At 40.4% G+C, this 57,671-nt stretch carries 56 protein-coding genes (2 of these 56 running past the window's edge); 45 read left to right on the top strand and 11 right to left on the bottom strand.

Translation table 11 applies throughout. The features are described from left to right. A protein-coding gene (locus tag FHR28_RS19715) for an amino acid permease (protein ID WP_105713052.1) crosses the window boundary here: on the top strand, positions 1-718 show its 3' portion. Its footprint begins 674 nt before the window's first position; the window shows 718 of its 1,392 coding nt (coding positions 675-1,392); the start codon falls outside the window, past its left edge; its stop codon occupies positions 716-718. Positions 719-892: 174 nt separating this feature from the next. Here FHR28_RS19715 and FHR28_RS19720 read toward each other — a convergent pair whose 3' ends face one another. The 8 genes from FHR28_RS19720 to FHR28_RS19755 form a co-directional block, all read right to left on the bottom strand. Next, positions 893-1,987: an AraC family transcriptional regulator gene (locus tag FHR28_RS19720; RefSeq protein ID WP_166783354.1), complete on the bottom strand. Its 1,095-nt coding sequence runs from the start codon at positions 1,985-1,987 to the stop codon at positions 893-895. A 250-nt stretch (positions 1,988-2,237) separates the two neighbouring features. Next, positions 2,238-2,786, bottom strand: coding sequence for a fimbrial protein (locus FHR28_RS19725; RefSeq protein ID WP_166783355.1), 549 nt, complete (start codon positions 2,784-2,786; stop codon positions 2,238-2,240). A gap of 9 nt (positions 2,787-2,795) precedes the next feature. Beyond that, entirely contained in the window at positions 2,796-3,806 is a 1,011-nt protein-coding gene (locus FHR28_RS19730; RefSeq protein WP_004722221.1) for a fimbrial adhesin FimH, read from the bottom strand. Between the two features lie 11 nt (positions 3,807-3,817). Further along, on the bottom strand, positions 3,818-6,436 hold the full coding sequence (gene fimD / locus FHR28_RS19735; protein ID WP_166783356.1) for an outer membrane usher protein FimD: 2,619 nt from the start codon (positions 6,434-6,436) through the stop codon (positions 3,818-3,820). A gap of 5 nt (positions 6,437-6,441) precedes the next feature. Then, positions 6,442-7,143 carry a fimbria/pilus periplasmic chaperone gene (locus FHR28_RS19740; protein ID WP_004722216.1) on the bottom strand — a complete coding sequence of 234 codons (702 nt, stop codon included), beginning with the start codon at positions 7,141-7,143 and terminating at the stop codon, positions 6,442-6,444. Between the two features lie 19 nt (positions 7,144-7,162). Beyond that, a complete protein-coding gene (locus FHR28_RS19745) occupies positions 7,163-7,648 on the bottom strand; it encodes a hypothetical protein (RefSeq protein ID WP_166783357.1) in 486 nt (161 codons plus the stop codon). Positions 7,649-7,700: 52 nt separating this feature from the next. Further along, positions 7,701-8,252, bottom strand: coding sequence for a type 1 fimbrial major subunit FimA (gene fimA / locus FHR28_RS19750; RefSeq protein ID WP_016539504.1), 552 nt, complete (start codon positions 8,250-8,252; stop codon positions 7,701-7,703). A gap of 558 nt (positions 8,253-8,810) precedes the next feature. Beyond that, positions 8,811-9,272 (bottom strand): hypothetical protein, encoded by a 462-nt coding sequence (locus tag FHR28_RS19755; protein WP_056516384.1) that lies wholly within the window; start codon positions 9,270-9,272, stop codon positions 8,811-8,813. A 464-nt stretch (positions 9,273-9,736) separates the two neighbouring features. On the opposite strand from FHR28_RS19755, the gene FHR28_RS19760 reads away from it, so the two are divergent. The 22 genes from FHR28_RS19760 (at position 9,737) to FHR28_RS19865 (ending at position 28,933) form a co-directional block, all read left to right on the top strand. Beyond that, a complete protein-coding gene (locus FHR28_RS19760) occupies positions 9,737-10,333 on the top strand; it encodes a DUF4189 domain-containing protein (protein WP_004722212.1) in 597 nt (198 codons plus the stop codon). Between the two features lie 114 nt (positions 10,334-10,447). Further along, a complete protein-coding gene (locus tag FHR28_RS19765; RefSeq protein ID WP_166783358.1) occupies positions 10,448-10,903 on the top strand; it encodes a hypothetical protein in 456 nt (151 codons plus the stop codon). A 56-nt stretch (positions 10,904-10,959) separates the two neighbouring features. Then, positions 10,960-11,493 carry a hypothetical protein gene (locus tag FHR28_RS19770; protein ID WP_166783359.1) on the top strand — a complete coding sequence of 178 codons (534 nt, stop codon included), beginning with the start codon at positions 10,960-10,962 and terminating at the stop codon, positions 11,491-11,493. Positions 11,494-12,181: 688 nt separating this feature from the next. Next, complete coding sequence (locus FHR28_RS19775) at positions 12,182-12,805, top strand: beta-ketoacyl synthase chain length factor (RefSeq protein WP_004722209.1); 624 nt, start codon at positions 12,182-12,184, stop codon at positions 12,803-12,805. After that, complete coding sequence (locus FHR28_RS19780) at positions 12,799-13,626, top strand: lysophospholipid acyltransferase family protein (protein ID WP_166783360.1); 828 nt, start codon at positions 12,799-12,801, stop codon at positions 13,624-13,626. The genes FHR28_RS19775 and FHR28_RS19780 overlap by 7 nt, the downstream gene beginning before the upstream one ends. Then, complete coding sequence (locus FHR28_RS19785) at positions 13,610-13,870, top strand: phosphopantetheine-binding protein (protein WP_004819853.1); 261 nt, start codon at positions 13,610-13,612, stop codon at positions 13,868-13,870. The genes FHR28_RS19780 and FHR28_RS19785 overlap by 17 nt, the downstream gene beginning before the upstream one ends. A 9-nt stretch (positions 13,871-13,879) precedes the next feature. Beyond that, on the top strand, positions 13,880-14,128 hold the full coding sequence (locus FHR28_RS19790) for an acyl carrier protein (protein WP_004819854.1): 249 nt from the start codon (positions 13,880-13,882) through the stop codon (positions 14,126-14,128). Then, positions 14,125-14,676, top strand: coding sequence for a septation protein IspZ (locus tag FHR28_RS19795; RefSeq protein WP_004722203.1), 552 nt, complete (start codon positions 14,125-14,127; stop codon positions 14,674-14,676). Before FHR28_RS19790 ends, FHR28_RS19795 begins: the two co-directional genes overlap by 4 nt. Before the next feature lie 11 nt (positions 14,677-14,687). Then, positions 14,688-16,376, top strand: a complete 1,689-nt coding sequence (locus tag FHR28_RS19800) for an AMP-binding protein (RefSeq protein WP_166783361.1) — start codon at positions 14,688-14,690, stop codon at positions 16,374-16,376. Positions 16,377-16,386: 10 nt separating this feature from the next. Beyond that, positions 16,387-17,142, top strand: coding sequence for a glycosyltransferase family 2 protein (locus tag FHR28_RS19805; protein ID WP_166783362.1), 756 nt, complete (start codon positions 16,387-16,389; stop codon positions 17,140-17,142). Then, complete coding sequence (locus FHR28_RS19810) at positions 17,135-18,061, top strand: acyltransferase (RefSeq protein ID WP_166783363.1); 927 nt, start codon at positions 17,135-17,137, stop codon at positions 18,059-18,061. Before FHR28_RS19805 ends, FHR28_RS19810 begins: the two co-directional genes overlap by 8 nt. Before the next feature lie 2 nt (positions 18,062-18,063). Next, positions 18,064-19,623, top strand: a complete 1,560-nt coding sequence (locus tag FHR28_RS19815) for an HAL/PAL/TAL family ammonia-lyase (RefSeq protein ID WP_166783364.1) — start codon at positions 18,064-18,066, stop codon at positions 19,621-19,623. After that, positions 19,613-20,032, top strand: coding sequence for an acyl-CoA thioesterase (locus tag FHR28_RS19820; RefSeq protein ID WP_056516360.1), 420 nt, complete (start codon positions 19,613-19,615; stop codon positions 20,030-20,032). Before FHR28_RS19815 ends, FHR28_RS19820 begins: the two co-directional genes overlap by 11 nt. 57 nt (positions 20,033-20,089) lie before the next feature. Further along, entirely contained in the window at positions 20,090-20,689 is a 600-nt protein-coding gene (locus tag FHR28_RS19825) for a LolA family protein (protein ID WP_228722134.1), read from the top strand. Beyond that, positions 20,664-22,994 carry an MMPL family transporter gene (locus tag FHR28_RS19830; RefSeq protein ID WP_166783366.1) on the top strand — a complete coding sequence of 777 codons (2,331 nt, stop codon included), beginning with the start codon at positions 20,664-20,666 and terminating at the stop codon, positions 22,992-22,994. The genes FHR28_RS19825 and FHR28_RS19830 overlap by 26 nt, the downstream gene beginning before the upstream one ends. A 9-nt stretch (positions 22,995-23,003) precedes the next feature. Continuing rightward, positions 23,004-24,308 carry an NAD(P)/FAD-dependent oxidoreductase gene (locus FHR28_RS19835; protein WP_166783367.1) on the top strand — a complete coding sequence of 435 codons (1,305 nt, stop codon included), beginning with the start codon at positions 23,004-23,006 and terminating at the stop codon, positions 24,306-24,308. Further along, positions 24,308-24,904 carry a DUF3261 domain-containing protein gene (locus FHR28_RS19840; RefSeq protein ID WP_166783368.1) on the top strand — a complete coding sequence of 199 codons (597 nt, stop codon included), beginning with the start codon at positions 24,308-24,310 and terminating at the stop codon, positions 24,902-24,904. The genes FHR28_RS19835 and FHR28_RS19840 overlap by 1 nt, the downstream gene beginning before the upstream one ends. Next, positions 24,888-26,102 carry a beta-ketoacyl-[acyl-carrier-protein] synthase family protein gene (locus FHR28_RS19845; protein ID WP_166783369.1) on the top strand — a complete coding sequence of 405 codons (1,215 nt, stop codon included), beginning with the start codon at positions 24,888-24,890 and terminating at the stop codon, positions 26,100-26,102. Before FHR28_RS19840 ends, FHR28_RS19845 begins: the two co-directional genes overlap by 17 nt. After that, complete coding sequence (locus tag FHR28_RS19850; RefSeq protein WP_166783370.1) at positions 26,099-26,524, top strand: 3-hydroxylacyl-ACP dehydratase; 426 nt, start codon at positions 26,099-26,101, stop codon at positions 26,522-26,524. The genes FHR28_RS19845 and FHR28_RS19850 overlap by 4 nt, the downstream gene beginning before the upstream one ends. Before the next feature lie 13 nt (positions 26,525-26,537). Next, on the top strand, positions 26,538-27,263 hold the full coding sequence (locus FHR28_RS19855) for a 3-ketoacyl-ACP reductase FabG2 (protein ID WP_004722179.1): 726 nt from the start codon (positions 26,538-26,540) through the stop codon (positions 27,261-27,263). Then, complete coding sequence (locus FHR28_RS19860) at positions 27,263-28,483, top strand: beta-ketoacyl-ACP synthase (protein ID WP_166783371.1); 1,221 nt, start codon at positions 27,263-27,265, stop codon at positions 28,481-28,483. The genes FHR28_RS19855 and FHR28_RS19860 overlap by 1 nt, the downstream gene beginning before the upstream one ends. Positions 28,484-28,498: 15 nt before the next feature. Next, on the top strand, positions 28,499-28,933 hold the full coding sequence (locus FHR28_RS19865) for an excinuclease (RefSeq protein ID WP_056516332.1): 435 nt from the start codon (positions 28,499-28,501) through the stop codon (positions 28,931-28,933). 113 nt (positions 28,934-29,046) lie between these two features. Here FHR28_RS19865 and FHR28_RS19870 read toward each other — a convergent pair whose 3' ends face one another. Beyond that, complete coding sequence (locus tag FHR28_RS19870) at positions 29,047-30,039, bottom strand: ABC transporter substrate-binding protein (RefSeq protein WP_166783372.1); 993 nt, start codon at positions 30,037-30,039, stop codon at positions 29,047-29,049. 3 nt (positions 30,040-30,042) lie between these two features. Then, positions 30,043-30,630, bottom strand: coding sequence for an ANTAR domain-containing response regulator (locus FHR28_RS19875; protein ID WP_166783373.1), 588 nt, complete (start codon positions 30,628-30,630; stop codon positions 30,043-30,045). A 431-nt stretch (positions 30,631-31,061) separates the two neighbouring features. Here FHR28_RS19875 and FHR28_RS19880 point away from each other — a divergent pair, with 431 nt between their 5' ends. The 10 genes from FHR28_RS19880 to FHR28_RS19925 all read left to right on the top strand — a co-directional run bounded on the left by FHR28_RS19880 (position 31,062) and on the right by FHR28_RS19925 (position 45,350). Beyond that, entirely contained in the window at positions 31,062-32,438 is a 1,377-nt protein-coding gene (locus FHR28_RS19880) for an MFS transporter (protein ID WP_166783374.1), read from the top strand. Between the two features lie 38 nt (positions 32,439-32,476). Then, positions 32,477-35,023 (top strand): nitrite reductase large subunit NirB, encoded by a 2,547-nt coding sequence (gene nirB / locus FHR28_RS19885; protein WP_166783375.1) that lies wholly within the window; start codon positions 32,477-32,479, stop codon positions 35,021-35,023. A gap of 92 nt (positions 35,024-35,115) precedes the next feature. Continuing rightward, positions 35,116-36,741 carry a nitrite reductase small subunit NirD gene (gene nirD / locus FHR28_RS19890; protein ID WP_034613957.1) on the top strand — a complete coding sequence of 542 codons (1,626 nt, stop codon included), beginning with the start codon at positions 35,116-35,118 and terminating at the stop codon, positions 36,739-36,741. Positions 36,742-36,838: 97 nt separating this feature from the next. Next, positions 36,839-39,634, top strand: coding sequence for a nitrate reductase (locus FHR28_RS19895; protein ID WP_166783376.1), 2,796 nt, complete (start codon positions 36,839-36,841; stop codon positions 39,632-39,634). Next, the gene (gene mobA, locus FHR28_RS19900) at positions 39,631-40,266 is read left to right on the top strand and encodes a molybdenum cofactor guanylyltransferase (protein ID WP_004722161.1); all 636 of its coding nucleotides are present in this window, start codon (positions 39,631-39,633) and stop codon (positions 40,264-40,266) included. The genes FHR28_RS19895 and mobA overlap by 4 nt, the downstream gene beginning before the upstream one ends. Before the next feature lie 184 nt (positions 40,267-40,450). Then, positions 40,451-41,560, top strand: a complete 1,110-nt coding sequence (gene moaA / locus FHR28_RS19905) for a GTP 3',8-cyclase MoaA (RefSeq protein ID WP_151956565.1) — start codon at positions 40,451-40,453, stop codon at positions 41,558-41,560. Positions 41,561-41,639: 79 nt separating this feature from the next. Then, entirely contained in the window at positions 41,640-41,882 is a 243-nt protein-coding gene (locus FHR28_RS19910; RefSeq protein ID WP_166783592.1) for a MoaD/ThiS family protein, read from the top strand. A gap of 1 nt (position 41,883) precedes the next feature. Then, on the top strand, positions 41,884-42,639 hold the full coding sequence (locus FHR28_RS22175) for a molybdenum cofactor biosynthesis protein MoaE (RefSeq protein WP_151956564.1): 756 nt from the start codon (positions 41,884-41,886) through the stop codon (positions 42,637-42,639). Between the two features lie 86 nt (positions 42,640-42,725). Beyond that, entirely contained in the window at positions 42,726-43,649 is a 924-nt protein-coding gene (gene moaCB, locus FHR28_RS19920) for a bifunctional molybdenum cofactor biosynthesis protein MoaC/MoaB (RefSeq protein ID WP_105713024.1), read from the top strand. Positions 43,650-44,294: 645 nt separating this feature from the next. Then, positions 44,295-45,350, top strand: coding sequence for a carboxymuconolactone decarboxylase family protein (locus FHR28_RS19925; RefSeq protein ID WP_171527382.1), 1,056 nt, complete (start codon positions 44,295-44,297; stop codon positions 45,348-45,350). 131 nt (positions 45,351-45,481) lie between these two features. Here FHR28_RS19925 and pcaU read toward each other — a convergent pair whose 3' ends face one another. Beyond that, positions 45,482-46,306: an IclR family transcriptional regulator PcaU gene (gene pcaU / locus FHR28_RS19930; RefSeq protein ID WP_056516298.1), complete on the bottom strand. Its 825-nt coding sequence runs from the start codon at positions 46,304-46,306 to the stop codon at positions 45,482-45,484. A gap of 251 nt (positions 46,307-46,557) precedes the next feature. Between pcaU and FHR28_RS19935 the strand changes: the two genes are divergently transcribed. From FHR28_RS19935 to FHR28_RS19990, 12 genes are all read left to right on the top strand, one after another. Next, a complete protein-coding gene (locus tag FHR28_RS19935; RefSeq protein WP_151956562.1) occupies positions 46,558-47,241 on the top strand; it encodes a 3-oxoacid CoA-transferase subunit A in 684 nt (227 codons plus the stop codon). A gap of 2 nt (positions 47,242-47,243) precedes the next feature. Next, positions 47,244-47,897 carry a 3-oxoacid CoA-transferase subunit B gene (locus FHR28_RS19940; RefSeq protein WP_166783377.1) on the top strand — a complete coding sequence of 218 codons (654 nt, stop codon included), beginning with the start codon at positions 47,244-47,246 and terminating at the stop codon, positions 47,895-47,897. Between the two features lie 155 nt (positions 47,898-48,052). Then, positions 48,053-49,261 (top strand): 3-oxoadipyl-CoA thiolase, encoded by a 1,209-nt coding sequence (gene pcaF, locus FHR28_RS19945; RefSeq protein ID WP_166783378.1) that lies wholly within the window; start codon positions 48,053-48,055, stop codon positions 49,259-49,261. Positions 49,262-49,269: 8 nt separating this feature from the next. Continuing rightward, positions 49,270-50,625, top strand: a complete 1,356-nt coding sequence (pcaB, locus tag FHR28_RS19950) for a 3-carboxy-cis,cis-muconate cycloisomerase (protein WP_166783379.1) — start codon at positions 49,270-49,272, stop codon at positions 50,623-50,625. Positions 50,626-50,630: 5 nt separating this feature from the next. Then, positions 50,631-51,416: a 3-oxoadipate enol-lactonase gene (gene pcaD, locus FHR28_RS19955; protein ID WP_166783594.1), complete on the top strand. Its 786-nt coding sequence runs from the start codon at positions 50,631-50,633 to the stop codon at positions 51,414-51,416. A 42-nt stretch (positions 51,417-51,458) separates the two neighbouring features. Next, the gene (locus tag FHR28_RS19960; RefSeq protein WP_056516286.1) at positions 51,459-52,811 is read left to right on the top strand and encodes an MFS transporter; all 1,353 of its coding nucleotides are present in this window, start codon (positions 51,459-51,461) and stop codon (positions 52,809-52,811) included. A 44-nt stretch (positions 52,812-52,855) separates the two neighbouring features. After that, complete coding sequence (pcaC, locus tag FHR28_RS19965; RefSeq protein WP_004722141.1) at positions 52,856-53,269, top strand: 4-carboxymuconolactone decarboxylase; 414 nt, start codon at positions 52,856-52,858, stop codon at positions 53,267-53,269. A gap of 10 nt (positions 53,270-53,279) precedes the next feature. Then, a complete protein-coding gene (gene pcaH / locus FHR28_RS19970) occupies positions 53,280-54,005 on the top strand; it encodes a protocatechuate 3,4-dioxygenase subunit beta (protein ID WP_004722139.1) in 726 nt (241 codons plus the stop codon). 12 nt (positions 54,006-54,017) lie between these two features. Continuing rightward, complete coding sequence (gene pcaG / locus FHR28_RS19975) at positions 54,018-54,647, top strand: protocatechuate 3,4-dioxygenase subunit alpha (RefSeq protein ID WP_034617756.1); 630 nt, start codon at positions 54,018-54,020, stop codon at positions 54,645-54,647. 276 nt (positions 54,648-54,923) lie between these two features. Continuing rightward, positions 54,924-55,763 (top strand): type I 3-dehydroquinate dehydratase, encoded by an 840-nt coding sequence (aroD, locus tag FHR28_RS19980; RefSeq protein ID WP_166783380.1) that lies wholly within the window; start codon positions 54,924-54,926, stop codon positions 55,761-55,763. Positions 55,764-55,783: 20 nt separating this feature from the next. Next, the gene (locus tag FHR28_RS19985; protein WP_374759591.1) at positions 55,784-57,244 is read left to right on the top strand and encodes a right-handed parallel beta-helix repeat-containing protein; all 1,461 of its coding nucleotides are present in this window, start codon (positions 55,784-55,786) and stop codon (positions 57,242-57,244) included. Between the two features lie 17 nt (positions 57,245-57,261). Continuing rightward, positions 57,262-57,671: the 5' portion of a carbohydrate porin gene (locus tag FHR28_RS19990; RefSeq protein WP_166783381.1), read on the top strand. Its footprint extends 916 nt past the window's final position; only the first 410 of its 1,326 coding nucleotides appear in the window; the start codon lies at positions 57,262-57,264; its stop codon lies beyond the right edge, outside the window.

A 57,671-nucleotide genomic window follows, 5' to 3' on the forward strand; every position in this document is an offset into this window, starting at 1 on the left:
AGAGTCTAAAAATCCACAAGAGAAAATTAAACGTGCCACCAATTTAGTGCTGTATCGTATTATTTTATTCTTTGTTGTTTCGATTTTTCTAGCAGTGGCTTTAGTCGATTGGCGTTCACCTGATTTACAAAAATTAGGGACATTTCAGTATGTCTTGGTCAGCCTCAATGTGCCGCAAACCAAATTGATTATGGACATGGTGGTGTTTATCGCGGTGGCAAGTTGTATGAATGCGGCTGTATATACTTCTTCACGGATGCTGTTTGCATTGGGTGCACGTCAAGAAGCGCCGAAAGTTGTGACTAAAATTAATGATGCAGGTGTACCAACGATCGCAGTGTTTGCTTCAACCTTTGTTGGACTGATTTGTTGCGCCGTGAATTATATGTTCCCAGGGCAAGTTTTTGGATTTTTACTTTCAACAACGGGTTCAATTGCCTTGGTGGTTTATTTAGTCATTGCTGTGTCACAACTACGCTCAAGAGCTAAACTGGAAAGAATAGGCGCTCAAGTGACCTTTAAAATGTGGTTATTTCCTTGGCTGACGTGGTTTGTCATCGTGGTGATTATGAGTGTATTGGGCTATATGTTTTTATCGCCTCAATATAGTTATGAAACGACTTTGTCCTTAGGGGTAACTTCCATTGTGGTGATTTGTGGTCTGATGGTGACACGCAAGAATAAAACCGCGAAGCGTATGGCCGTCCATTTGGATTAAATCATCATTGAACAGCGCAGAACAAGCAGCAAACTTTGTAGGTTAAGGGTAAAACCAACAATACAAAGTTTGTTTTTTATGTATGGGCTTTTGCTTTCATCATGCCAGTCTATAAAAAGAAAACAATAACTTAAGTTGGATGTTCTAGGTTATTTGAGCGAGATTTGGTTTATTTTAGCTGAGTTGAACATCATGTGTACTGAGCTCAGTTTCAAAGCTTTCATTTACAGTATGCTTTTCATTTACATCTAATTTTTTATTGATATTTTCCTTTCTCCACGTAGAAGGAGAAACGCCGTTCCAAGCTTTAAAAGCACGATTAAATGAGGTTTGGTCCTTATAGGCAAGTAAAAAGGCAACTTTTGTGATGGATAAGTTTTGATTTTGGAGATATTTCTTGGCTAGATTTTGACGAATATTACTGAGGATTTCTTTAAATGAAAGGTCTCTATTTTTTAAATATTTTTGCAGTGCTCTCGCAGAAATATTTAATGATTTGGCAATAGAGTGAATTTGCACATTATTATTTTCAAGTGCTTGTAGCATACTCAGATTAACCAATTCTAAGAAAGAATCCTCCTGAGGCATTTTACTGAGTAATATGTTGGCATGATTCAACAATATTTCTAAAAGAATAGGGTCATAATATTTTAATTTGGTTTCCAATAGCGAATTCGGTATGACAATCCGAGTTTGCTTTGTATTAAATTTAATCGGGCAATTGAACAGTTGTTGGTATTTTTTTGTGTCATTGGGTTTGGGTATGGCAAGTTCTAGACAATGAAAAACACTTGCATCTGAATCGGTCAGTTGTTGTAAGTGGTGAAAAAGGCTAGACACTTGTATTTCTTCAACGATGGTGGTTTCTTCTAGATATAAACCCACTTGTAAATATGCAGGTTTATCCCATGAGATTGAAAAGTGGTTTTCCTCAATAAGCACTTTTTTGGGAATATAATTAAACCAAAGCTTTTCGTATTGAGACAGTATTTCAATATAATCAAATAATGTATCACTCGACTGAGCCATATAAGCCACGATGCCGATATGTTTGGGCTGAACCAAAGCACCGATGTCTAATCCAATACCCACTTGGGGATATTGTTTGTTGATTTGTTTTATTCTTTTGAGCCATTCGCCAAACGGTAGGTGATCATTGAGTAGATATTCAGCATCGCTTGAAACATCTAAGCCTTTTTTTTTACAGAAATCGTCTAATAAAAGTGCCATTCCTTTATTAACACTTTTTATTTTAAAAAAAGTTTTCATGAATTCTCCCAATATTCATTTGATGTTTCTGTGTATTTATTTTTTATTTAAAGTAATCAAAGATTTGTCGTTATGTGTGAGGTCTTCATTTTTCTTTAAAGCAATGTGGGAATTTGAATGATGAAAATAGATAAAGTCCTCCGCTATTTTTTATGCCATTCAAATGAAAAGGATGAGTTCCTAACCCTGTGCTTTAAAAAGTTTGAATACTCAATCGTATTAACCGTTAATAATAAATCGTGATATATGCTCAATCATATTGAATAGAAAACTGAGCATTTGCATTTGCAATCCCTGCGAGGGCTTGTGCTTTGGTCACGATATAATTTGCATAAAAGAGAGCCGAAACATTGCCATTGATGTCTGTGCTAAAAGCTTCGCTTTTCTTGCCTAAAGGCAATCTTTTTTTATCTTGATCTCGGATTTCTATGGCAATATTTTCAGCTTTATTGGCTAAGGCATCGAGCGCTAAAAGTTCAGCATTTTCGTTATTTCGAGGCCCTTCAAAAGTGATGGTCACAGATCCATTCGGCGGACAGTTACTCATCTCAAAATGAATCGGGGTTGGTTTTGATTGACTACCAATATTGGGTAAGTCTTTGCTTGCAACGCTTCCAAGCTGAATATATTTATCTTGTTCAGAACTTAATATGCCACAGGTTGCTGTCGTCACGATTCCTGAAAGCTCAATATTCACCCGACCTAGCTCTACATTGGTATTTTGAGCATGAGAGAGCTGATGAATATTTAAACAACATATTATTGTGGCAGCAGCCATATATCTTGCTCTATTTTTCATTGTTGTCTCCTAATCAAAATCCACTCTGAGATATCCTCTAGACTTAAACGGACCAATTTCTGGTTTATTTCCAGTGATACTGACGGGCCAAGCTTTGATGGTCACATTTGCTGGCTGTTGTTTAAGATTAAATGGAATCACACTATTGATATTATTGGGCAACAACACATTGTCATTTTGATCTGACATCTTAAAGCCAATATCTGGATTATCTGAGATCATCATATCTCCAGTGGCTTTTTCAGCCTCAAGCCGAAGTGTCAGCATTGCTTGAGCATCAATATTGGTACATTGAATCGCTAAGGTATGACTCTGTTTATTGACATTGTTGGGTTTATTGCCAGGACCCGCCTGACTAAAGGCATAGGCTGGGATTTCCCCAAACTTAATTTCTAAAAAGTCACCTGTGCCAATTTTGCAGCTTTGTGGAACCGAAATAGAACCGCTGTAACTGATCTTATAAACAGGGATACTTAATGGATCTGCTGAACCCGTTGTCACATAAACGGTAAACATGGTTTTTTTCGGGATAGGCACAAAATCAATAAAGGGTTTAATCACCTTGAGGCGGAAGGTAAAGTTTGAATCCCAAATACCAAAGGGTTGGCCTTTACTTACATTGGGATCTGTACCCATCTGTACATAATTTGCAGGAGGATAAAAATCCCCCGCAAAGCTATCGGTAATTTTCATGGCACCGACCAGATAGTCGTTGATCGGTAAGTATTTATATCGATCAATCGTTTCTATTACAGAGAGGTCGGAAACATAACTACGCATGGTTCTATTTCGACTAATATTGGAATTATGAGCCGGGCAAGTTCCATAAACTTGCGAAGAAAAATTCTTTTTAAGCTCTACAATTTTACCTACAGCGTTATTCGAGCTGCTGAAACTATTGGATAGATCATAAAAAACGTCATCCACCACACCATTCCCTTTACTGTTCCAACAGACAACTGCAAAGGATTGGGCTGAAGCAAGCAGCAACATACTGGAAATTAAAAGCTTAAATTTCATATGATCTCTCCTTATTGACATTCAAGATCAAATTGAATAACGGGTTTGCTGAGGTCCATGTCTGAAATATCGTAGTTTGCCAAACATTTTCCTTCAGCAGATTCGCCCCAATTCACTTCCAGGGTACCTTTGAGCGGAAGCCCAGTTAAATAAACCCGGCCATCGTCTGCAACGATGCTGGTGGCTGAACTTTCCTTTTCGATCACACTACTTGCATACGGTATAAACTTGCCGTTATGGGATAAGGTGATGAGTGCTCGTACACCTAAACTGGTGTTAAACGTTGCTCTGGCAATTGCCCCTTTGATTGGGACGACATTTTCAACGTTATTGCTGATTTCGAGATTATTACTGAAAGTATTTGAATTGAGTGCAACACGATTGGCACGATACTCAGTGGCATAAGGAACGATGGCATATCCACGCCAATCGGTTTTAACGCCGGTATAGTTTTCGATATTTACACCTTTGGCACCGGGTGCTTTAACCAAAATTGAGGTGCTACCTAAAGGCTGACCAAAGGTAATACCATCACGGTGCGCTAAAATACCGCCAGATGCGTTATAGGTGAATTGATTTGAGTTCTTTTCGTAGCTATAACCTGCACCTACCGTACCGTAACTACCATTGTAATTTAGGCTGACTGAACCAATATCACCTTGCTTACGGACTTGTCCCTGATTGATGCTATAACTTAAATTACGATCTTTCAGTAAGGTGCCACTTAAACCTGCCATATAGGACTCATTACCGTTTGAATTTTGTGTGGTCGAAAAAGTGCTATATGCATTTTGGATTGGATGATTGCGGAAATTCGCTTTCGGCCATAGCTTGTCCAATGGGAAGGACAGATTCATGGCATACATGGTGTCACTTTGATTAATCTCAGAATATTTGTTACGACTGACTGAGAATGAATAATTCAGTGCTTTCCATGAGTTTGCATAACCCGCTTGAACCCATTCATTTTTTTTGTTGGTATCCCAATAGGTTTGCTGATTGCCGGAGACAAATAAAGAACCATAGTTTCCAAGTGAATGCGAGATATTGACTTCAAAGCGACCTTTTTTAGAATTATATAAGTTGTAGTAATCTGTAATGATCGGGGTATTGGCTTGATTTCCGTCTTGAGTTTCGGAAACGTGATAACCACTCATACGATTATAAGCAACATCATTTAAGGTATAGAAACCCTTGGTCGAATATCGATAGCCCAATAACTGGAAGGTTGTTCCAGAACTTAATAATGATTTTGAATATAAAAAGCGCAAAGACTGTCCACTGCTCGAGGATTGATCTGCCAACTCACTGTCCGCATGGGTAAGGTCAAAAGATAAAGCCCCATAATCTCCTAGGTTGGCACCTAGACCCACCAATGCACTCTTATATTTATCTGACAATTGCGTCCCAGCATAAACGGAAATACCATTTTTTAAACCGTGAATTGCAGTTGCCTGTAACAATGATGGATTATCTTGAGAATCCAATCCACTACGGTACTCACCAATCACCAGACTGTATTTTGTGCGTCCTTCACGTTGTAAAACAGGAAGGCTTGAATAGGGCACTTGAAAGCTTTGAATCGAACCGTCATTTTCTTCAATCGTAACCAAAAGGTCACCGCTGATTGAGGTTGGATTTAAATCTTGGATAAGGAATGGTCCGGGTGCGACATTTACCTGATGGATCACAAAACCATTTTGTTTAATCACCACTTTTGCATTGGTTTTTGCAACCCCACGAACAGTAGGCGCATAGCCTTGCTGACTGTCAGGATACATTGCCTCAGAAGTCGACAAATGTGCGCCACGGAAACCAAAGCTGTCAAAAATTTCGCTACTTGTTGAACCGTCACCAATTACCAGCTGGCTTTTTAAAGGAATAATGGTTTTTTGTACATAGGTATTTAAATTATTCCATTGATTTGTGGTTTTACCGTTGTGTGAATTGGCGTTAAAACTGCCTGAATGTCGGAACTGCCATGAGCCAATATTGAGTCCATTATCCAGACGTAAAAATAAACTGTTGGTATCTGTTTTAGAGTTGTCATAACCCGAAATATTATAGTTGGTATAAAAGCCGTTGATCCCTTCATCCCATTGATCGGGTGGAATATAGCCGCGAATTTGGTTGCGTAAAGAAGCTTGCGGCAAACTGATCAATAATTTTTGTTTATCAAATTGAAAGTGGCTGTTTGCACCTTCAATAATTGAAATAAAATCCACACATTGTGGGTTTGAGCTAGACAATTGCTCGTATTGGGCAATATTGACTCCAAATCCCTGCAATGTTTTGCTGTCTAAACACGGAAATAAACCAGTCGTATCTTGAATGCCTGATTTTTCAATAAAATTGATGTCGCGGGTAAACGCATATTGATCGTTGACATACACATCAACCCGGTACACGCCCGGCAATTGATGGGTCGATTTCTCAAATCTGCTCAAATCAGAAATTTGTGAATTGGATAAGTTATCTGTTAAAAATGCAGGGTTAAACACCTGTTCTGCATGACTGGTTCTTGGGACTACGATTGAAATCAGCATAGTCACTGCGATACCCACTGGATATCGCTTGATATTTCTCCTTACGCATACAACACTGTATGGCATTGAAAATAGACTATTCATAATTATTACTTCAGTTCTAAATCAACTTTAGCCGTTAAACCACCGTAATCATTGACCGTTTGATAACTCAGCTTATTGCCTGAAGTCGCTGAAATTTTTGTTTGGGCAAATGGACTCGCCATCACATTTGGCACTTTTTGGTTATCAACAAAAACGTTCACAAAAGAAACATGATATGGAGATGGATTATTCACCATGATTCCTTCTGCTGATTTTGAAAACTTAAGTGTTTCTAATGCGGCTTCAGGTTTAGTTTTTAGATTTATCGGTCTTACAAACAGTTTGATTCGAGATAAAACAGCAAGTTGTAAAATATTCTTGTCAATCAAAGTCGATTTATCAATCGAAGGAATTGCTTTGACATTGACCCAAAATACCGACTCTCTATCTTGGGGTAAGTTGGTAGCAACATTGACAATTCTTAATGTATTTTCGCTATTTGCTTCTGCGACAAATAAGGGAGGAGTAATCAGAAAATCTTTTGATTTTTCATCTAGATTATTTTCAATCCACGAGTTAATTAAAAAGCGTTCTTTATTGTTGCTGTTGACAATCGCTAATGAAACTTGCTTGGCATCGGTTGGGTAAATAACACGAGTTGCCCCAAGTGATATACCCCCAATAATATTGTTATTGGCTAAGCTGGTGGATGCTAAGCAGGCTAAGGTTATACTAAGAACACCATTTTTAAATAAGTTCAGTTTCATATAAGTCCTTAGAATTCATTTATGGATAAAAAACAGAAATTAAAATATTCGATGCTTGAGCGGATGGCTTTTCTGAGGTTTGGTTGAGGAGAATACCAATCCTATTTTTAGCGAAACTGTCATAACGTTCAGGTCGATCAATTTGTCGAATAAATTTCTGATCCAGACGGGTCTGTTCAAAATCTTGAATGTTTAATTCTTTATTAATATCAAAATCATTTCTTGCTTTTGGATCTGTATAAAACATCTCATGGGTTGGTTTATTTTGTTCAGATAGACCAATGGCGAGATTGTCGTAGATGCTTACAGGGCATAATGAAAAATTGATTTGAATTGGAGAATTGGGAGTTTTAATAGATACAGCAGCATTATTCTCAATCAAGATTGAGCAGCTTTGATTTATCAAAACTCCCTGAAAATGAGCTCTTCCACCAAATACATAACTTTCTGCGTAAATATGAGTACTTACTAATATTCCAATAATCAGGGTTATATACTTTTTCATGGTAAATAAGCTCATGTAATCAAATATTTAATAATTATCTTAAGTAGATAAATTATTCATATTTCACTACAAAAGTTGCATCAGCATTTGCTTGACCTGGTGTAGATGCACCAGTCGCAACATAACGAGCGCTGAATTGAAGTGTGTTATCACCAGTGATCAATGTTTTAGGTGTAGAGAAACTAGCACCAGTAACACCTAAGATTTTTGAAGTGTCATCAGCAATCTCAATCCCTACATTTGTTGCAGCAGTAGAGTTTGTACCACCAGCAGCAACTGAAAGTAAGTTTGCATTAGACGTTACAGACTGACCATAAAATGCAACAGCAGCAGTTGCTTGAACTGTTGGATCACAGTCAACAAGTTTGATTTGGAACGGTACTGGAGTTGTTTTATCGCCAGCAACAGCTAAACGTGCAGTACGGTATTGACCTAAATCAACAGTTTGATTTGAAGATTCTGTACTTACAGCACATGCTGCATTTACGATTTCACCAGTAAAATGTACTGTTCCACCGTTAACAGTTACAGGATCAGCAGCGAAAGCTGAAACAGAAAGCGTTAAAGCAGATAATGTTGCAGTACTTAATAGAGCTAATTTCATAGTAAAACCCATTCATTTTAGAAGGTTGATTTTTAATATTTATTTAAAATCATTTTTTATGATTTCAATAAATTACACTTAGTCGCACTGTTTAATAAAATAGTAATGTACTTAAATAAATGCAGGGTTATAGTGACGTACATCACAATAGATAACTTTGTATTTTGTGCATAATTAATTTGTATTTGACGCCCTTATCATTTTTTATGAAAAGTATATGAATTAATGTGATTAGTTGGGTGCTTGTTTTTAGCTGTGCTGTGTACAGTGTTGTTGCTTATTATTGATATACGTTGGTACGGGTTTTTGATCAAAAATGCTCATTGCATTTGTAGATACACTTTTGAGTTAGAATTATTTTTCTATTTAATATTAATCGCAAGGGGAAATAGATTGTTTGATTATCAAGAGCTTGTGATGCCATAGCTTACATTCAAAGTTTAAATACCTTTGCGTAGGCAATGCTTCACTTTTCGTATAGGGGATGCCAAACCTTGCGCTATCACAACAGCAATTAAAACTAGACGATTTATACAACGGTTGATTGTGTATAGCGCTTTATTTTTTTATTTGAGATGGTATTCCAATTTGCGCAGCCAAAGGCGAGAAAATCACTTTAATTGGAGAGTTAGCCTGACTTTGCTGTACATCAGGCCCTATATAATTCTTGCCTTGAGATGTTGCAAAACTACGATGCCACGCACTAAGTTCAGTGTCTGACAGCCACGCTATATGCAAAGCATTATCCTTTGCGCCAAAGTCGATGGTTCTTACATCGAATTGCGCCAAAGCATGAATAAATGAACGACATTTTTCAGTTTCACCTTTTTTCAGAACTGAAATCTGAACTTGGGTTGCGCCACCAAACATTACATCATTGGCTCGGCACTGAAGAACTTCCACATGAAAACGTCCATCAGGAGAGGGCAGATCTCTTATCAGCTTATTTACCGTGCTGGATTGGCATGCTGTTAATACGATGGGCAATATCAGTAAAGTACATATCCTTGTCAGTTTCATTTTATTCCTTGCTATGTAAATACATTACGATTTTTGTTTTATCGCTTTATTCAAATCGGTCAGTCTGCTTTTAGCCAATACATGGAATGCTTCAGTTGAATTGTTTTCACAACTTCGGCGGGTCATCATATCGTGTTGCATGTTTACTGGCGATTTAATTAAGGATGATGTGGTTAAGTTTATCTGTATTTTGCTGTTTTAAAACATGTTTTTGTATTGATTTTTCACATGATTTAATTGTTTGTGTTTAGCTGCTCTGCATTTAATCTTAATGGGAATGCTTAGAGAAAATTTAATGAATAAAAATGACTTGCAGAAAAAAGTTGTAGAAGTTTTAATCTAAGTTTGAACGTTAGATAAAATATTAACATTCCATCAATCAGAAAATTGATCATATATTGTTTGTTATTTTGGATAGTAATCATTCAATTTGTTAATGATTATTGGCCATGAGGGCTTTTATTATGTTTAAAACATTCACGATCACAGAGCAACACTATTTTAAACAATTCATGGGGATTGCAAACACGCTTGTGTTGGCGTTTGTTGTTTTGATGTGGTCAGGCCATGTGGCCGCAGAGGGCAATTGTCCTCCTGGTTATTATCCAATTGGTGGGCAAGGCCTGCAAGGGTGTGCACCGATTCCAAGTGGCGGTAGTAATGGTGGTGGCGGTGGTGGCACATATAAATGGGAACCCTCACTTTGGGAAAAACGTTGGGGCGCGATTGCTGAAGATAAGGCAGCACCTTCTCGACCTACAGGTTATGCCCAAGCGACACGAACCGAACGTGGGGCTAAAAAAATAGCCTTGGAAAATTGCCAAAAAAAGGGAGGTAAAAATTGTGAAGTCATCTTTACCTATAACAATAAATGTGTTGCCTTGGCTGATCCGACTCAAGGTGGTCAAGAGTCTGTGATTAGAATTGATCGTACGCCCGCAGGCGCCAAAGCATTAGCTGCTTATGAATGTCAAAGTAAAAACAAGCAAGAGTGTAAAGTGGTTTACTCAGCATGTAGTACTTATTACGAGCCGGGCGCCAGTATATTTTATTGGTGGTAATGCATAGCGGTTTTGCTTTAAGCAATATCGCGCACATTGTGATAAATCTGAGATAAGCATTTAAAGTACCAGCCATATTTTTAAATAAAAGATCGAATTTTTTAAAGGATAAAAATGATGAAAGCGGTTAGTTTTTTACTGGGCAGTATTTTAGCTTTGTCCTTGTTTGCACATGCAGATGCCTTGAAACTGCAAAAAAGCACACAGGAATTTGATCAATATCGTGGTCAAATTACAGTGAATGGAGAATATTCATATTATTTTGATGATGAAGTGGCAGGTGATGTTATCTGTTTTCATCCCAGTGCGCCTTCAGATCAGTTGATACCGCGTAAGCCGGATGATCGCCGTTCACGCTGGTTTTGTTTCAATGATACTCAACAGGCAGCTCAGGCATTGAAACTCAACAAAAGACCCAAGGAAGGCTATATTGGCTATATAGGACATGCAACTGTAACGGTTGGAGAATATGCGGTTTATAAGGGCGAAAGTGATGGTACTGATCTGGCAAAATTGGTATCAGTTCAAAAAGCAGATACCCCTAAACTGGTTAAAAGCTCAGGTTATTAAAAGACCATTGTTATCGCGATGTTAAATACATATTTAAAGTTTAAAGGAAATAAATCATGAAAATTATTTGTTTTTTATTGGCGGGTATGCTGATCACGCCAATTGTTGCACAGGCAAAAACACCACAACAATGGGCTGACTGTGCCGATAAGGTTGGGCGTACTATCGATGTGCAAGAAGTTGGTAATATCGGCTATGAGTCAGAAATCAAAAGCAAGTGCGGTACACGTCCTGTTCCAACAACGGGTATGGCGAAACCAGATGGTAAACACCCACATGACGTTATACAGGCAGCACCTTGGAAAGCTCGTTTTCAGCAATTAGTTGGTAAATCATATGCAAATCTCACTTCAGCTTTAGTGGTATCCAGTGCAATGCAGCGTCAGGGTGATTGGCTGGTAGGCAGTGGTTATGACCCACGTGGGGCGGGTTCGAGTAAGGCTGTCATTGCGATCAATACCAAAACAGGAAAAGTCATGGCGGCTTATTCAGATACAGAAGATGGTGTTAAATTCTTTGGCTTTGATGAAAATACCAAAGGTGTTCCAAGTAAATTTTCACAATGGGTTGCGGAAAGTGCAGCAGGCTGATCTGTTAGATGTATGTTTGGCTGATCATGACGTGTAGCAATCAATCAGCAATGGCAAAGGAATGCCAAGCAATAAAGTTGTTTCATAAGTCCTTTTTAAAACCATAGATCAACATAAAATCCCCCCTCATCCTAGCCTTCTCCCAGAGGGAGAAGGAACTTTCAATACCAATTGATTCACTCCACATGATCATTTTTTGATTTATGAAAGATATCTAATGTTCAGCTTAAAATATTGATTGTGATTTAAAATCAGCAATTACAGGAAAATTACAATCTAGAGTTGTATAAATAGCTGTGCTCAAGGCTTAGGTTTGTTGTAGCAAAGATATGCTGTTTAGATAGAAATGCACTTTCAAAATGCTTTGTTATTTCTAGCCAATATTCTGTATAAAACCCTGAGTATGTCATCAACACAGTCACATTAAAAAATAGCATTACTTAGCGATAATTAACAGTAAACAAGCTTTCAAAATACATTTTATAAGTATAATACGCCACTTGATGAAATGGGATTGAATAAACTGTTGCAGTAAAAAATAGTATTGTAAGAGGATCTTTTAATTAAGGAACTAATTATTAGACAAAGTTCAATTGTATTTTTTGTATTTATTGTTATTCAAATGTTATAATTTGTCTAAAGAAGGCTTTTTAAGCCAATTAAATTAGCTGATGTTGATGAATAAAACATGCTTCAATTAAATATTTCTAGGCTCACCTTGAGCGAAGATGGTGATACATTTTTAGCACTTGAAAAAATTCCTGCGATGCAACGTAGACGGTTATCAAGTATTGCTAAAATTGCACTGAATAGTGCAATTCAAAGTTTGCAGGGGATTCAGGTCGACTATATTGTTTGGAGCTCACAATATGGCGATGAAGAAAAAACACTTAAAATTTTAAAAGATGTCCTTTCAGACCAGACCCCATCTCCGACACTTTTTTCAACTTCCGTACATAATGCAGTTTCAGGTTTGTATTCTATATTTTGTCAAGATGATACGCTCGCGACCAGTTTGGCAGCATCATGGTCTGAAGCTTTAATAGAAGCTTATGCTTATTTAAAAACACACCACAATGCTAAAAATGCCTTGGTGATTTATTATGACCAAGCATTGCCTGAAATATACGATGAGTATCAGAATTTTAAAGCTTTTTCATTGGCTGGAGTGGTCAGTTTAGAAAATGCCAATTTAAAAATCGCTGTAGAAAATCTGCAACCGCAACAAAGCAAATATTTAGAAGCTCAAGATTTTAATGCGTTTTGGCAAAATCAAAACCTGAAGGAAAAGGGTGCTTGGGTCAAATGCTAAATATCAATAAAGTAAAGAAAAAGTTAAATTACGCTTGGCGTGTTGGTGCTACAGGTTTTAGTTTTGCAAGTTTTGGCTTGGGCGGAATTGTGATTGGTGGTGTGGTTGCACCATTGGTGAAAGTGAGCACATTTGATACAAGAAAAAGACAAGATCGTGCGCAAAAAGCCATTAAATATAGCTTTAAAGGCTTTACTGAAATGATGGTTAAATTGGGCATCATGACCTATGAGGTCGAAGGCTTGGAAAAGCTGGCCCATAGCCGTCAAGAGTTAGTCATTGCAAATCATCCAACCTTGATTGATGTGGTGATTTTGATTGGCTTAATGGAAAAGGCCAACTGTATTGTAAAAAAAGCACTTTGGCGCAATCCATTTACATTGGGGCCAGTACGTAGTGCAGGTTATATTTTAAATGAGGGATCTGAGCAATTTATTTTGGACTGCGTTAAAAAACTCCAAGAAAAAGATGCAGCCTCATTATTGATATTTCCAGAAGGGACACGAACAGAAAGAGGTGCCTCACTGAATGAGTTCCAACGCGGTGCATCAAATATTGCGATTCGAGCGAATGTTCCAATTCGTCCGATTTTGATAGAATGCACGCCCTCGACACTGACCAAAAATGAAAAGTGGTATCACATTCCAAATGAACCATTTCACATTCAGATTAAAGTGTTAGATGCGGTACATGTACAGGATATATTGGATGATGCTGCTGTGAACTCAAAACAGGTGAAACAGCTTAATCATTTTTTGCACAACTTATTTAATCAAGCGTTAATTAAACAAGAGTTATCTACAAATGAGCAATCTTGCTGATGAGTTAAAAGAAATGATCATTGATGTGCTGGCATTGGAAGATATTTCAATTGAAGATATTGATACCAATGCACCACTCTTTGGTGATGGATTAGGGCTGGATTCTATTGATGCCCTAGAATTAGGTTTAGCTTTGAAAAAACGCTATAACATTCATTTAAATGCTGAATCACAGGAAACCAAGCAACATTTCGCCTCTGTGCAAAGTTTAGTGGACTTGGTTGAAGCGCAACGCGCTGCTTAAGAGGTCGTTATGTTATCTGAAGAAATCGTCTTAACAAATCTACGTGAGTGGATGGAAGAACTATTTGAAATTGAACCTGCTGATATTCAGCTTGAGTCAAACCTGTATTCTGATCTAGATGTTGATAGCATCGACGCTATTGATTTAGTTGTTAAAATTAAAGAATTAACCGGTAAGCAAGTTAAACCTGAAGATTTTAAAAATGTCAGAACAGTGCAAGATGTTGTGGTTGTGATTCAAAATATGTCTGCAGAATGAAGCATTTGATCCGCAGTGGAGTCACCGTCTTATTTCTACTTTACCCATTTATCGTGGGCTACAGCCTAGCGCATGGTCATTTTATTTGGGTGAGTGCTTTGTTGGTTCTGCTCGGTGGATCACGCTTATTTTTTAAAAAAAGTGATCTTATGTGGCCATTAACTTGGTTTGCCATTATTTGTGGTGGGCTGAGTTTGATTTTAAAAGATCATGCTTGGTTAAAGCTGTATCCAGTATTGATGAGTGTGGGCGCGTTGATAATTTTTGCGACCACCTTAATCAAACCACCCTCAATGATTGAGCGTTTTGCACGTTTGGTTGAACCTGATTTGCCCGAGTCTGGGGTGATCTGGACCAAAAAAGTTACGATTGTTTGGTGTGGCTTTTTTATTTTAAATGCCTGTATTGCGCTTTATACAGTGTTATTTAGCAGTACCCAAATGTGGGTACTTTATAATGGTTTTATTTCTTATCTTTTGATGGGTTTGTTATTTGCAGGTGAATTTGTACTGCGAAAAATTCATCAAGCTAAAAATCATACGAGTTAAAATAAACGCTTATGTTGTGTCATTTTCAAAGCCACATTCATGCTGAAAAATGTCTGTGTATCACCTCTGATTTTAGTGTCAAAACATTTTCCCAATTTTGGCAGGAAGTGTTGAGTGAAAAAACACACATTGAACAATCCACTGAAAGTGCATGGGCCTTGTGGCAAAATGACAGTTATGATTTTTTAGTGTTATTTTTTGCAGTTTTGCTTGCGGATAAACAGGTTATTCTCCCGCCAAATCGTGTGCGTGATTTGGAAAAAAGCTTAGCAGCTCAGAATATTTATTTTATTGAACGACAATATAAACAGATTAATCCTGTGGTTGAAGATACTCAACACATTGATCTAAATGATGCATTTTTAAATCGTGCAGCAGTGTTTTTTTATACTTCGGGTTCTACAGGGCAACCTAAAAAGATTCCGCGCACCCTAAAACAGCTGCTTAATGAAGTACAAGGTTTAGATCAAAGTTTTGATCTAGCAGAAAATGCACTGGCGCTTGCTACAGTCAGTCATCAACATATTTATGGTCTATTGTTTAAATTACTTTGGCCACTTGCCAGTGGCAGAGCTTTTTATAATCCGCAATTGGCATTTCCTGAAGATGTGGTTGAAGCACAAAAAAAGTTACAGCATTTAAGTCACGATCATTTTGGTTCAAATCATTATGTGGTTTCCAGCCCAGCACTTTTAAAACGTTGGACCTCTGATGTATTACTTGAACAGCATTCAGTGGTTTATTCTTCAGGTGGTAAATTAGATGCTGGAGTGCGTCCACTGCTCAATGCCAGTATCACCGAAATTTTTGGTAGTTCCGAAACGGGTGGCATTGCTTATCGCACACAAGATGAGGCGCTTTGGACGCCGTTTGCAGATGTCGAAATTAGCGTTACAGATGCAGGTGAACTGGGTGTCTTGACTCAACATGCGTATATCAATGATTGGATCTATACCGCAGATAAAGTCGAAGTGTCTGTGCCTGATGATCGAAAAAGTCAGTTTCAGCTTCAAGGTCGCTTAGACCGTATTGTTAAGCTTGAAGAAAAGCGTTTAAGTCTTGATTCTATTGAAAGTGGTATTGTTGAATTGCCAGAAGTCAGTGAATGTCATACATTGATCTTTGAAAAAGATCATCGACAAATTTTGGCATGTGTGGCGATATTGTCTGAACAAGCTCAATTAGAACTTAAACACAGTCATAAGCGTGCATTTGTCGCAAAAATAAAACAACAACTAGCAGATAAATTGGAATATATTGCGATACCGAGGCAATGGCGTTTTTTAAGCCAATTACCGAAAAACGCCCAATCAAAGCTCAATAAAAATTATATGAAATCATTATTTGAAAACTTAAATTTACCCGTGGTTTTAGCATCGCATATTGATGCCAATAGCGCAGAATTTAAATTAGAATTTATTCCTGAACTGGCTGCTTTTAATGGGCATTTTCCTGATCACCCGATTTATCCTGGTGTTGGGCAAATTGCTTTTATTCAAAAGTTCGCTAAAGAGATCTGGGCTGATCTAGATTGGTGTACAGCATTAGAACAAATTAAGTTTCAGGAATTGATCCAACCGCATGCCGTGGTTTTGCTTAAACTTGAGCGTAAAGCAGATAAAATCAGTTTTCAATTGCAGCAGGCTGAACAGTCTTTAGCATCAGGACGTTTGGTTTTTGCTACTACGGTTAACGCTTAGGAGACAGATGATGCAGCAATATCGATTGGGTTTTGTGATTCCTGTGTATAACCATCCGCATTATATCAAAGCATTACTGGACTATATTCACCCTTATGGTTTGCCAGTGGTTTTGGTCAATGATGGTAGTGATATTGAATGTTCGACCTTGTTGCAAGAATTGGCGCAGCAGCATAAAAATGTATATCTGGTTGAGCATGCGACCAATCAGGGCAAAGGTCAGGCCGTGATGACAGGTTTATATCAAGCACAAGATCTCGGCTGGACACATGTTTTACAAATTGATGCAGATGGGCAGCACGATTGGCAGGATATTGAAAAATTTATCACCATCTCAGCACAACATCCTCAAGCAATGATTTTGGGACAGCCGATCTTTGATGAAACGGTGCCTAAAAAGCGTTTGTATGGTCGTTATGTCACCCATGTCTGGGTTTGGATTAATAGTCTGTCACTTGAAATCAAAGATAGTATGTGCGGTTTTCGTATTTATCCACTTGATCAAACCATTCAAGTCCTCAATCGAGCAAAATTTCAACCACGCATGGGTTTTGACAGTGAAATTCTAGTGCGTCTAAAGTGGGAACAAGTTCAGTTTATCAACGTACCTACTGCTGTGATTTATCCAGAACAAGGTATTTCACATTTTAATTTGTGGAAAGATAATTTAGGACTCAGTAAAGCACATGCACGACTTTTTGCAGGCATGTTGATTCGCTTACCTAAATTATTGGCACAAAAAAACAAAGGTTCAGCACATGACTGAATCACATACAAAACGATGGAGTGAGCTTAAAGAAAAGGGTGGAATGTTACCTTTGATGTTAATGCTTTGCTTTTATCGTTTTGGTGGGCGTTTTTTGTGTAAGCTGGTGCTGTATTTCATCATCATGTGGTACTGGATCTTTTCTCGTACAGCCCGACAGGCTTCATTACTTTATTTACAAAAGTTGCATCATTTTGCTCAAAAAAAGTCACCATTTTCACATCAGCCGAATATGAGTCATTCGTATATTCATTTGATGACATTTGGTGAGTGCATTTTGGATAAAATTGAAGGCTGGCTGGGAAAAGTCGCAGAAGAAAAGCTGATTTTGCATGGGCATGCGCATTTTCGGGAAAATTATAAAAAAGGTGCGATCATTGTGGTATCGCATTTTGGCAATATCGAACTGCTACGTGCGATCAAATCTGATCATCAGCAAAAAATCAATGTATTGGTTTATCAAAAACATGCCAGTAAATTTAATGAATTTCTTAAAAAGCTCAATCAAAAAGCCGATGTGCATCTGATTTCGGTTGATGAACTTGGCGTTGATACTGCGATTCTTTTGCAGGAGAAACTGGATCAGGGTGAGTGGATCATCGTGGCAGCAGATCGCGTTCCAGTTCAATCGCAACGTGTCGAAAATCTTAAATTTTTAGCTGATGAGTCCGCTTGGCCGCAAGGACCTTGGATTTTAGCGAGTTTACTGAAAGTTCCGATATTGGCGGTTTTCTGTTATCGCAAGCAAGACAACTTTCATGTGCATATCCATTCAATCGCTCAAAAACTTAATTTTCCGCGGCAAACCCGCAACCAAGCCATAGCTGAAGTCATACAACGCTATGTTCAACTGGTCGAACAGCATTGCGTAGATGCACCTTATCAATGGTTTAATTTTTATAATTTTTGGAACAAATAAAAATGCAGACACTTGTCATCGGAGAAAAACCACTTTCAATTGAAGAGGTTGTTGCTGTCGCAAATCAACAGCTCAAAGTGGCGCTGCCTAACTCTGAAAGTTGGCAGGCATTGATTCAACGAGGTGCTGATTTTCTTGATCAATTATTGCAAGAAGAAGGCGTCATCTATGGTGTAACCACAGGTTATGGCGATTCTTGTTTGGTTGAAGTGCCTGCACATCAGGTCAATGAATTGCCTTTGCATTTATCTCGTTTTCACGGTTGTGGTTTGGGGCAAAATCTGGACTTGATCACTGCACGTGCTGTGATGGTGACTCGATTATGTTCTTTGGCGCGTGGCTATTCAGGGGTATCACATGCTTTACTTGAGCGTTTGGTTTGGATGCTCAATGAAAATATTATTCCAGTGATTCCTTCAGAAGGTTCAGTCGGCGCCAGTGGTGATTTAACCCCATTGTCCTATATTGCAGGGGCATTGGTCGGTGAACGGGATGTTTACTATCAAGGTAATATCGTTGCAGTCGCGGATGTTTATGCTGAATATGCGATACAGCCTTTGGCACTCAGACCCAAAGAAGGGCTTGCCATTATGAATGGTACTGCGGTAATGACCGCAATGGCCTGTTTAAATTATAAAAAAGCTGAGCAGATTAGTTTGGCAAGTACTTTAATCACAGCATTAAATGTGTTGGCATTAGAGGGCAATCCAAGCCATTTTGATGAGGTGTTATTTGCTCAGAAACCACATGCAGGTCAGCAGGAGATCGCCAAGCAACTGCGTGAATGGTTAAACGATAAAGTACAAACAGAGCATCAAAGCCCACGTTTGCAAGATCGTTATTCGTTGCGTTGTGCACCACATATTATTGGAATCTTTGAAGATTCTAAAACTTGGCTTAGACAATTTATTGAAAATGAATTGAACTCAAGTAATGATAATCCGTTAATTGATCCGATCAATTTACGCGTGTTACATGGTGGACATTTCTATGGTGGACATATCGCTCAGGCTATGGATAGCTTAAAAATTATGATTGCCAATATTGCTGATTTGATGGATCGTCAGCTTGCACAGTTGGTCGATCATAAAATGAATCATGGGTTACCACGTAATTTGACTGGTGCTAAAACCGATCGCTTACCACTCAATCATGGCTTTAAAGCCGTACAGATAGGGGTGTCAGCTTGGACTGCCGAAGCACTTAAGCAAACACTTGCTGCTTCAATTTTTTCACGTTCAACCGAATGCCATAATCAAGATAAAGTCAGTATGGGCACGATTGCCGCACGTGATGCCAGTCGGGTGATTTTATTGACTGAACAAGTGATTGCTGCATTGAGCTGTGCTGCGGTTCAAGCAATTGAACTGAGAGGTTTGGCACAGCAATTAAGCCCAGTGTTGGGTCTATTTAGACAATGGGTACTGAAAGAATTTCATTTTGTTGAAGAAGATCGTCCATTGCAAAAAGAACTGCAAGCAATTGTCGATCATCTTGAAAATCTCAGTCTGTTAAACTGCAATCTTTTGCAGCACAAGCAGGAGAACGCTGATGTATGCTGATGTCATTATTGATGTTCCATTTCATGATGTCGATACCATGAATGTGGTTTGGCATGGGCATTATCTCAAATATTTTGAAATTGCACGTTGTAAATTGCTGGATCAATTTGACTATAACTATAATCAAATGAAAGATTCTGGTTATGCATGGCCAGTGATTGAAAGTTATGTCCGTTATGCGCAAGGTATTATTTTTGGGCAGCATATCCGAGTACGTGCGACTTTAAAAGAATGGGAAAACCGTTTGAAAATCGAATACCAGATTTTTGATGCAGAATCAGGTAAACGCCTCACTAAAGGTTTTACCAGTCAGGTGGCAGTTGAGATAGAAACTCGAGAAATGTGCTTTCAGTCACCACAAATATTTTTAGACCGCCTGTATGCATGGTCTGAATTTAAGACCCAATAGGGGGCATGAAAAATGTTGAATTTTAAAAATAAAATCAAACTGATCATCAGCAGTATGATGGTTATGGTTGTGACGGCACTTCCATTGGCAAGTTATGCGGAAAGTTCTAAAGTTGGGCAAATTTTTCAACAGCTTTCCCAAACACCTGTAGTTCGCGCCCATTTTGAGCAGCAAAAAAAGCTCACCTCGTTAAATAAAACTTTTAGCTCAAATGGGCAGGTTTTATTTTCCAAAAGCCAAGGAGTGATTTGGCAGATTCAAAAACCTGTTCAAGCAGATTTGATTGTTACCCCAAAGAAGTTAGTACAAAAAACCCAGCGAACAATGAGTCAACTTGAGATTGATAATAGTCAATATGGTTCAGTGGCGACCATGTTTTTACAGTTAATGGCAGGCAATGAAACTGCCTTAGCCAAAAATTTTAATGTGGTTGCGGCCAATTACACAACATCAGCTTGGGATGTCACATTGACCCCGAAAAGTGCATTGTTTAAAAAATTGTTTGTCAAAGTGAATGCGCAAGGTGGACGTTATGTCAATCGTATTGTGATTACTGAACAAGCCAATAATATGACGATTATTAATTTTAGTCAGCAGACGGCTCAACCTCAAACTTTATCGGCGTCTGAGAATGCACTTTTCCAATTGGCAAAATAAACTCACTGCAATTTGGTTGCTATTTTTAGTCATCATTGCGATCGGACTGGGATTTACATGGATGCAAAAAGGCATTCATATCCAGACCAATATTTTTGCTTTACTGCCAAAAGTAAAGCAGGATAAGCAGCTTGAGCAAACCGAACACTATGTCAGTGAGCAATTGAACAATAAAGTGTTCTTGGTGATTGATGCAAAATCATCTGAACAAATTGATCAAGCAACACAGATATTAAGGGCTGGTGTTCAACAGTCGAATTTGTTTAAGCCATTAAAAGCACAAGTTGATACCGAAGATTTTGCCAAGACTTTATATGCACATCATGCAGGCTTAATCAGTTCGCAAGATCAAGCAATCTTAAAACAACAGGATTATGCGGCACTGACTGAACAAAGTTTGATGCAAATCATGAGCCCGGGCATGCCAATCACTGAAGGCCTGCTTCAACAAGATCCATTGTTATTATTTCCACGTTATGCCATGGGGCTTGCAAGCCTGCAACAGCATTCAAATATCGAAATACAAGATGGTTTTGCCACAATTTCTGATGAGCAAGGCAATTCTCGACTATTTAATTTAGAACTTTTAAAAAGTCCTTATGATATTGAGTATCAAGAACAAACTGCCCAATGGATGACTAATGTTAACCAGCAATTGAGCAAGATCGGGGTGAAACCGCACTGGACTGGAACAATTGTTTTTTCGCATTTTGGTACCCAATCTGCAAAGAATGAAATTTCTACAATCGGCGTGGGTTCGAGTATCGGTGTCTTACTTTTGGTCTGGTTTGGTTTCCGCTCTATTCGCCCGATGTTGACCGAGTTTATTGCGGTTGCCACAGGTTCAATGGTGGCTTTTGCGGTAACCCACTGGATATTTTCCGAAATACATCTGATGACTTTGGTTTTTGGTGCAAGTCTGATTGGGGTATGTGTCGATTTTTCCTTTTACTTTATGGCGATGCAATCACAGCAACGACATCTCAATGGATTTGCCGTATTAAAGCCGATTTTACCCAGTTTGTTGATCGGGCTTTCAACCACATTGCTGGCTTATTTATTTTTAAGTTTTACCCCTTTTCCGGGCTTTAAGCAGATTGCAGTATTTTCAATGGTGGGCTTAACTGCTGCAGGGATCACCAGTCTATTATTACTACCGCGTTTACCTGCCTTAAATGCTGAACCAGCAATACGCAGATTAAGCTTTATTGGCACATGGCGTAATTATTTTTTAGCGCACGCAACAAAGCGTTATCTGTTGATTTTTGTGATCTTTGTGGTTTCAGGATCAAGTTTGCTGCTGATCAAAAGTAATGATGATGTGCGTAATTTGCAAAGCATGGATCAACATTTAAAGCAGGAAGATCAATATATCCGTTCTCGTTTTGGGCAAGCGCAGGGCAGTGATTATTTTGCAATTTATGCAAATTCAGCAAAGGACCTTGCAAGGCAAGAACAACACTTAATCCTTGCGCTTTCTCAGTTAAAACAACAGGGCAAAATTGACGGATTTCAAGCAATCGGGCAAACGATTCCTTCGCTGGAACAGCAACAGCAGAACGTTGAAGCGCTACAGAAAATTCCAAAATCAGTACTGGTGGAATATGCAAGCGCGATGCAACTTGATCCGAAAGATGTCCTGAGTTGGCAAGCAAGATTGTCTCAACAAACATTGTTAAATTTAGATCAGTTTGCTGCCCATCCTTTGGCATTTTTACAGGTTAATCCGCAGCAAAGATTGATTTTGATTCAAGGCATAAAAGATGTAACAGCTGTAGAGGCTTTGCAAGATCAGCAGAATAAGCTGGTTCGTCCTGTACATAATTTATCGAGCTTATTTCAAGACCATCGTATTCAAGCTGAATATCTTTTTGTCTATGCATTAATTGCCTTAGCGATCGGTTTAATGCTGATCTATGGGATTAAATCGGTGTTCGCTTTGATGGTGCCTGTGACTTTGGCGTTGATGAGCACTTTTGCATTACAGGCATGGATGGGCGTTGAGATTAATCTATTTAGTGTAATGGGGGTTTTTCTCATCTTAGGGATTGGTGTGGATTACGCCATTTTCTACCGTCAAGGGCACGATCATCCGCATGTGGTCGGGATGGCATTATTTCTCTGTATGATGTCGACGTTGTTGGGATTCGGTTTATTGGCGTTAAGCCATACCTATGCAATACATTGTTTTGGGTTAACGGTCCTTTTTGGGGTAATTTTTTCGTTTATCTATGCCACGCTGTTTACGCCGGCAGACTCAAAATTAAATCAAAATCAATTAATCAGTCAAAGAACTGAACATTAAGGTGAATACATGAAGGGTTTAGATTTACAACAAACAGATGTGGTGATCATCGGGGCAGGACCATCGGGAAGTTCCGCAGCAGCACTGCTTCGACACAAAGGTTATCAAGTGGTGATCATTGAAAAGCAGCATTTTCCTCGCTTTTCGATCGGTGAATCACTTTTGCCACAATGTATGGTGTTTTTAGAAGAGGCGGGCTTATTAGAAACAGTACGTGAACATGTTGAAGAATATGCATTTCAATTTAAAAATGGGGCAGCATTTTTACGTGGTCATGAATGCAGCTACTACGATTTTACTCAAAAATTTAGTGAAGGTCCTGGAACGACATGGCAGATTAGACGTGCCAATTTCGACCATCTTTTAGCACAGCAAGCTGAACAATATGGGGCTGAAATTCGTTTTGGACATGAGGTTGTTGCAGTTGATGTAGAGCTTGATCATCCTGTATTAACGGTTAAAGATGAGCAGGAAAATATCTATCAAATTCAGGCTAAATTTTTACTGGATGCCAGTGGATTCGGTCGTATTTTGCCGAAACTTCTAGATCTGGAAAGCCCTTCAAATTTCCCAGTACGCCGTGCGGTGTTTAGTCATATTGAAGATGGGATCTTGGATGATCCTGAATTCGACCGAAATAAAATCCTGATTACGGTACATGAAAAAGATCATCGTGGATGGTATTGGTTAATTCCGTTTGCGGATGGTCGCTGTTCATTTGGGATTGTTGCTGAACAGGATTTCTTTGATCATTATGGTTATATCTCTGATGAGCCTGAAGCCTTATTGGCTTTATTTAAAGATATTCTTGCAGATGAGCTGAGTTTGTCGCAGGTACTGCGCAATATGAAGTTTGATACGCCAATCCGTACTTTGGTTGGCTATTCAGCAAATGTTAAAACCTTAGCACAGCGTAATTTTGCTTTGCTGGGCAATGCGGGTGAATTTTTAGATCCTGTATTTTCATCTGGGGTGACCATTGCACTCAAGTCTTCAAGTTTGGCGGTACCTTTAGTCGATCAAGTCTTACAAGGTGGGCAAGTAGACTGGATGCAAGAATATGAAAAACCTCTGCGTAAAGGAATCAAAGTATTTCGTGCTTATGTAGAAGCATGGTACGACGGTGAGTTTCAAGATGTGGTATTTTCAAAAAATCAAAATGAAAAAATCCGTCGTATGATTGCATCATTATTGGCGGGTTATGCTTGGGATGAAACTAATCCAATCTATCGCAATGCACGACAACGCTTAAATACCTTGGCTGAGTATTGTCGTCAGGATCTGGAACAGAGCAAAATACTTGAGAGCGAATAATGCAAATTTGGTTAAAAGCAATGAGCATCAGTCTGTTGTTAGTGCTTGGTGCCTGTCAAAATATGTATCCACAGCCACAAGGTCTGGTTCCTGTGGTTTGGTCTGCTGATCCAGCCTTGGCGCATTATCAGCGTCAAGATCAAGTTGAAGTTGTCTGGAAAAATCAAAGTTTTAGCTTTTTACTCTACCAAGAACAACAGGCAAAAAACTTGCAAATGTTTGCATTAAGCTTAACTGGACAGCAATTGTTTAGACTGGATTTCGATGGTCAAAAAGTGCAGGTGCATGAAAGGATAAAACCGATGCGTTTGTTACCCTTTGATTTTGTGGTTCGAGATATTCTGTTTGCAACTTATCCTGATTTTGCAAAAAATCATTTAGAAAATGTTAAAGTGAAACAGTACGTTGATCAGACTGAAATTGAGATCGATCAAAAAAATGTTTTAACGATAAAAACGCGTGCTGATCATATTGAGTTGGATAATCTGCAAGTTCCTTATCAAATGATCTTTAGTCCTGTGGAAAATACTTTGAAAGACAATTCATTAGAGCAAAGTGAAGTGGAAGATCAGCAAAAAAATGACAAAAAAGATTGATTTAAATCATCCCGCTGTAGGCATTCATTGTTCAGCCAGTTTATCTGCTTTAGGTGATCATCCTGAGCAGGTCAAGGCACAATTGACCTCTTTGGAAAACAGTTTAACCCAGAATAAATCTTTGATTTTTGATCAGCCTGTATGGGTGGGTGCTTATGCACATCCGTTATGTAGCGATATTCCAGTTGCGCTGCAAAACTATGACTCGCGTAATTTACGTTTTGCCTTGACTGCGCTTGCACAATGTGAATCTCAGTTACGTGACTATGTGGCTAAGTTTGATAAAAAGCGCCTTGCAATCATTGTTGGGACCTCAACGTCAGGTATTTCGGACAATGAACCCTTATTAAAAGCCTACTTTCAAGGCCAAACTGAGACCGTGATTCAACAGCAAAAACAGGAAATGGGTAATCTCGCCAAAGCTTTGCAAATCTATTTGGGCTGGGATGGTCTTGCGTATACGATTTCTACGGCCTGTTCTTCAAGTGCCAAAGCTTTTGCCAGCGGGCAACGGTTGCTTAATGCAGGGCTTGCCGATGCTGTATTGGTGGGTGGAGTAGATACCCTCGCTAAACTGACCTTAAATGGTTTTAACAGCTTGGAAAATTTGAGTGTAGGTATCTGTAGCCCATGTGGATATCAGCGGGATGGGATCAATATTGGTGAGGCCGCAAGCTTGTTTTTACTCAGTAAAGAACGAGCACCGGTCATGTTGATTTCTGCGGGGGAATCTATGGACGCATGGCATATTTCTGCACCGCATCCAGAAGGCAAAGGTGCTGCAACTGCAATGCAAAAAGCACTGGATCAGGCACAGTTAAAAGCTTCAGATATTCAATACCTTAATTTGCATGGCACCGCAACCACGCACAATGATGATATGGAAATTAAAGCAGTCCGACAGGTCTTTCAGGACTATGCTGTTCCATTAAGTAGCACTAAGCATAAAACCGGACATTGCTTGGGTGCTGCGGGTGCGTTGGAAGCCTATATTTGTACGCAAGTGCTTAAAGATCAAAACTGGTTACCTCTTCATCAAAATGGCGTGATTGATCCTGAATTGGATGATCAGCATTACGTTGAACAGGATGATTCAACTCAAACTGCTCAATCTGATTCTGTGCGTTTTGTGATGAGTAATTCATTTGCCTTTGGCGGTAGTAATGTCAGCCTTATTTTTGGAACTGAAATCAGATGAGTTTAGATGCTATTCAATTTATTCCGCATGAAAAACCGATGGTTTTTGTTGATCAACTGCTTGAGTTAGGTGAGAATTTTGCACTTGCCAACCTAACCATTACACCTGAATTGATGTTTAGTGATGAACATGGTTTGCCGACTTGGAGTACTATTGAACTCATGGCACAAACGATTAGTGCCTTTGCTGGTGCAAAAGGACAAAAAATGGGGCAAACGCCACAAATTGGTTATTTGCTCGGAACACGCAAATTAAATTTACCTTTGGCTTATTTTGAATTTGGTAAAACATTGACCATTCGAGCTGAACAACAATATTTACATGAAGGCTTGGCACAATTCTCTTGTGAAATAAGCTATGAAGAACATAAAATTAGCGCAGTTTTAAGTGTTTATGAACCACCTGTGAAAGCTGAGCAATAAGTAGGAATTAAGTGTGTCGAGAAGAATATTAGTGACGGGATCTAGTCGAGGGATTGGCAAAGCAATTGCTTTAGCTTTAGCAAAATCTGGTTTTGATGTGGTTGTGCATGCACGTTCTAGACGTGCTGATGCTGAGCAAGTGGTCGCTGAAATCCAAGCTTTGGGGCAAAACAGTTATGCGCTACTTTTTGATGTCACACAACGTGAAAATACCCGACAGATACTGGAACAAGATATCGAGCTTTATGGCGCATTTTATGGTGTGGTGCTAAATGCAGGTTTAACCCATGATGGTGCATTTCCAGCTTTAACCGACAATGACTGGGATGAAGTAATTTCGACCTCCTTGGATGGTTTTTATAATGTATTGAAACCTTTAGTGATGCCGATGATTCGTCTAAAACAAGGCGGGCGTATTGTCACGCTTTCTTCTGTTTCCGGCATTATGGGGAATCGTGGTCAAGTCAATTATAGTGCGGCAAAAGCGGGATTGATTGGTGCGACCAAAGCTTTGGCTTTAGAATTGGCAAAAAGAAAAATAACCGTGAATTGCGTTGCTCCGGGGTTAATTGAAACGGAAATGGTCACTGAAGAAGTAAAAGAACATGCTTTAAAAATGATTCCATTACAACGTATGGGACAGGTCGATGAAGTGGCGCATACGGTGAACTTTCTCTGTTCTGATCACGCAAGCTATATTACTCGGCAAGTGATTTCGGTGAATGGGGGACTGATTTAATGAAACGTGTTGTTGTGACGGGAATGTCGGGAATCACCTCACTGGGTGAAACGGCAGATGAAATTTTTGCCCAATTCCAAGCGTCAAAAAATGGCATTCGTGCGATGCCTGATTGGGATATTTATACCGATCTGCGTTGCAAAATTGCAGGCCCAGTAGCGCATTTTGAGGTTCCTAAACATTTTAATCGTAAAGTGACGCGAGGGATGGGACGAGTTGCATTGATGTCGGTGATTTGTGCTGAAAAAGCATTGGCAGATGCAGGCTTGATCGATCATCCTATTTTGAAAAGTGGTGATGCTGGGGTTGCTTTTGGCTCCTCTGCGGGGAGTGTCGATGCAGTCAAAGAGTTTGGGAAAATGCTCATAGACAACGACATGGGTCAGTTAAATGCGACTACGTATATCCGAATGATGTCACATACCAGCGCTGTGAATATGACGGTTTATTTTGGTTTAAAAGGTTTAACCTTACCCACATCAAGTGCCTGTACTTCAGGTTCAATGGCCATCGGACAGGCATTTGAGGCGATTAAATTAGGTAAACAAAAGCTGATGCTTGCGGGTGGTGCTGAGGAACTCAGCGCGACAGGTTCAGCAGTATTTGATGTGTTGTTAGCCACCAGTGGGATGAACGATACACCTGAAAAAACACCACGTCCATTTGATAAAAATCGTGATGGTTTGGTGATTGGTGAAGGTGCTGGCTGTTTAGTGCTAGAAGAATATGAACATGCACTGGCACGTGGTGCAACGATCTATGCAGAAGTCATCGGTTATGCCAGCAATACTGATGGTGAGCATGTCACTCGTCCAAATTCAGAAATGATGGAAAGATGTATGCGCATGGCACTTAAAGATGCCGCAATTTCTGCGCAAGAGATTGATTATATTAACGCACATGGGACTTCGACAGATCAAGGCGATGTTGCAGAAACTCAAGCCACTGCACGTATATTTGGTAAAAAACCAATCAGCTCATTAAAAAGTTATTTTGGACATACTCTTGGTGCATGTGGTGCAATCGAAGCTTGGCTGAGTATAGAAATGCTGCAACGCCAACAGTTTATCCATACTTTAAATTTGGATGAAATTGACCCATTATGTGGTGATTTGGATTATATCGTGCGAGAGCCACGAGAGATGAATGCAAAAACCATCATGACCAATAATTTTGCATTCGGAGGGATCAACACCTCCATTATTTTAAAACATACTTAAAAGAGGAAAAAAACGATGTCATTTAAACACTTGGTTGTTGTTTCAACTTTATGCTTTGCTGGAATCGTCTCTGCACAAGCTGCGGACACTGTCCATAATCTCAATTTTAAAGAAGCTGTAGATCGAGCTGTGGCTGATGGATTTTTAGATGGATCCGTAAAATTTTATCTTGCTGGAACTAAATCTGGCGGTCAAGTTTTAGAAAAAGCGGTTGTTAGCAATAAAAAAACCAATGGTTTTGGAAAGTCTGCGGAAAAGGCTTGTGATCATGTATTACGTTCAGCATTAATCCAATTGCAAAGCGCAGCAAAAGATAAAGGTGCTAATGCAGTGACCAATATTGTGAGCTATTTCAAAGCAAATGAATCAAAAAACACCACCACATATCAATGTTATAAAGGTACAGCACTTGCGAGTGTGGCTTTAAAAGGCGATATCGTTAAATTCTAAGCTGTAAACATGTGCCAATGTCTAGTAATCTTTTAGAATAAGATATGGATATTGGCTCATACTTTTGAATCTATTAAAAAAAATAATATTTAACGATTAAAAATTTCATTAGCCTATTCAATTAAATGTCCTGTGCATTGTGTCGAAATATTTTTGATTTGTGCAGTATCGAGTTCTAAGTTATCCCATTTACACATTTGTTGAATAATCCATTCAAAATCATCTGGTTTAGGTCGGTCTTGTGTACCAAAAGAGCGAATAATATTTTGTATTTTATGAAACGCATAGGTATGCACCAAATGTGAACAGTTAAAGCGGATAATCTCGCTGTCTTCTAACATGTGCCATATCGGTTGTAGTGATTGCAAGGTGCTTAAATCATGCTGTGCTTGCTGAATTGCTGTCTGCAATGCATTTAAGGTATTCGGATGCTTGTTAGCCCATTCATGGGTGGTCGCCAAAACTTTATCCGCGACTTCAGGAATAATCTGTTTACTCTCGGCAATCACATAACTATAACCTTCAATCTGCGCTTGGATATTCCAAGGTTCACCGACGCAGAATCCATCAATGAGTTGTGATGAAATCGCATCCACCATATAGGAAGGGGGCAGTGTGGATGGTTGATATTTTTTGGCTAGCTCTTGATCTGCCAAAGCCAACCATTCTCTTAAACAATAATGGTGGATGGACTGTTTAAACACATGGGCCAGTTGTATTTTATCGCCTTGTTTTAAGGCTTGAACCACTTTTGCTGCTGACTCTTGAGCGCTATCTTGTATGTGAATTTTTAATTCATAACACAATTTTTGGCTCAAGCTGATAAATGCACGATTGGTACTCAACACCAATGAGGTTTGTAAGGGAATACCCAGTTGATCATTGCCTGTCGCAGCAGCAGGAAGCATGGCAGAAAGACAATGTGCGGCATCTAAAATACCAAAAGCTAAACGGTCACGTAAACTGGCCCAAGAAGGCTCTTTCACCAACGTAACATTGAGGCCTTGCTCGGTAAAATAGCCTTGATGTTGTGCCCAAAGTATTGCAGTGCAATCCAGCAAAGGAATATAGCCTAATTGAATGTCTGTGGTTTCAAGTGTGTTCATTGTTTATTCCTTGAAATTAGCTTGTAGCAAGGCTTGAGCATCGATTAACTTTCTTGCCATTTCCCCCATGGTGATACGGTGACTCATGGCATTTTTTCGTAACAAACTGAAGGCTTGTTCTTCTTCAATTTGATGCATCTGCATCAGCATCACTTTGGCTTTTTCAATATCTTTTCGGTCTGCTAGTTTGCATTTGGTTTCATTGAGATCTTTCAAGAGTTTTTTATGTTTTTTAAATTGCTCAATCGAAATTTCTAAAATACTTTCCAGTTTTTCAGGATCAATACCATCGATAATATAGGCAGTTACACCTGCTTCAATGGCACTTTTGATGGTGTCTTTTTGCGAGTTTTTAGTGAAAAGCACAGTGGGCAAATCAAACTGACTTACGCAGCTTTCAATAATATCTCGATGTGGATGGTCCATATCCAGCAAAATCACATCGGCATGTAAGTGTTGAAGATCTGTACTGTTTAAATGGTCAATCATCAGGCATGCGACCACCTCGAAACCATGTTCGATCAAAGATGATTTGATAAAAGATGCCCGCTCTATATCATCATCGATCAGGGCAATTCTTAATTTTGGCATGTCGCTACTCAGATCTGTCCTGACATGAACTTTCAGCATATAAGCAATTTAGATGCCAATATCTCGGATTAAATTTGCTGTTTAAAATCATAGTCGCAGGATGTTAAAGAAAAGTGATGCACTTTATTGACGCAATTTGCCTCCTAAACATGCAGTTTTATGATTTACATTTTATCCACACAGACAGAAAACATGATGGTTGATTGCGCTATTTATGCACGACCATTAAATCATAAGTACTGAGTATTCAAGCAAAATAAAAAAATATATAGCCAAAATATAAAACTGGCATGAACTATGCATTGGTTTAATCCAAGTCAAAGAAGACTTTCAAAATTTGTAAGACGGCCAACGACGTCCGTTCTGATCGTTACTGATATGCCTCGTGCATAACAGCAACTTATATGCGTTCAGTTCAGGAGATCGAAGCTATGTCTTCAAATTTAGATGCGAAAAAAGCGACAAAAATTCATCTTTTCAATTTTAGCAGCGCAGCAATGCGAGCCTTCCATATGAGTTGGCTCGCCTTTTTTGTCTGTTTCTTTGCATGGTTTGCCTGTGCGCCGTTAATGCCTGTTATTGCAGGTGAATTCCATCTGACTAAAGATCAAATTGCCAATATCAATATTGCCGCGGTTGCCATCACGATTTTAGTACGTCTGATTGTCGGTCCCTTATGCGATAAATACGGTCCTCGTAAAACCTATACCGCATTACTGATTATCGGCAGTATCCCTGTATTTGGTGTGGCATCTGCCAATAGTTATGAATCCTTTCTATTTTTCCGTCTATTGATTGGTGCAATTGGTGCCAGCTTTGTCATCACGCAATATCACACCAGTATTATGTTTGCGCCAAATGTGGTGGGAACTGCAAATGCAACCACCGCAGGTTGGGGCAATGCGGGTGGTGGAGCAACTCAAGCCTTGATGCCATTGATGCTTGCTGCACTGGTGATGTTTGGTGTTGAACAAGCCATGGGATGGAGAATTGCGCTGATTGTACCTGGTGTGATGATGTTAATCGTCGGTGCAATGTATTGGAAGTTTACTCAAGATTGCCCACAAGGTGATTTTAAAGAACTTCGTGCACAAGGTCTGCATGTAGGCAGTGATAAAAAAGGTGGTATGGCGATTTTAATACATGCTGCAAAAAACTACCGTGTCTGGATTCTATTTGGTGCTTATGCTGCTTGTTTTGGTATCGAAATTTTTATTCACAACATTGTCGCAATGTACTACGTGGATCATTTCAAATTTGGTTTAAAAGAAGCGGGTATGGCCGCAGGGATTTTTGGTTTACTGGCACTGTTTGCCCGTGCACTTGGCGGTATTGTTTCAGACAAGGTGGCGACTAAAAAAGGTCTCGATGGTCGTACTAAAGTATTGTTTGCCATGATCCTGTTAGAAGGCGTATTTCTGATTGTCTTTTCTCAAATGAATACCGCAATTCTGGCGATTTTGGTCATGACAGTATTTGCTTTATTTACCCATATGGCTTGCGGTGCGACCTATGCACTGGTTCCATTTATTGATCGCGATGCTTTGGGTGGTGTGGCTGGCATTATCGGTGCAGGCGGTAATGTCGGTGCTGTTGCTGCTGGTTTCTTATTAAAAGGCATGTTGGATATTCAAACGACGCTGATGGTTTTAGGTGGTCTGGTGGTGATTGCTGCAAGTTGTGTATTGATGATCCGTTTTTCGGTTGAACATAAAGAGAAAGAGCAAAAGTTATTTGAAGCTGCGGTACTTGAGCGAAATAGAATGGAACAAAATGCTGTAAGTCTTAAACAAAACAGTGCGACTTAATTGAATAACAAGAGCAAAAACAATCGAGGAGAATCGATATGAAATTAGTGATGATTGGTCATGGAATGGTTGGGCACAAATTTATTGAATCTGTGCTGGAACATGCAGGTGATGAAGTTGAAATCACGATTTTGGCAGAAGAACCCCGTTTAGCTTATGACCGTGTACATTTGACTGAATATTTTACAGGGAAGTCTGCAAAAGATTTAACCCTCTGTCGTGCTGACTTTGCCGATGCTTATGGTATCGACCTGCGCTTAAACACCAAAGCCACTGATATAGATACCTGCAATAAATGCATTACCACCAATCATGGCGATGTGATTAGCTATGACAAATTGGTGCTTGCGACGGGTTCCTATGCTTTTGTTCCACCAATTTCAGGTCACGACCGTAACAACTGTTTTGTTTACCGTACCATTGATGACTTGGATGCGATTCGGGCAGCGAGTTTATCGGCAAAATCGGGTGTGGTCATTGGCGGTGGTTTGTTGGGTTTGGAAGCTGCCAAAGCGCTTCGTGATTTAGACTTGGAAACCCATGTTGTTGAATTTGCACCCCGATTAATGGCAGTACAAATTGATGATTTGGGCGGAAAAGTTTTACGCGCCAAAATTGAAAATTTAGGCGTGAAAGTCCATACCCAAAAGGCCACTTCATCTATAGAAGAGGGTGTGAATAGCACCCATGTGATGAAGTTTGCAGATGGTTCAGAACTTGAAACAGATATTATTCTATTTTCAGCAGGGATTCGCCCACGTGATGAATTGGCGCGCCAAAGTGGTTTAGCTTTAGGTGAGCGTGGTGGTATCGTGATCAACGATTACTGCCAAACCTCAGATGCAGACATTTATGCAATTGGTGAATGTGCCTTATGGAACAATAAAATTTATGGTTTAGTGGCGCCCGGTTATGACATGGCACGGATTGCGGCAAAACATGTGATGCAACAAAGTTGCCCTACATTTGTTGGCGCAGACATGAGCACCAAGCTAAAACTGATGGGTGTCGATGTGGCATCGGTAGGCGATGCGCATGCCATGACTGCAAATGCATTGAGCTATTTCTATGCCGATGAAGATGCAATGGTCTATAAAAAGATCGTGGTCAATGCAGAGAAAACCCAATTACTAGGTGCGGTACTGGTCGGTTGCGCCAAAGAATATAACGACTTATTGCAAATGATGCTCAATGGATTGGCTGTACCTGAAAATCCAGAAAGTTTAATCATGCCGGGCTATGCACAATCTTCAGCAAAAACGGGAGGTAGTGGTGTAGATTTATTGCCAGACAGTGCCACGATTTGTTCATGTAATAACGTTTCTAAAGCAGATATTTGTAGTGCAATTGCAGAGGGTTCGACCTCATTAGGTGCGTTAAAAAAATGTACCAAAGCCGCAACCGCATGTGGTGGATGTGCACCCTTAGTGACCCAAGTTTTAAAATCTGAATTACAACGCCAAGGGGTAACGGTCAATAATCATCTTTGTGAACACTTTGCTTACTCACGCCAAGAGTTGTATCACTTGGTACGGGTCAATGAAATTAAAAGCTTTGATGATTTGATTCAACAACATGGGCATGGTTTAGGTTGTGATATTTGCAAACCTACAGTGGCCAATATCTTGGCATCTTGCTGGAATGACTTTGTTCTCACCTCAAATCATGCTGGGTTGCAAGACAGTAATGACTACTATCTAGGCAATATTCAAAAAGATGGTTCTTATTCTGTTGTACCACGTATGGCAGGCGGTGAAGTGACGCCAGATGGTTTGATTGCAGTCGGTCAAATTGCCAAAGAATATGGTTTATATACCAAGCTAACCGGTGGGCAACGGGTAGACTTATTTGGAGCACAAGTCCATCAATTGCCAGAAATTTGGGAAAAGCTGATCAATGCTGGTTTTGAGTCTGGTCATGCCTATGGCAAGTCATTACGTACCGTTAAATCTTGTGTTGGGAGCACATGGTGTCGTTATGGTGTCGATGACTCGGTCGGTTTAGCCATCTTCCTTGAAAATCGCTACAAAGGTTTGCGTTCCCCACATAAATTAAAAATGGCAGTTTCGGGCTGTACCCGTGAGTGTGCCGAAGCACAAAGCAAAGATGTTGGGGTGATAGCCACTGAAAAAGGCTGGAACTTATATGTTTGTGGCAATGGGGGAATGAAACCTCGCCATGCAGAACTTTTAGCTTCTGACCTAGATACGCAAACTTTAATTCAATATATCGACCGCTTTTTTATGTTCTATATCCAAACAGCGGATCGTTTACAACGGACTTCAGTATGGCGTGACAATATGGAAGGTGGTTTGGATTATCTTAAAGATGTTGTTGTGCATGATTCCTTAGGGGTTGCTGCTGAACTTGAACGTCGAATGAGCCATGTGGTAGGCACTTATCAAGACGAATGGCGCACTGCGGTGGAAGATCCTGAAGTACGTAAACGTTTTGTGACCTTTATTAATGCCAAAGCTGAGCAACAGCAAGATCCACATATTCAGTTTGCCAAAGTCCGTGGGCAAATTCGCCCAAAAACTGAATCAGAACGTGATCAGAGCCGTATTCCTGCAGTTGAAGCATAAGCATATGAACACTTGCTTTATTGGCCTTATTCCACAGTTTAAAAACAAGTCTCGTGGAAGATCTGATCAACGTTGTTAAAAGGATAAATACAATGACCATTTTAAAAGATATGAATGAACTCGATTGGCTCGATATTTGTGCATTGCAAGACATTACGCCCAATACAGGTGTAGGCGCATTACTAGGACAACAACAAGTGGCTATTTTTCGGGTAGGCAGTGAAAAGCGTGTATATGCGCTGAGCAACCAAGACCCATTTAGTAAAGCCTTTGTCATGTCACGTGGAATTATTGGTGATTTACAAGGTGAACGTGTAGTTGCATCACCGATTTATAAGCAACATTTTAGTTTAGCTACAGGCCGTTGTTTAGAAGACAAAGATCAAAAATTATTGGTTTTTCCAAGCAAAATTGAAAATGGTCGGGTTTGGGTCAGTCCAACCCCACAAAAAACTTATATCACCAATAATGGTACGGCTCAGGAAAAAATCAATTTAGTTCTGGTGGGGAACGGATTGGCAGGGATGCGTTGCTTGGAAGATTTGCTTGATATGGCACCTGATCGTTACGACGTGACGGTGATTGGTGAGGAGCCTTGGGGTAACTATAACCGGATTATGCTGTCGCCTGTCTTATCAGGGGATAAAACCATTGACGACATTATGCTACATCCCCATTCATGGTATGCCGATAAAAATATTCGCTTTATTGCGGGTGATGCTGCGGTACGTATTGACCGTCCCCGTAAGCAAGTCTATACCGAAAAAGGTGTGGTGGTGAGCTATGACCGTTTGATTTTAGCAACGGGTTCAAAACCATTTATTCCACCAGTCAAAGGCTCAGATTTGGATGGCGTGTTGAGCTTTCGTGATATTTATGATGTCAATAATATGCTCGACTACTGCAAATCTAAAAACAATGCCGTGGTGATTGGTGGTGGTCTATTGGGGCTAGAAGCCGCATATGGTTTAAAGCAACGTGGTATGAATGTGACGGTTTTGCATTTGATGGATCGCATTATGGATCGCCAACTTGATGCTAAAGCCAGTCAAATGTTGAAAACAGCAATTGAGCAAAAGGGCATTCCGATCATCACAGAAGCCAATACAGAAGAATTACTCGGTGAAAATGGTCATGTCACCCAGGTTCGGTTAAAAGATGGCACGCTTTTAGATGCAGATCTGGTGGTTTTTGCCGTGGGTATTCGCCCAAATATGGCTTTGGCACAAAGTGCGGGTTTACGCTGTAATCGCGGTGTGTTGGTCAATGACACCATGCAAACCTATGATCCAAGTATTTATGCAGTGGGTGAATGTATTGAGCATCGTAACCAAACTTTTGGTTTGGTAGAACCTTTATGGGGTCAAGCCTTTATTTGTGCATCACATTTGGCCGAACACGGCAGTTTGACCTTTAAAGCACCGACTGTTCCAACCCAGTTAAAAGTCAGTGGTTGTGATGTTTTTTCAGCAGGCCGCATTGATTTAGAAAACAGTCAACCTCTAGAAGATTTCGAAGACATTATTCTGAATGATGAAAAACGTCAAATCTACAAACGTATTATTATTCAAAAGGATAAAGTCGTTGGTGCGGTACTGTTTGGTGATACAGAGGATGGCACTTGGTACGCTGAATTGATTGCTGATCAAACCCCAATTTCTTCGATTCGCAATAAATTGTTATTTGGTCGGGATTTTGCATTAAAAAAAGCAGGCTGATTTATATCGCTTAACCCCCTTCATCTTAACAGGAGGGGGCGATTAAAAATGAAAGCCATATTCAAGTGAATGTATAGCATTGAGGAGCACAGCAGCAATGAATAGTATCCCTGTAATGGAACTGCCTAGCTCCACAGAACATAAGATCATAAGCACACAAACCACTTGTCCTTACTGTGGTGTAGGCTGTGGTGTCACAGCAACAGTGCAAGACACCACGCTAGGACAAAAAGTGTCTGTGGTTGGCGATGTCAATCATCCCTCGAATTACGGGAAACTGTGTATTAAAGGCAGTAATTTAGCCGATACGCTGGGGTTGGGCACACGTGTTTTACATCCGATGCTTGGGCGTCATCCCCATCAGCAAATCACAGATTGGGATAGCGCAACAGATTTAATTGCCAATAAATTCCAACACTATATCGAGCAATATGGTCGTGACAGTGTCGCATTTTATGTTTCGGGTCAGTTGTTGACGGAAGACTATTATGTGGTAAATAAATTCGTTAAAGGCTATTTGGGCACAGCCAATATCGATACCAATTCAAGATTGTGTATGTCTTCGGCGGTTGCCGCACATAAGCGTGCTTTTGGTGAGGATCTAGTACCTGCAAGTTATGATGATTTTGAACATACTGATATGGTGATTTTGGTCGGTTCAAATACAGCATGGTGTCATCCCGTGATGTATCAACGCATCATGAAAGCCAAAGAATTAAGACAACAAAAGCAAAGTGATTTATTTGTGGTGGTGATAGATCCACGCTTTACTGCCACATGTGAAGCAGCTGATTTGCATTTGCCTATTTTGATTGGTCAAGATGTTTGCTTGTTTAATGGGTTATTACAATATTTACATCAACAGGGTTATGCCGATAGCGCATTTGTTGAGGCTCATACCCAAGGGCTAGATACGGCACTAAAAAGTTCGCAAGCTGAAACAGATATCCAAGATGTTGCAGTGAAAACAGGAATTTCGCTAGAAAAACTCCAGCTCTTTTTTGAAAAGTTTGCCCAAACTGAAAAAGTCATGACCCTATTTTCAATGGGGGTAAACCAGTCTTCACGTGGTGTGGACAAAGCCAATAGCATCATTAATTGTCATTTGTTGACGGGTAAAATTGGAAAGTTGGGCGCAGCACCGTTCTCAATGACAGGACAACCTAATGCAATGGGTGGGCGTGAAGTGGGTGGTCTTGCCAATATGCTGGCAGCACACATGGACTTAGACAATCAACAACATCAACAGCTTGTGCAAAGTTTTTGGAACAGTCCAAGCATTGCCAAACACGTTGGATTAAAAGCCGTTGATCTATTTGAAGCAGTGGAAAGTGGCAAGATTAAAGCCATTTGGATTATGGCGACCAATCCGGTGGTCAGCCTCCCCAATGCCGATCAGGTCAAACGTGCTTTAAACAGTTGTGAGTTTGTTGTGGTCTCTGATATTTGCAAAGATACCGACACCACTCAGTTTGCCGATCTGCTCTTACCTGCATTGGGGTGGGGCGAAAAGGATGGTACGGTCACCAATTCAGAACGCCGTATTTCACGACAACGTGCTTTTTTAGACCCACCTGAGCAGGCCAAAGCGGATTGGTGGGCTGTGGCACAAGTGGCTAAAAAGCTTGGATTTACTGGCTTTGATTTTGCAAATAGCCACGAGATTTTTAAAGAACATGCATTGTTATCTGCCTATCAAAATGCAGAGATTAATGCGCGATCAAATGCACAAAGCTTTCGTTACTTCAATTTACAAGGTTTAACTGATCTTTCATTGGATGAATATGATCAATTGGCGCCCATTCAATGGCCTGTGATCATGCGCAATCAGGCTGAGCATGCATTCGCACAATTGTTTTCACAGGGGCAGTTTAGCCATGCAGATGGCAAAGCTAAATTTATTGCCACGATGGCGATAGATCCAGTCCATCAAAGCAATACTGAATATCCTTTAATTCTCAATACAGGACGGATTCGAGATCAGTGGCATACCATGACCCGCACAGGTCTATCTGCCAATTTAAGCACCCATAAAGCTGAACCCTTTTGTGAAATTCATCCCAGTGATGCATTGAAATATGGCTTGAAAGAAGGCGAATTGGTCGAAATCAAATCGGCTTGGGGCAATTGTGTCTTGCGTACTGTACTCAGTGACAATATCCGCCGTGGACAAATTTTCGCCCCGATTCATTGGAATGATCAATTTGCTTCGGATGCCCGTATTGGCAAAGTGGTCAATCCAGTGGTAGATGCAATTTCAGGCGAGCCAGAATTCAAACATACCCCTGTGCTGATTCAGCCATTTTATACCCAGTGGCAAGGGGTATTTTATGTCCGTGAAGGGTATGAACACATTGTTAAAAATAGCATCGAAAATACGGTGTGGTGGACAAAAATTCAGACCGCCAAAGCAGTACGCTATGAATTGGCGGATCGTCGTCGTTTTACCCAAACTACCCAACATCTCAAACAACTTTTACCCTTTGAGGATGAAAGTTTTGAGTGGTTGAACTTGGAAGATCAAACTGCACACATCAGCCATAGTGTGGTGTTAAAAGAAGGTCGCCTTATTGCAAGTTTATATATCGCACCCAAAGCCTTGTTGCCTGATCGTGATTGGGTTGCCAGTTTATTTAAACGTGATCGTTTAAGTGCGATACATCGTAAAGCCTTACTTGCTGGACAAGCCATGTCGATGGGCAATAGTGAAGGGCCATTGGTATGTAGTTGCTTTAAGGTGGGCAAAAATCGAATTATTCAAACTATTAAAGAAAACAATATTAATCATGAAAAACAAGTGACTGCATGTCTAAAAGCAGGCGGTAATTGTGGTTCATGTCTACCTGAAATTCGCGGATTGATTAAAGCCTGTCAAGCGGAGCTTACACAATGAAAAGAATTATAAAACCCAAGAAAGCCAAGCAATATCCACAAACTGATCTAGTCATTCTTGCGGGCGGTCAGGCAAGGCGTATGAATGGAATCAATAAACTGTTACAGAAATTTGATGATCAAATCCAATTGATTAAGATTCATCAACAACTAAAAAATCGAGTCGCGCAGGTGTGGGTCAATAGCCACCGTGATTATTCAATTTATCAAAAACTTATTCCCAGTTTGTATTGCTATCAGGATGATGAAAAAGGCTTTTATGGCCCGTTGATGGGAATAAAAAGTGCCTGGTCTTATGTGACATCTGACTATGTACTTTTTGTGCCCTGTGATGTGACATTTATTCCACCTGATGTTATTGAAAGCTTACATATGGCTTTAGTGGGTCATCCTTTGGCACAAGTGGCTTATGTCAATATCAATGGCAAAGCCTTATATCCATTTTGCTTGTTAAAGCGCAGTGCTTTAAATCAAATCTGCACTCATCTTGAACAAGGACAACGCAGTTTAAAGGCATGTTTTTCTGATTTGCACGCTCAGGAAGCGTTATTTGAAAATCATGCACTGTTTTTTCACAGCATCAATTCTTTGGACGAATTACAGCAATATCAACAGCTCAAGTTTTTACATTGATTGGCTTGGTTTGGACTCGTTTTTTGCAAATCTCTATTTTTGAGAGAATTCGAGCAGGTTTTAGCTTAAACACATTGGTGAATGATCAAAGTTGGAACACTTTTTGCAATTTCAAGAACAATAAAATAGCGCAGATTTTAAGTTTTAAACAATCTTGAATTTAAATCGTGCTTGGGATGTGTAAATGAATGCAATGACACAATACGAAGTGGGAACGGCTTTTGTCGATCAATATGGTCGTAGCAAGCGTAAACTCCGAATTTCAGTGACAGATCGCTGTAATTTTAAGTGTGTCTATTGTATGCCCGAACATCCTGAATGGATGAAAAAACACGATTTACTCAGTTTTGAAGAACTTTATGTGTTTTGTGAGTTTATGGTGCGACATGGCATTGAACAGATTCGGATCACTGGTGGTGAGCCGTTAATGCGTCAAGGTGTGGTGCACTTTATTGATGAGCTACAAAAATTAAGAAAGCTGGGGCTCAAACGTATTTCAATGACCAGCAATGCACACTATCTTAAACAATACGCAAGCCAGTTAAAACAAGCGGGTTTAGATGACTTGAATATCAGTCTGGATAGTCTAGATCCAGCACAATTTAAGGCACTGACTCAAAAAGAACTACATCCCGTGTTAGAGGGCATTGTCGCAGCACAACAAGCAGGCTTTAAGATCAAGATCAATGCTGTATTGATCAAAGGCATCAATGATGATCAGATTTTGCCCTTAGCACACTGGTCGATTCAACACCATTTTACCGTGCGATTTATTGAATTTATGCCTTTGGATGGTGCTGGTCTTTGGTCGCAAACTAATATTGTCAGTGAGCAAGAAATTTTAGCTCAATTACAGCAGGACTTTGTTGTCACTTTACAGCAAGGACAGTCTTCCGAGCCTGCACGGCAGTATTTTATTGATGGTTATCCGATTGGCATCATTTCGACCATTACCAATTCATTTTGTGGCACATGTGACCGTGTGCGTTTAACCGCACAAGGTGATTTTTATAATTGTCTATTTGCGCCAAAGGGGATCAGCCTAAAAGCACAAATTAAGGCACTGAATCAAGATTCACCTGTTTTAGAGCCTCTCCGATTAGCGCAAACCAGTTCACCAAATGCAGCTGTATATTCGCCAATAACATTAGATTCGCCACAGCATAGGCAATTACAAGATACTTTGTCTGATTATATTTGGCAGAAAAAACAAGGCTTTGATGAGATTTATCAACAGCCAAAATCAAAACATTCATCATCTCGAAAAATCAGTATGTATATGATTGGAGGTTAATATGTCAGATCAATTTACTATTCCAAATACACCAGACTCGGCAAACATTGCCAATCAATTCAAAGATATCCAGCAGCACATGACCGTAAAAATTGAATGCTTTGGTGCAATTGAACGTTTACTGCCGACTGATTTAACTCTGCAATGTGAGTCTGAAATGAGGATTTCGGATGTTTTGGATTATGTGGTACGCGCTTATCCACATGCAGGAAACATGCTTGAGCGTTGTGCATGTGCAATAGGCGAAGAGATTATCCCACGTCAGACCTTATTAACAGCGGACAGTACTGTGGTTTTACTGTCACCTGTTGCGGGAGGTTGATATGCATACATTTGAACAGACGCTTAAACAATTCAACAGAATTCAGGATACAGCCTTAACTCAAGACAGTTTTGACCCGATTCAAGACTTTCCTGAATGCGGTGGCATTGGCATCTTTATTGGAACAGTACGTAATCATCATGAAGGCAAAGCGGTCAAAGCACTGAAATATACCGCCTATGCGCCTGTTTCAGAAAAAATGATTCGCCAAATTGAGCAAGAGATTCAACAAAAATTTGCAGTGGCTTATGTACGGGTTATTCATCGTATTGGTGCTTTAAACATCGGTGAAAAAGCCATTATTGCGATTGCTTATGCAGCGCATCGCCGTGAAGCATTTGCAGCCTGTGAAGAAGCAGTAGAACGGGTAAAACATGAGGTTCCCGTATGGAAAGAAGAATTTTATCTGGATGGCAGTAGCCAGTATGTTGCGGGTTGCTGTATTCGAAAAGATGATGTGGAACAAGATCATTCAGTACAAAAGGATTCATTTCACCACCATGACTGTGAACATGAACATGGCGCTTCTGATGACCATTTATCTCAGCACAATCAACCTCAGCATCATCATTCTCAAGCGCAGCAATCAGCGCATCGACATTCTGAGCACAATCATTCTTTTGCACATCATTCCAAATCTACACATTTAGGGCACACGCATTCAGAATACAGTAGTCAACAAAAGAATCATGAAGCTGAACAGCAAGTGTTGTTAAGCAAACAGTGTGAACAGACAATTTATCAATGGCATATGTAAAAACTTATCGAGCAAACTTCACAAAGTGTGTTCTTCACAAAGTATGTTTTGTCATGTAAAAAATACCGCCATATCAGGAACAGGCAATGAAAAATGTAGGGATGAAAGCAGATAGCTATCGGACAGCAGTAGCAACAGGAATTTTATATGCGCCTGCACATTGCATAGAACTGTTACGCACAGGAAATACTGAAAAGGGTGATGCACTAAAAACGGCACGTATTGCTGGAATCTTGGCAGCAAAACGCACAGATGAACTGATTCCTTTGTGTCACCCTTTACCGATATATCGTGCAGATGTCGAATATGAATTACATGAACAACATGTTGAAATTATTGCAACGGTTGAAACCATTGCTCCTACGGGCGTAGAAATGGAAGCGCTTACCGCAGTCAGTTTAGCAGGCTTAACTCTATATGATATGCTTAAACCACACTGCGAACCTGAAGACTTATGCCTTGACCAATGTAAATTACAACTGAAAAAAGGCGGTAAATCGCATTTTACCCGAACGCTCAAACAGACTTTATCTGCATCAGTGATTGTTTTATCAGATACCGTTGCTTCAGGAAAAAAACCTGATACAGCAGGGCAAAATGTTTTAGAAATTCTTGAACAAGCCAATTTTAGTCAAGTGAACTATCAAGTGATTGCTGACTCTCCAGAACAGTTGTTGGCGTTAATTGAACAACAAAAAAATCATTATCCGCTGATTTTGACGGTTGGTGGAACAGGACTAGGCCCAAAAGACTTAACGGTGGAGACCATTCAACCTTTACTCCAACGCGAAATCCCCGGCTTAATGGAAGCTTCGCGTAGTTTTGGTCAGAGACGTACCCCTTATGCGGCACTTAGTCGAGGCATTGCAGGCTATATTGACACGAGTTTGGTGATTACTTTGCCGGGCAGTCGCCAAGGCGCTAAAGAGTCATTGATTGCGATTCTACCAGCCTTGGTCCATCTGTTTGATGTGCAAAAAAACATTCCACATGTTGGAGGCTATCAATAAATCAGGTTGTGATCGTTTATGATTGAGGGGTAGACAAAGGCTTGATCTCAGTTGATCAAGCCTTGCAGTGACTAATTCACACTCAAAATCTAGGTGCTGAAACTATTCCATTCACCTTAGTACTCTATACACAGGTAATGTATATGGATCAGGGAAGCATCCTTGAAACTCCCTCGAATTTGTTATTTCGACATTGAAAACACTTTCAGCCATAAATCACTTTTGTCATTATGAACACTGTCTAGTGTGATTAAATTTTTAATTATTCTACATAATAAAAAATTATTAAACTTGGATTTGGATAAAAGAAATTATATATTTTTCATTAAAAGCATGTGATTACATGAAGTAAATCAAAAATAATATCCATATTTTATAAACATAGATTAGACTATTGAGTAGTAATTATAAATATTACATTGATGCATGTGATACTATCCAAGCTCGGCTGATTATAACAATGATGTAACGACAACAGCTTATCCACATTTAACTTTGAATGAAATTGTCCAATATTTGGTGATTTGGTCGATATTGGGCAAGAACAACAATAGATCCATACAAAAACGATGATGAGCAATCATTTTATTCTCAGAGGGACTATCGCTTCATTATTTTAAACCATATTAAAAAGAGGAAAAAATGATGTTATTCAAACGATTCACCTTTGTTTTATCTTTTTTATATTTTGGAGCAATGGTATCTGCGCAGGCTGTAGATGCTGTTCATCCTATCGATTCTAAAGTAGCCGTAGATCAAGCTGTTATTGATGGGCTCTTGGCTGAGTCAGCAAAATTTTATCTTGATGGGACTAAATCAGGTGGTCAAATTTTAGGAGTAGAGCGTGTGAGCAATCAAAAAACCAATAGTTTTGCAAAGCCTACTGAAGATGAAATACAGCCAAACAGATATAAACGAGGTTGGGATAAACTCAAAGAAATTGATGGAGAAGCAGGCGAAAAAGTTATTAATAGCCTAAAAGATATTTCGCCTGATTTAGGAACATATATCATCGAATATGCTTTCGGCGATGTCTATTCAAGAGATGGGCTTGACTTGAAATCCAAAGAAATTGCGGTTGTGTCCGCATTGACAGCCATGGGAAATGCGCAACCACAGTTAAAAGTTCATATAAACGGGGCATTAAATACTGGGAGTTCGATTAACGAAGTCAAAGAAGTGATTTTACAAATGTCTGTTTATTCAGGTTTTCCAAGTAGCATCAATGCAATGAATGCTTTAAAAGAAGTTTTGCTAGAAAGAGAAAAACACGGCATTAACGATGAAATCGGAAAAACAGCAAGCAAAGCCAAGCCAACCAATCGATTAAAATTAGGTGAACAAGAATTATCTAACTTGGACAGTCTTCAAGTTGAACGATTAAAAGCTGCTTATAATACTTTTTCACCTGAATTGGTAAAATTCACGCTTGAATATGGTTATGCTGATATTTTTTCAAGAGATAGTTTAAGCAAAAAATACAGACAAATCGCCACGATTTCTGCATTAACTGCGTTGGGGACAGCGCAACCACAACTGAAATTTCATATTAATGCGGGTCTAAACATAGGACTGACCGAAACTGAAATAAAAGAAATCATGCTTTTGATGACCATCTATTCAGGTTTCCCATCAGCCATAAATGGAACTCACGCACTCAAAGAAGTATTAGCAGAGCGTATGAAAAATCAAAACAATTAAACCCATAAGTATTTATGATATTTTCAAGTTGCATTGATGCCGATGAATTGACCTATTAAAATGCACGGCCGTTATAGATGGATCAGGGAAGCGTCACTGAAACTCCTTCGAATTTGTTATCTCAATAGCCATTAAATCACTTGGCGTAAATCCCGCGCTGTTTCTTGCAGTAACGGTAAAATATGCGTAATTAAATAATCTTTGGTTGTACGTATGGTAGGAGAGACAATATTGAGTGCGGCAACAACAACCGCATTCGAGTCATAAATTGGAACGGCTACAGCATGCACCCCCAATTCATGTTCTTCACAGGAATAACACCAGTCCTGTTCTTTAATCTCATGCAGTAATTCTATAAAGGCTTCACTGTCTGTATAGGTATATTTAGTAAGACGCTTTAATGGATACTGGGTAAGCCATTGCTTCTGTTCTTCGACATTTAAATGCGCCAACAAAATTTTCCCCGCAGAGGTTGCATGTGCTGGCAGGCGATTACCTAAATGCAAGCCATACGGGTTAACACGGTCTGTTTGTTGGTGTGCAGCACTACGTGCAATGGTAATCGCTTCATAACCATCTAGCACCATGACGGAATAAATCAGTGAGGTTTGATTGGTCAATAAATTTAATAAGGGTTGGCAAATTTTAGGTAAAGGGGAACCATCTAAATAAGCACCAGAGAATTTAAGGATTTTCGGGGTTAAATAATAGTAATGTCCGTCAAAGTCTAAATAGCCTAAGTATTCTAATGTGAGTAACTGGCGACGCGCTGCTGCACGGGTCATTCCGGTTTTTTCAGCCGCAGTGCTGATATTCAAGCGGTGTCGTTCAGGCCCAAAACATTCCAAAATTGCCAAACCTTTTGCAATCCCTGCAATAAAATCTTCATGGCGAATGATCTTTTTATTTTCAGCATGATGGATTAATCGGGTGGTTTTGTTGTGTTCATCATCCATAACGCAGCTCCTTATTTTAAAGCCAATTGCATTAAAATTATACTCAATCAAAATCAGACTGTTTTAGTGGGATAATGTTCGATCATCGAACATAAAAAATGATGATCGAACAAATTCTGTCTTTAAGCCTAGAAGTAAATATAAAATTTATCAAGAATAAAGATAAGAAATCCGAACAAAACACTCAACTTATGTTTCATCGGTTTCTAGGATGAAACAAATGAGTGATTCATAGTACAGGAAGTAGTCAGATGATTGATAAAAACGCCACCTCATTGACCGAGGTTCTGTCCCACATCAAAGATGGTGCAACCATTATGATTGGTGGCTTTGGAACAGCAGGACAGCCCGCAGAGCTGATCGATGGGCTGATTGAACTTGGCGTTAAAGATCTGGTGATTGTCAATAACAATGCAGGCAATGGCGATTATGGTCTGGCTAAACTGCTTAAATCAGGTGCAGTCCGTAAAATCATTTGTTCTTTCCCACGTCAGTCGGACTCTTGGGTATTTGATGAACTCTACCATGCGGGCAAGATCGAACTGGAACTGGTTCCACAAGGTAATCTCGCGTGTCGTATTCAAGCTGCTGGAATGGGTTTAGGTGCAGTGTTTACCCCAACAGGCTTTGGCACCTTATTGGCAGACGGCAAAGAAACTCGTCATATCGATGGCAAAGACTACGTGCTTGAATATCCGATTAAAGCAGACTTCGCACTGATTAAAGCACATCAAGGCGACCGTTGGGGCAACTTGGTTTATAACAAATCAGCACGTAACTTTGGTCCAATCATGGCGATGGCTGCAGATGTCACCATTGCGCAGGTTTCAGAGGTGGTTGAATTAGGTCAACTCGATCCTGAACACATTATTACCCCAGGAATTTTTGTTCAGCATGTGGTTGCAGTTGATGCAGCCAATGGTAATGGAGAATAACAATGAGCTACCAAAAACTAAGCCGTGACCAAATTGCTGAACGTGTTGCCCAAGATATTCCTGATGGGGCTTATGTCAATTTAGGTATTGGTTTACCGACCAAGATTTCAAAATATCTGCCAACAGACAAAGATGTATTCCTGCATTCTGAAAATGGTTTATTGGCTTTTGGTCCTCCACCTGCCAAAGGTGAAGAAGATCCTGAGCTGATTAATGCAGGCAAAGAATATGTGACCATGCTAACGGGTGGCTCGTTTTTCCATCATGGTGATTCCTTTGCCATGATGCGTGGTGGACATCTGGATATTGCTGTATTGGGTGCATTCCAAGTGGCAGCCAATGGCGACCTTGCCAATTGGCATACCGGTGCGCCAGATGCGATTCCTGCGGTGGGTGGTGCAATGGATTTGGCTGTAGGGGCCAAGAAAGTCTTTATCACCACAGATCATGTGACTAAGCAAGGTGAACCTAAAATTGTTGAAGAACTGAGCTATCCTGTGACAGGTAAGCATTGTGTTGATCGTATCTATACCGACCTATGCGTGATTGATGTGACTACTGATGGCTTAAAAGTGCTTGAAAAAGTTGCAGGTCTGAGCTTTGAAGAATTACAGGCTTTGACGGGTGCTCAGTTGATTGATGCGACACTGGGATAATAAATCCCTCCCTTGCGGAATGATTAAATTTCTCCTAACGGAATGATTAAATCTCCCCTAACCCCTCTTTATGAAAGAGGGGAACTTCTTCTTTTACAAAGAGGTGAGCTGCTGCTGTAGCAGCGCAAGGGAGATTATTTAAGGATATAAACAACATGAAAAACGCTTACATCATAGATGCCATCCGTACCCCATTTGGTCGTTATGCCGGTGGTCTTGCGCCAGTACGCGCAGATGACCTCGGTGCAATTCCAATTCAAGCATTGATACAGCGTAATCCAACGGTAGATTGGCAGCAAGTTGATGATGTGATTTATGGCTGTGCCAATCAGGCTGGTGAAGACAATCGTAATGTTGGGCGTATGTCAGCATTATTGGCGGGTGTGCCCTATCAAGTGCCAGCAACCACTGTGAACCGTCTATGTGGATCGTCACTGGATGCAATTGCCATGGCAGCTCGCGCCATCAAAGCCAATGAAGCAGATTTAATCATTGCCGGTGGCGTAGAAAGCATGAGCCGTGCGCCCTATGTGATGGGTAAGTCGGACAGTGCTTTTGGACGTAGTCAAAAGATTGAAGACACCACCATGGGCTGGCGCTTTATCAATCCAAAACTCAAAGAATTGTATGGTGTGGACAGCATGCCACAAACCGCTGAAAACGTGGCAGAGCAATTCGATATTAACCGTGCGGATCAAGATCAGTTTGCGCTAAACAGCCAACAACGTACTGCGGCAGCACAAGCTCAAGGCTTTTTCAAAAATGAGATTGTGCCTGTCACTATTCCACAGCGTAAAGGTGATGCTTTGCTTGTGGATACCGATGAACATCCACGTGCATCAACCACTTTAGCCGCACTGACAAAACTCAAAGGTGTGGTAAAAGCTGATGGCACGGTCACGGCGGGAAATGCCTCTGGGATTAATGATGGTGCAGCAGCGTTATTGATTGCTTCAGATGAAGCTGTAGAAAAATACCAATTAAAACCACGTGGCAAAATTATTGCAGCAACCACGGTAGGTGTTGAACCAAGAATTATGGGCTTTGCACCAGCGCCTGCGATCAAGAAACTGCTTAAACAAGCTGATCTTAGTTTAGCGCAAATGGATGTGATTGAACTGAATGAAGCCTTTGCTGCCCAAGCTTTGGCGGTAACCCGTGATTTAGGTTTGGCAGATGATGATGCACGTGTCAATCCTAATGGTGGGGCGATTGCCTTAGGTCATCCTTTGGGTGCATCAGGTGCCAGACTGGTGACCACTGCCTTAAATCAACTTGAACAGATCAAAGGTGAATATGCCTTATGTTCAATGTGTATTGGGGTAGGGCAAGGTATTGCATTAATTATTCAACGTGTTGAGTGAGGTATCTGATGAGCCAGTTATACGCCAGCTTATTTTATCAGCCTGATGTCACAGCAATTTTTAGCGATCATGCCTTATTGGGTTATATGATCCAAGCAGAAGTGGCTTTGGCAAAAGCACAGGCACAAGTGGGTGTGATTCCACCATCCGCTGCCAGCATCATTGAACAAGTTGGACAACAGGCCCTAGCAAAAATTGATTTTGAAGCATTGGCAACCGCGACGGCACTTGCGGGAAATATTGCGATTCCTTTGGTAAAGCAATTTACTGCGATTGTAAAACAACACGATGAAGACACAGCGCGTTATGTGCATTGGGGCGCAACCAGCCAAGATATTATTGATACAGCGACGATTCTGCAATGCCGTGATGCATTAGGGTTGATCGAAAAACAATTACAACAGGCTTATCAAGTTTCATTAGAGCAAGCACAACAGTATCGTGCCCAAGTCATGATTGGTCGCACTTGGTTGCAGCAAGCTTTACCGATCACCTTAGGGCATAAGTTTGCACGTTGGGCTGCAGCATTTAAACGTGATCTTGATCGTCTAAACGAGATGAAAAGCCGCGTGCTTACTGCTCAACTCGGTGGAGCTGTAGGTTCATTGGCATCATTACAAGATCAAGGTTCAGCTGTGGTTAAAGCCTATGCAGCGGCGTTGAATTTAACCTCACCTGAGTGTACATGGCACGGTGAGCGTGACCGTATCGTTGAAATTGCCAGTGTACTTGCCCTGATCGTCGGTAATGTTGGCAAGATGGCAAAAGACTGGTCTTTGCTGATGCAAACTGAAATTGCTGAAGTCTTTGAACCCACTGCAAAAGGTCGTGGTGGCTCATCCACCATGCCACATAAACGTAATCCAGTTGCAGCCGCTTGCGTACTTGCAGCAGCCAACCGTGTTCCTGCATTAATGGCAAGTGTCTACCAAAATATGCTGCAAGAACATGAACGTGCTTTAGGCACTTGGCATGCAGAATGGTTAGTGATTCCTGAAATTTTCCAGTTATGCGCAGGTGCTTTAGAACGCACTACGGATGTGCTTGAACATATGCAAGTCGATGCACAAGCCATGCAACGTAACCTTGAGTGTACTCAGGGCTTGATCATGGCAGAAGCGGCAATGATGGCACTGGCACCCAAAATTGGACGCTTAAATGCGCATCATTTGGTTGAGCAAGCTTGTCAACAAGCCATCGCGCAACAGCAGCATTTAAAAACAGTATTGTCAGCAATGACTGAGGTGAATGTCCATCTAAGTGCACAGGCATTAGATGAGATTTTCAAACCAGCCGCTTACTTGGGCAATATTCAGGCACAAATTGATGCCGTACTACAAGCAGCACAAGGAGTGTCTAAATGATGAAAATCAGTATGAAAATTAACAATCGTCAAGGACAGCAACTTGCGGTTCAAATCCAAGGTGTAAAAGATGCACCAGTGATCATGTTTTCTAACTCACTCGGAACGGATCATGGCATGTGGCAAGCACAAGTAGATGCTTTGGCGCAACACTATCAGATCATCACTTATGATACCCGTGGGCATGGTGCGAGTGATGTGATCGCCAACAGTACACTGCAAAACTTTGCAGACGATGTGATTGATATCTTAGATACATGGCATATTGAAAAAGCACATTTTTGTGGAATTTCAATGGGTGGTATTACTGCACTCACACTGGCAATTGAATACCCTGAACGCTTTTATAGCATCACTGTTGCAAACTCAGCCGCCAAAATTGGAACAGCTGAAGCATGGACTACCCGTGCTGATAGCGTTGAGCAACACGGACTGGCTGAAATTGTCAAAACCACACATACACGTTGGTTTAGTGAGCATTTTGATTATGCACATGATGTGCTTGCTCAAAAAACCATTCAAAGTTTAGCTGTGACGCCTACACAAGGCTATGCCAATGCGTGTCGAGCATTGGCGGATGCCGATGTTCGAGATCAGCTCAATCAAATTCAAATCCCGACTTTAATTATCGCAGGTCAATATGACCCTGTAACAACGGTTCAGGATGCAGAATTTATGCATCAATCCATTCCAACCAGTCAACTTGAAATCTTGGCAGCTTCTCATTTGTCCAATATTGAACAACCACAAGTGTTCAATCAGGCATTGTCCAAGTTTATTCAGAACATATAACCGTCTAGGGTTAGAAAGGAATTCGCCTACAAGGAGGCAACTATGGCACAGGAATTTGCTGCCCCAAAAAATAGTATGGATGCTCAGGCACTCATTAATGATGCACCGATCAGCAAGTATCAATGGATGATTGCAATTATTTGTTTTCTCATTGTATTTGTTGATGGAATTGATACGGCTGCGATGGGCTTTATTGCACCTGCTTTGGCGCAAGATTGGGGGATTGATCGCTCTCAACTTGGACCTGTGATGAGTGCAGCACTGGGTGGAATGATCATTGGTGCATTGGTTTCAGGACCTACTGCGGATCGTTTTGGACGCAAGATTGTATTAACTATTTCAATGTTGATTTTTGGTGGCTTTACCTTGGCATCCGCATATGCGCCAAACTTAGACAGTTTGGTTGTACTGCGCTTTTTAACTGGTATTGGTCTAGGCGCAGCAATGCCAAACGCCACAACATTGTTTTCAGAATACTGCCCGAACCGTGTTCGTTCACTGCTCGTGACCTGTATGTTTTGTGGTTATAACTTGGGTATGGCCACAGGTGGTTTTGTCAGTAGTTGGTTGATTCCAGCCTTTGGTTGGCACAGCTTATTTTTGCTCGGTGGTATTTCACCATTGATCCTGATGGTATTGGTGATTGTGCTGTTACCTGAGTCATATCGTTTCTTGATTGTTAAAGGTCGAGATGCTGCAAAAGTTCGCAAAATCCTGAGCCATATTGCGCCTGAAAAAGTACAGCTTGCTGACAGCTTTTATATCCCAGAAGAACAGTCTGCTGTGGCACAAAAGAAAAATGTATTTGGCATGTTGTTTTCCCAAAAATTTGCCAAAGGCACAGTGTTGTTATGGTCAACCTACTTTATGGGCTTGGTGGTGATTTATCTACTGACCAGTTGGTTACCAACCTTGATGCGTGAAACCGGCGCAACCATGGAACGCGCGGCATTTATTGGCGGTCTGTTCCAGTTTGGTGGTGTGTTGAGTGCGTTATTTATTGGTTGGGCAATGGATCGTTTTAACCCAAACCGCATTATCTCAGCATTTTATTTTATCGCAGGCTTGTTTGCTGTTGCCGTAGGTCAAAGCCTCAGCAACCCAACATTATTGGCCATTTTGGTGTTATGTGCAGGGGTTGCAATCAATGGTGCGCAATCTGCAATGCCAGCGTTAAGTGCCCGTTTTTACCCAACTCAATGTCGTGCAACAGGTGTGGCATGGATGACAGGGATCGGTCGTTTTGGCGCAGTGTTTGGGGCTTGGATTGGTGCTGTTTTGCTGGGCAATGATTGGTCATTTACCGCAATTTTAAGCTTATTGATGATTCCTGCAACCGCTGCGGCTGTGGCAATTTTTGTTAAATCCTTAGTGGCGCATACCGATGCAAGCTAACTTTCTCAAGATCAGACATAAGATCATAAAGAGGGACAATTTCAATGAATGATGAACAACGTTACCAACAAGGACTACAGGTCCGCACCGAAGTCTTGGGTGAAAAACATGTCGGTCGTTCTTTAGAAAATTTGAATGACTTTAACCAAGATTTTCAAAACTTTATTAGCCGCTTTGCTTGGGGTGAGGTGTGGTCACGTGAAGGTTTACCACGGCACACCCGCAGTTTAGTCACCATTGCTATCTTGTTGGCATTGGGACGAGAAGATGAACTCAGAATGCATCTACGTGCTTGCTTTAACAATGGCGTTACCAAGGACGAACTCAAAGAACTGATTTTACACAGCTCATTGTATGCGGGACTGCCAGCCGCAAATGCTGCAATGCACATGGCTGAAGATGTTTTTAAAGAACTCGGAATAGAAGTGCAACCTGTCGCTGCACAACAACAGGATTAAGGAGATAGGCATGTTAAGTCATACATTGGGTGCATATCCGCAACGGAATACAGAAGATCACCCGCCAGCATATACACCAGGCTATAAAACCAGTGTATTACGCTCGCCCAAAAATGCATTGATCTCGATTAATGAAACATTAACTGAAGTCACTTCACCGCATTTTTCACCTGAAATTTTTGGTGCAAAAGACAATGATTTGATTTTGAACTATGCCAAAGAAGGACTCCCAGTCGGTGAGCGAATTATTGTGCATGGTTATGTGCGTGACCAGTTTGGTCGCCCTGTGAAAAACGCCTTATTGGAAGTTTGGCAAGCCAACGCATCGGGTCGTTATCGCCATCCAAATGACAAATTTATTGGCGCAATGGATCCTAACTTTGGTGGCTGTGGTCGTACCTTAACTGATGAAAATGGTTTTTATATTTTCCGTACCATTAAACCGGGTCCATATCCTTGGCGTAACCGAATCAATGAATGGCGTCCAGCACATATCCATTTTTCATTGATTGCAGATGGTTGGGCACAACGTTTGATTTCGCAGTTCTATTTTGAGGGTGATACCCTGATAGATACTTGTCCGATTTTAAAAACCATTCCATCTGAAGATCAGCGTCGTGCCTTGATCGCATTAGAAGATAAAAACAATTTCATTGAATCAGATAGTCGTTGTTACCGCTTTGATATTCATCTACGTGGTCGTCGTGCGACTTATTTTGAAAATGATTTGACTTAAGGAACTCACACAATGAATGCATGGAATTTTCAGGAAATTAAGGAAACCCCATCACAAACAGGTGGTCCTTATGTACATATCGGTTTATTGCCACAACAAGCCAATATTGAAGTATTTGAACATAGCTTCGATAACCAATTGGTGAAACAACACACTCAAGGCCAACGTATCCGCATCGAAGGTCAAGTGTTTGATGGACTGGGTTTACCATTAAGAGATGTATTGCTGGAAATCTGGCAAGCCGATGCCAATGGGGTTTATCCAAGTCAGGCCGATACCCAAGGCAAAACAGCCGATGCTCATTTTCAGGGTTGGGGGCGTACAGGCGCAAATTTTGAAACTGGTTTTTGGAGTTTTGACACCATTAAACCGGGGGCTGTAGCAGGACGTAAAGGCTCAACCCAAGCACCACATATTGCAGTCGCACTATTTGCTCGTGGAATCAACATTGGTTTGCATACCCGTATTTATTTTGACGATGAAGTTGAAGCAAACGCCAATGATCCGGTACTCAACAGTATTGAGTGGGCAGTCCGCCGCCAAACCCTGATTGCAAAACGCAGTGAAGTAGACGGTGAAATCGTGTATCGCTTTGATATTCGAATTCAAGGTGAAGACGAAACTGTATTTTTTGATATCTAGGAATCGCCTAAATCTCTTTTTAAAGGGGGCTTGTCACGAACTTATTGAAGCCTTGAGATTTGTGACATGCCTCCTTTTTTAAAAGGTGGACATGATATGAAGTTATTGAACTCTTGAGATTCGCGATACCCCTCCCTTTTAAAAAGGGTGAGGAACGATTGAAGTTCCGCAAGGGAGGGATTAGGAGGGATTTAGATAGACGAAAAGCACTTAAATGAAATCGCAATCAAGCGAAAACGCGATATACAAACGGATAATTTATTCAGGAAGATGAAAATGAAACTACAAAAACTTGCAGCATTGATGCTTGCACTTAGCCCCATATTGCCCCTTCAAATGACACAGGCGCAATCTATTTCACCAAGCCCAGTTGAACTTGCAGAACTGGCAAAACTCCCAGTAAAAACCATCGTCCCGATTACAGCAAAAACCAAAGAACAAGCCTTAGCACAGGCAAAAATCATTGCCAGCAATCCAGATGCTGATTTGGCAGAGTTCCGCATAGATCTACTCAACTTTGCCAGTGACACTAAGCAAGTGATTGCTTTAGGACATGAGCTTAAACAGATTTTAGGGGCTAAACCGATGATCGCCACCATTCGTACCCATAACGAAGGCGGGCAACTGACCATCAGCGATGCAGATTATGACAAAATCTATCAAGCTTATTTACGCCAACCCTTTATGGATATGTTGGATGTTGAAATGTTCCGAGATCAGCAAGTGGTGAAAAACACCGTTAAATTGGCACATGAGAAAAAAGTATTGATTGTGATGTCCAATCACGATTTTAAAAAGACCCCTGATGAAGCAGAAATCGTTCAACGCTTGCTTAAACAAGATCAGCTTGGCGCAGATATTCTTAAAATCGCAGTGATGCCACAAAGCAAACAAGATGTGTTTACTTTGATGAATGCGACCTTAAAAGTCAGCCAACAATCTAAAAAACCATTACTCACCATGTCGATGGGTAAACTCGGGACTATTTCTCGAATTGCCACAGCCAATATGGGCGGCAGCTTTAGTTTTGGCATGATTGGTGAAGCTTCTGCGCCCGGCCAAATTGATGTGACTCAATTGAAACAGTTATTAAAAACCGTTCAACCTACACCATAAATTAAAAGGAATTTTTAGACATGAAAATGATTTCATTACGTTTAACAACGTTGGCACTTGGCTTAGCGGTTTCTGGTTTGGCAATGGCGGAAAGCTATGTGGTGGATCGTTATCAAGATGATCATGAAAAAGGTTCATTGCGTTGGGCGATTGAGCAAGCCAATAGCAAGCCGAGTGAAGCCAGTGAGATTCTGATTCAAGCGGTTGGGCAAGCGCCTTATGCCATTAAGGTCAACAGCCCACTGCCAGAAATTAAAGCGCCCGTAAAAATCATCGGTACGCAGTGGGCAAAAACAGGTGAGTTTATCGCGATTGATGGCTCAAATTATATTAAAGGTACAGGGGTTGAAGCTTGCCCGGGTGCGGTTGAAGGGCAGTTCGGAACCAATGTTCGTACCACAACTTTACCGGGTATTGTGTTACGTGACATCAACGGGGTCAGTATTCAAGGGCTAGAGATTCGTCGTTTTTGTATTGGGATCTTGATGAACCGTGCCAGCAATAACCTGATCCAAAATAACCGTATTATGCACAACTATGGCGGTGCAGGGGTGATGTTGACAGGGGATGATGGCAAAGGGAATCCGACTGCGACCACCACCAATAACAACAAAGTGCTAAATAACTATTTCCAAGACAATGGTGATGGACTTGAGTTAACCCGTGGTGCTGCATTTAACTTGGTTGCCAATAACCACTTTATTTCAACTGCTGCAAACCCAGAGCCATCACAAGGCATTGAAATTCTATGGGGCAATGACAATGCCGTGATTGGCAACAAGTTTGAAAACTATTCAGATGGTTTACAGATCAACTGGGGCAAACGCAATTATATTGCCTATAACGAACTCACCAATAACTCCAACGGCTTTAACCTCACCGGTGATGGCAATATTTTTGACAGCAATAAAGTCCATGGCAATCGAGTCGGTGTTGCGATTCGTTCAGAAAAAGATGCTAATGCGCGTATCACATTAACCAAAAATCAAATTTGGAATAATGGCAAAGACATCAAACGCTGTGAAGCGGGTGGAAGCTGTGTGCCCAATCAACGTTTAGGTGCAATCATTTTTGATATTCCGGGATTAGAACATGCGCACTTTGTCGGTTCACGTGGTCATGGTGTAAAAATTGTTCCAGCAAACTTACAAAAGACCTGCCAGCAACCCAATGAACAAGGCTGTAATCCACAACCAAATCAAAATATTCAAGCACCTAAATTGACCCTAGCAAAAGGTCAAATTGCGGTAGAAGTAAAAGGACAACCAAATCAACGTTATCAAGTTGAATTTTTTGGAAACTCACAAGCAAGCGCAAATGAAGCCGAGTTTTACTTAGGCTCAAGCACTGTTGCAACCAATGCCCAAGGCACAGCAAGCGTGACTTGGAAACCGACAATGAAAGTTGCATCTGTTACAGCAAATATCACAGATCGTCTAGGTGCAACATCTGAACTTAGCTCAGCGGTAAAACTTAAATAAAAGTAAGGATGCTTAATATGAGTTCAAATGGATTATCGATCAAACTGAGTTGTTTGGCAGTTGCAGTGTGTATGGCTCAGAGTAGTTTTGCTGAGCAAGCTTGGTCACAAGATCGTCAATGGTTATTGGGCGATTGGAATGGGCAACGCCAACAACTGGAAAAAGACGGCTATAAATTTACTGCATCTATCATGAGCCAAGCTGCAACCAATTTAGACGGTGGCTATCACGACAACAACAGCTTTGAAAATGCAGCGCAATTGGCGTTGGGTGCAAACTTTGATTTAAATAAAATCGCGGGCTGGAAAGATACCACAGCCAATATCTTAATCACCAAGCGTGATGGTAATGCTTTAACTTTAGAAAGCATTAAAGACCCACGTTCCAGTGCTTTGGGCAATTCACAAGAAATTTATGGGCGAGGCAA

It is taken from the genome of Acinetobacter sp. BIGb0196, assembly GCF_011759595.1.
GTDB classification, from domain to species: Bacteria; Pseudomonadota; Gammaproteobacteria; order Pseudomonadales; family Moraxellaceae; genus Acinetobacter; species Acinetobacter guillouiae.

What these genes read in the sequence shown, in the direction of transcription:
- FHR28_RS19780 (WP_166783360.1), top strand. Translation starts at nt 12,799, where the DNA reads ATGCTAAATATCAATAAAGTAAAGAAAAAGTTAAATTACGCTTGGCGT.
- FHR28_RS19800 (WP_166783361.1), top strand. Translation starts at nt 14,688, where the DNA reads ATGTTGTGTCATTTTCAAAGCCACATTCATGCTGAAAAATGTCTGTGT.
- FHR28_RS19840 (WP_166783368.1), top strand. Translation starts at nt 24,308, where the DNA reads ATGCAAATTTGGTTAAAAGCAATGAGCATCAGTCTGTTGTTAGTGCTT.
- moaA (WP_151956565.1), top strand. Translation starts at nt 40,451, where the DNA reads ATGAATGCAATGACACAATACGAAGTGGGAACGGCTTTTGTCGATCAA.
- FHR28_RS19835 (WP_166783367.1), top strand. Translation starts at nt 23,004, where the DNA reads ATGAAGGGTTTAGATTTACAACAAACAGATGTGGTGATCATCGGGGCA.
- fimD (WP_166783356.1), bottom strand. Translation starts at nt 6,436, where the DNA reads ATGAATAGTCTATTTTCAATGCCATACAGTGTTGTATGCGTAAGGAGA.
- mobA (WP_004722161.1), top strand. Translation starts at nt 39,631, where the DNA reads ATGAAAAGAATTATAAAACCCAAGAAAGCCAAGCAATATCCACAAACT.
- FHR28_RS19815 (WP_166783364.1), top strand. Translation starts at nt 18,064, where the DNA reads ATGCAGACACTTGTCATCGGAGAAAAACCACTTTCAATTGAAGAGGTT.
- FHR28_RS19820 (WP_056516360.1), top strand. Translation starts at nt 19,613, where the DNA reads ATGTATGCTGATGTCATTATTGATGTTCCATTTCATGATGTCGATACC.
- FHR28_RS19740 (WP_004722216.1), bottom strand. Translation starts at nt 7,143, where the DNA reads ATGAAACTGAACTTATTTAAAAATGGTGTTCTTAGTATAACCTTAGCC.
- FHR28_RS19830 (WP_166783366.1), top strand. Translation starts at nt 20,664, where the DNA reads ATGCACTTTTCCAATTGGCAAAATAAACTCACTGCAATTTGGTTGCTA.
- FHR28_RS19795 (WP_004722203.1), top strand. Translation starts at nt 14,125, where the DNA reads ATGAAGCATTTGATCCGCAGTGGAGTCACCGTCTTATTTCTACTTTAC.
- FHR28_RS19770 (WP_166783359.1), top strand. Translation starts at nt 10,960, where the DNA reads ATGAAAATTATTTGTTTTTTATTGGCGGGTATGCTGATCACGCCAATT.
- FHR28_RS19785 (WP_004819853.1), top strand. Translation starts at nt 13,610, where the DNA reads ATGAGCAATCTTGCTGATGAGTTAAAAGAAATGATCATTGATGTGCTG.
- moaCB (WP_105713024.1), top strand. Translation starts at nt 42,726, where the DNA reads ATGAAAAATGTAGGGATGAAAGCAGATAGCTATCGGACAGCAGTAGCA.
- FHR28_RS19760 (WP_004722212.1), top strand. Translation starts at nt 9,737, where the DNA reads ATGTTTAAAACATTCACGATCACAGAGCAACACTATTTTAAACAATTC.
- pcaF (WP_166783378.1), top strand. Translation starts at nt 48,053, where the DNA reads ATGAAAAACGCTTACATCATAGATGCCATCCGTACCCCATTTGGTCGT.
- FHR28_RS19865 (WP_056516332.1), top strand. Translation starts at nt 28,499, where the DNA reads ATGTCATTTAAACACTTGGTTGTTGTTTCAACTTTATGCTTTGCTGGA.
- FHR28_RS19725 (WP_166783355.1), bottom strand. Translation starts at nt 2,786, where the DNA reads ATGAAAAATAGAGCAAGATATATGGCTGCTGCCACAATAATATGTTGT.
- FHR28_RS19790 (WP_004819854.1), top strand. Translation starts at nt 13,880, where the DNA reads ATGTTATCTGAAGAAATCGTCTTAACAAATCTACGTGAGTGGATGGAA.
- FHR28_RS19845 (WP_166783369.1), top strand. Translation starts at nt 24,888, where the DNA reads ATGACAAAAAAGATTGATTTAAATCATCCCGCTGTAGGCATTCATTGT.
- FHR28_RS19765 (WP_166783358.1), top strand. Translation starts at nt 10,448, where the DNA reads ATGATGAAAGCGGTTAGTTTTTTACTGGGCAGTATTTTAGCTTTGTCC.
- pcaC (WP_004722141.1), top strand. Translation starts at nt 52,856, where the DNA reads ATGAATGATGAACAACGTTACCAACAAGGACTACAGGTCCGCACCGAA.
- FHR28_RS19805 (WP_166783362.1), top strand. Translation starts at nt 16,387, where the DNA reads ATGCAGCAATATCGATTGGGTTTTGTGATTCCTGTGTATAACCATCCG.
- fimA (WP_016539504.1), bottom strand. Translation starts at nt 8,252, where the DNA reads ATGAAATTAGCTCTATTAAGTACTGCAACATTATCTGCTTTAACGCTT.
- FHR28_RS19875 (WP_166783373.1), bottom strand. Translation starts at nt 30,630, where the DNA reads ATGCCAAAATTAAGAATTGCCCTGATCGATGATGATATAGAGCGGGCA.
- FHR28_RS19810 (WP_166783363.1), top strand. Translation starts at nt 17,135, where the DNA reads ATGACTGAATCACATACAAAACGATGGAGTGAGCTTAAAGAAAAGGGT.
- aroD (WP_166783380.1), top strand. Translation starts at nt 54,924, where the DNA reads ATGAAACTACAAAAACTTGCAGCATTGATGCTTGCACTTAGCCCCATA.
- FHR28_RS19880 (WP_166783374.1), top strand. Translation starts at nt 31,062, where the DNA reads ATGTCTTCAAATTTAGATGCGAAAAAAGCGACAAAAATTCATCTTTTC.
- FHR28_RS19860 (WP_166783371.1), top strand. Translation starts at nt 27,263, where the DNA reads ATGAAACGTGTTGTTGTGACGGGAATGTCGGGAATCACCTCACTGGGT.
- FHR28_RS19850 (WP_166783370.1), top strand. Translation starts at nt 26,099, where the DNA reads ATGAGTTTAGATGCTATTCAATTTATTCCGCATGAAAAACCGATGGTT.
- FHR28_RS19960 (WP_056516286.1), top strand. Translation starts at nt 51,459, where the DNA reads ATGGCACAGGAATTTGCTGCCCCAAAAAATAGTATGGATGCTCAGGCA.
- FHR28_RS19935 (WP_151956562.1), top strand. Translation starts at nt 46,558, where the DNA reads ATGATTGATAAAAACGCCACCTCATTGACCGAGGTTCTGTCCCACATC.
- FHR28_RS19825 (WP_228722134.1), top strand. Translation starts at nt 20,090, where the DNA reads ATGGTTATGGTTGTGACGGCACTTCCATTGGCAAGTTATGCGGAAAGT.
- FHR28_RS19910 (WP_166783592.1), top strand. Translation starts at nt 41,640, where the DNA reads ATGACCGTAAAAATTGAATGCTTTGGTGCAATTGAACGTTTACTGCCG.
- pcaU (WP_056516298.1), bottom strand. Translation starts at nt 46,306, where the DNA reads ATGGATGATGAACACAACAAAACCACCCGATTAATCCATCATGCTGAA.
- FHR28_RS22175 (WP_151956564.1), top strand. Translation starts at nt 41,884, where the DNA reads ATGCATACATTTGAACAGACGCTTAAACAATTCAACAGAATTCAGGAT.
- FHR28_RS19870 (WP_166783372.1), bottom strand. Translation starts at nt 30,039, where the DNA reads ATGAACACACTTGAAACCACAGACATTCAATTAGGCTATATTCCTTTG.
- FHR28_RS19925 (WP_171527382.1), top strand. Translation starts at nt 44,295, where the DNA reads ATGTTATTCAAACGATTCACCTTTGTTTTATCTTTTTTATATTTTGGA.
- FHR28_RS19720 (WP_166783354.1), bottom strand. Translation starts at nt 1,987, where the DNA reads ATGAAAACTTTTTTTAAAATAAAAAGTGTTAATAAAGGAATGGCACTT.
- pcaH (WP_004722139.1), top strand. Translation starts at nt 53,280, where the DNA reads ATGTTAAGTCATACATTGGGTGCATATCCGCAACGGAATACAGAAGAT.
- pcaG (WP_034617756.1), top strand. Translation starts at nt 54,018, where the DNA reads ATGAATGCATGGAATTTTCAGGAAATTAAGGAAACCCCATCACAAACA.
- nirD (WP_034613957.1), top strand. Translation starts at nt 35,116, where the DNA reads ATGACCATTTTAAAAGATATGAATGAACTCGATTGGCTCGATATTTGT.
- FHR28_RS19895 (WP_166783376.1), top strand. Translation starts at nt 36,839, where the DNA reads ATGAATAGTATCCCTGTAATGGAACTGCCTAGCTCCACAGAACATAAG.
- FHR28_RS19730 (WP_004722221.1), bottom strand. Translation starts at nt 3,806, where the DNA reads ATGAAATTTAAGCTTTTAATTTCCAGTATGTTGCTGCTTGCTTCAGCC.
- nirB (WP_166783375.1), top strand. Translation starts at nt 32,477, where the DNA reads ATGAAATTAGTGATGATTGGTCATGGAATGGTTGGGCACAAATTTATT.
- FHR28_RS19940 (WP_166783377.1), top strand. Translation starts at nt 47,244, where the DNA reads ATGAGCTACCAAAAACTAAGCCGTGACCAAATTGCTGAACGTGTTGCC.
- FHR28_RS19755 (WP_056516384.1), bottom strand. Translation starts at nt 9,272, where the DNA reads ATGAAACTGACAAGGATATGTACTTTACTGATATTGCCCATCGTATTA.
- pcaB (WP_166783379.1), top strand. Translation starts at nt 49,270, where the DNA reads ATGAGCCAGTTATACGCCAGCTTATTTTATCAGCCTGATGTCACAGCA.
- FHR28_RS19775 (WP_004722209.1), top strand. Translation starts at nt 12,182, where the DNA reads ATGCTTCAATTAAATATTTCTAGGCTCACCTTGAGCGAAGATGGTGAT.
- FHR28_RS19745 (WP_166783357.1), bottom strand. Translation starts at nt 7,648, where the DNA reads ATGAAAAAGTATATAACCCTGATTATTGGAATATTAGTAAGTACTCAT.
- FHR28_RS19985 (WP_374759591.1), top strand. Translation starts at nt 55,784, where the DNA reads ATGAAAATGATTTCATTACGTTTAACAACGTTGGCACTTGGCTTAGCG.